This window comes from Mesorhizobium sp. WSM1497, assembly GCF_001672455.2.
In the GTDB taxonomy this organism is placed as follows: domain Bacteria; phylum Pseudomonadota; class Alphaproteobacteria; order Rhizobiales; family Rhizobiaceae; genus Mesorhizobium; species Mesorhizobium ciceri.
Genome location: NZ_CP021070.1, coordinates 6054974 through 6112644, shown reverse-complemented (window position 1 = coordinate 6112644; position 57671 = coordinate 6054974). Strand labels below are relative to the sequence as shown.

The window sequence follows — 57671 nt, the reverse complement described above, 5'->3', positions numbered from 1 at the left end:
AGCGATGTTGCCTCTGGGGGAGGGGGTCTCCTCGTTGCTGCTCACTCTGCCCTCAAGCGAGGTCGGCAGACTGCTTGCCTCCAACGACGATTTGTTCCTCAGGGAATTGACGAAGCGGTGTCAAGGCCGTCTCGGGGAAATGACATTGGCAAGCAGCCGCCACGCCTTTCCGCTGGTCACCACGTGGGCGCACGAACTCAGGGCTCCGAGTGCCGCACTCATCGGTGACGCTGCTATTGGAATGCACCCGGTGACAGCGCATGGCTTCAACATCGGTCTCAGCAGCCAAAAGCAACTCGCCGATGCAATCCTGACTGCAAGTCGCGACCGCCGTGACATTGCCGATCCCGACATGCTGCACAGATACGAAAGGCGGCTGCGCCTGTCGGCGGCGCCGCTCTACCATGCTACGAATATACTCGTCCGACTCTACTCAAGCGAGCGACCGGCGGCACGGCTTGCACGCCATGCGGGGCTTCGGTTCGCCCAACACGTTCCTCTTATCCGGCATGGCATCTCGGCCATGCTCAAACGGTGAAGCACCAGCAGCTCTGGAATTCGTGGACTTGTTGCGACGACCGCTCGGCAAGAGTGGCATCGCTCCAAATCATCACTGCCACCGCTTCGGCGAACGCCTGTTCGGTCGGTGACGGTGACATTTCGGCGCGGATCATCGGCCGTACTGCGAGCTGAATGACCTAACGGTGTGGGTTCGGATGGTATTCCGAAAGGCTGAGTTTACTGGAAAATTACTGCGCGTGATTCCAGGCCACTGCGACTGGAAAAGATCCGAAGCAGTACCCGAGCACTTGGAGGTGGGCGGCGCACATCTCCTTCGATGCCGTCCAGCAGAATGTTCTGGGCGGGGGAAGGCTGCTACCGATCTCCTTGAGTTCGAGCACGAAGCGCCGGCGAACTGGCATGGGTTGGAGGAGCAAACTTAACCTAGGCCGATACTCTCGCGCCGCATTTTGATCAGTGCGCTGGCGAACGGAACTTTTCTCACGAACCATGGTTCGCGCCGGCGAAAGCAGGTATCTGCTCCCCGCAGCGCCAAGGAGATTTGCCATGAACGTTCGCCAGTTGCTGAAACCAAATCAAGGACCTCCCGGAAGAAACATTGGTCTGTGTCGCCGAGGTCGATGAAGCATTGCGGCCGTTGCCGCCGGGGTTGAAGCCGTTGAGAGCGCGAAATCCAGAGCCGCAAGCAAGATGGCACCGAGGCTGTCGAACTCGCCAATGGAACTGAAAAAGTCGTCGTGATCCGCTGGTGACGCGCGCCTAGGTGCAGCAAGCTCTTTATGGTTTCCTCCACCGGTACGTGGTCATTTTCATGCATCAGCAAGAGGCAACGACACGATTGTCCCGACTGTGCGGACTGCGGAAGGGACTTCCGAAACCATGCAGACGCCCTCAATCCCTTCGGCCGGCTCGGGGAAAACGCGGAACTGAGGCCTCAATTACACAGCCTCATGCGAGCCATGCGTCGAGAATTCGCCTCCCCCAGCATCGAGGAGGCAGACCAACCTCATCAGGTCGACAAGGTTCAGTCGACCACCTGAGAGATCGCCTGCAATCGGCTTTCTGCTCAACGAGCAAGGTGCGGGCCGCATTCGTGCTGCCGCGATCAAAGCCTCGATGTTCTTCCGAGGTGAACTCCCACTGAAAGTCCAGCCTCTTAGACCGCACTCTTATCGAACCGATCATGCTCCTGTTCGACACGGACCAACATGCGTTTCGAATTGATGCCGCTGACCTATTCAGACGCGTGACCTCCGACCGTGTAGATCTGGGCCATACGCGACACCGAGCGCAGCCATGTACTTGATGCCTGGCGCCGGCTCGAGCACCCGCGCCGCTTCCTCCGCGCTCAGCACGTCGGGCAGCTCCGAGATTCCGGGTGACCACCAGCGCAAAACCAATCCTGCCGAACGGTGAACCGCAGCGCAGTGCTCAGGCCATTTCCTGCCTGCCGGCTTTTTTTCACGTGCCTGCAGCCGATCCCGCGGGCCCAGATAGCATTTGGACTTACCTTCCCGGCGCAGCCGCTCTTGTGCACTAAAAACAGCGCGTAAGTATCTCGTCCAGCACTGCTACAGGACATTGACCGGGAGGATGCATATCTCTGATTGCTAAACCAGGTATACTCGTGCAATTATACATGACGCGATCGGGGGGGTCGAGTTCATGCGCCTCTTGCTTTGCAGTCTGATTGCCTTTGCAGCGGCGGGTTCCTGTGCCCTGGCCCAAGACGCGAAACTGATGCGGCCGAAGTCGTTCGCCGATTTTGTCCGGCAAACCGCGCCCGATCTGATCCGACATCTCGACGCCGCCGCGCTCGAACGGACCAATAGCCAAGCTCTCATCAATGAGGGGGAACTTTTAAAGGCGCCCCGATATCCGTTTGCTAGACCGATGTCGCAGTTGCCAGAGGGAGATTCTCGCACCTTAGAGTACGTCAACCAGCTTTCAATTTTCCTGGAACAACATCAAAAACTTGGACAAATAACTGATCAATTTCGCTTAGCGGTAGGGTCGTCAAGTCGACCTCTCAACGCGGCGCCGGATTTTTTGGGCAGAGGAGACTACTTCTCATCCAAGGTTAATCGGTGGAACGGCAATATCTTTTGGGCACCTGCTTCGAAAGAAACAGACATTAACCTCCGCTACGCCGATGAAGTCAGAGCTGTCTTCGGACCGATCCCGCCGTTCGACGTTACCACGCTTGGCCGATTTGTCCGCTCTGACGGGTCAGTTATCGAAACGCGGGCCACGTATGTGGAGGTGGACGGCAATCGAGCGGAACTAAAGCCGAACAGTTCCAAATCTGGCTCTCCGCTCGAATACGAGCATCGCGACAAGAACGGTGTGTTTGTAAATTGGACGGCGACCATCGACAAATGCGACAAGCCGTCTCTGGCAGGCGGTGTAACACCATGCGGTACCGCTTCGAGACTCTCTAGGATCGAAAAAGGAAACGTCGAATGGATCGCACTTGCGAGGAAAACCCACGGCCCGGAGATTCTAAGACCAGAGAAATATTGGAGTGAGAACGACAACTCCTATGCGCTGCTTGGTTACATCGGCTTCAACCAGGTGAGCGGGGAATTGGCGTTCTTCGACGGAAGCTATGAAGGAATAAAGTTCGATTGGAGTACGCCTACTGTGGCACCAGGAGGAGGCGGATACAACGACACTGCTGGTCGGACTCTGGCATCCAAGACATACGACGCGACTTTCAGGGTCGACTGCGCCGCGTGCCACGATAACAAAGAACCCAGGATCATTACCCCCTATATCAAGCAAGCGCGCGTGGGTTATCGCGACAAAGATGAGGCCGCGGCGTTCAGCCTTGGCGATCTGCTCCCCGAGCGTACCCGGAACTCGAAGACCCCCTACCGAGTGGTTGGGACGGACTATACCGCAGCTCACAGGGGCACGCTCGATGGCGACCTCACGATTGTAGATCCAGCACGAAATTGTACCTCATGCCATGGACTCACCAACAACGGCACCGGACGCTTTGCATCGGATGCAGTAGGACGCCTCGGTTCTATTGCCGGAGACAGCGGGTTGGAAAACAGTTTCCGCACCGACTGGGCACTTCGGACCGGCGCAGGTAAAATTCATCCGTGGATGTACGCGGAACCGCAAGGCAATGACGTTTCCGACCCTCAACCTGCTCCCATCTCGGATGCTGATTGGGATAAGCTTCGCGCGGTTATCGAGAACGCTGATGGAGATTCGCGCTCCCTCAAAACCTACACCGATGCTCCAACTCCCGAGTCCACGATGGATGAGGCGACGAGGATCGGAGATCCATCAGGTCCTCAAAATTTCGCAGTGGGCATTGAAGACAATCCCGACGGTTCCTCGGAATTGTCGCCAAAGCGCATCCGGCTTGACTGGACGTATATCAATTCATTCGGCGGAGTCCCTGAGCGCGATGATGTACGCTTTAACGTAGCGATACACGAGGTCGGTATACCCTCTGATGGTGCGGAGCCGGCTAGTGGTGACTTTCCAAGCATCGAGCAGACCAAGGCGTTAGGGTTTAGCGACCTGGGAGGGGGTGTCTTCACGGATGGGACAATATTCGTACTCCGCGACATGTCTTTCCAGGGGCATATGCGCTGGATCAACCCCGCCCCTACGCTGACACCAAGGCAATACAGATTGTATTTTCCGGCATCGCTGAACAAGCGGTACCTCATTCGTGTCGCTGCCAAGCGATTTGGTTTCGATCAGGGCGGGGAGCGCGTCAGCGCCGCTGACCATCTGCTAAAAGTCGATATTAAATAGCCCACGGGAGTAAGTCATGCGTATAGCATATGGGATCGCGGTTGTCGTCGTTTCGCTGCTGTCGAGCAACCTCAAAGCGGCCGCGACAGGGCCGGATGTGATCGTGGGATTCATCGACGACGCTCGGGAAGACAGCCGGCTCGGATCGAAGATCGGTCTCACGGCTTCAACCAATTCCTGCAATATTGGGGATTCGCCACTCAATTGGCAGCGCCTTCCGGACACACATCATCCAGCCATCACCCTCAACTTTTATCGCTTGGCAGATGGAAGGATGGAGCAATTGGCGAAATCTTGGGTCAAGCACGGATTCTACGCGACGAATCAGAACGATTGCGGTGGCATACCGGAAATGCATCGCACCTGCCAGGCTGGGGCCGGGGGAAGCCAGTTGCGTCCCGGTTGCTCCGACCTGTATACTGAGGATCTCAATTCAGATCCCCGTAATCTTGGGCCTCGGAGCAGAATAACCAATTCTGCAAAAGTTGAATTTGACGGATCCAAAGCACAAGATCTGACCGGCTATCCCCCAAGCGATCCAGCGGAACGGATCTTGCTCGTCGACGAAGCTGACCTGCTCACGCCAGGCGCGCGGTATTTCGTGGAGGCCCAGTACATCACCGCCGACGATGCGACAGCCGGTAACGCACGTAACAATGTGACCTATAGGGAAGTCAAACCGATCTTAAGATCTGGAGCGTGGGTGTTGCGAAACGAAAGCCCGGAGGTGCGGATGCAGCCGGCTCTGTTCGCCTGGAAAGAGTACGGGGCGCAGCTCTCCGAGGTCGATCTTGATGAGAACGGGGTGAAGACGTATATCCTAGTAGGCTCCAAGGCCCAGCCCCTCGCCGGTGGGAAGTTCCGGTACGATTATTCCGTGTACAATATGAACAGCGATCTCGCTGTCCAGGCATTTGCAGTGCCTGAGCAGCAGATTGACCAGAGCAGCGCTTCATTCAAAGCTCCACATTCGAATGGGGAGATATGGTCGAACGACGCCTGGGACAGCCGCATTCAAGGCAACCAGATAATCTGGTCAACGCGCAAATCTTCCGAAGACACCAACGCAAACGCGGTTCGCTGGGGTTCGGCCTATAACTTTTCGTTCGTTTCCGATAAGCCTCCCACGACTGCGGACGCCACCCTTACATTTTTCAATGCGCCCGCCGACGGTGGGGCCGAGACTGTTGTGCGAGTGACGGCGCCAGGGCAATGATTTCGACGGTGGCAATCCAATCGCAAGGGTGCAATGCGAATTCTTCTCGGCCTAATATTCTGGTGCGTCCTCATCTCGATTGCCGCCGTCGGTCGATCAACGGCTCAGTCGGTCGAAATACAAATCGGCGACGGCGCCCACGATAGCAGTCCTTATATTTGCTGGACTCCTGTTCTCTCGCGAGCTCGACTCTTAAGCAAGTCGTCGACAGCGCAACAACATCTAACCCTCTCTGCTGTCTCTACCGACAGCAGCGGCAATGTGGCCTTCCAGCTAAACGGAGCCGAAGTCCTCGACAAGAAGTCTTACTCTCCTTCCTCCACTCTCAGTCTGCCCCTTCCCTCGAATGGGGCATGGGCGTCGTTCTGGATCATGGGGACGAAGGCCTCCACTGGCGCCAAAGACGTGCGCGTGATCGCGCTTGATGACCTAGGCCTGGAGCTTGGATCGGTGGACGTGATGGTGCGGGTGCGAAAAAACGCGGAGTCGTTGACGAGATTTGAAGTCCAAATTTTTCTGGACGCTTTGAAGAAGCTTCACGATATCCAAAACAGCGCCGCGTCGTCGGATTACGAACCGTTCGTTCGCATCCATGAAGCGGCCAATCAGCTTGAAATTCACAGGTCGCCACTTTTTTTGCCATGGCACCGAGCGCTACTCCTTGATCTTGAACGTCGCCTCCAGCAGGTCGACCCGCGTGTGACCATTCCATATTGGCGCTTCGATGAGCCTGCGGACCATGTTTTTTCCGATGATTTCATGGGAGCGACTGTGCCAGGTGTGCCGTTCGTCAGCGGGCCAGGTCTAGGCGACTGGATCGATCCACAAATGGGTCGGCTGATTCGAGACCCAGCTGTGGCGCCAAGCCAAGGCGTCCTTGATCCAGCCGTACCGGCGAACTTCCACCGCGCGTTCGTGATATTCCATAGCCAAATCGAGAGTAGTTTCCATAGCGGTGTGCATCGAAACCTGGGCGGCTGGCTTGCCACGGCCGACTCGCCCGCCGACCCACTCTTCTTCCTGCTGCATGCCAACGTGGATAGGGTTTGGGCACACTGGCAGGCCACCTATTCCCGGTTCAGCGGGAATGATGAGGACGCGTACTCAGCCCTGGGGAAATATCCAGGAACCGGGCCAGATGCGGGCATATACAGGAAGGGCACCTACGCCGACGATCCGATGTGGCCTTGGGGATACCCAGATCCCGCAGAAGCATCGGGATGGCCTTCCACGTCGCATCAGATGCCCGGAATAAGTTCAAAGTCCGAGGCCGCTTCGCTCACGCCAGCAAGAATGCTAGATTACCTAGGATCCGAACAGGCCTCCTCGGCGCTGGGATATTGCTACGACGACATCGACTATCTCGGACGGCCTCTCAAATGACCTACATGGGTGGCAACAATAACAGCCGCATCTTCGTTTCCGCCTTGGTTAGCGCTTGGCTTTTGGCTGCGCCGTGCCTGGCCCAGTTGGGCCAGCCCCCCAATCCCGATCCGCGTGTCAGGGCGTATCTCCTGGAGAACGCAGGCGAGATCGAAAGACTGCGCGTCACCGCCGCAAACACGAATTTTGATCCAGGAACACGCAGCAAGGCGCTCGAAGGTCTTGCGTTGATTTCCGAAGACGCGGCTCTGCCCGTCGCTGCGGAGTTGGTAACGGATCCCGTCGAAGACGTGCGAAAATCCGCAGTCGGAATCTTGGCTAACTCGGTCGTCATGGCCGGTCACGACGCCGGCAATCACGACCCCGCGATGCACCCGGGCACAATATGGGGAAGCTACGTTCAAAACCAGCACAAGGTGGCGCTCGACGCATTGAGGCTGGCAACTCGCCAAAGTCGATCCGAGGCAGGTATGCTCGCCTTAAAGACGCTGGTGAGGTCCTCCGCGGAGGAAGCCTCGCCCTTGCTGGCGGAGGCCCTAGCCAATGGAGCGGTCACACCAAAGCAAGCGGCCGAACTTTGCACGCAAGCACCTGAGGCGCGTTCGCGTGCCTGCCTTTTGGATTTTCTGGATAAGGGGCCCGCGGAAGCGCGACTGGCTGCCGTGGCGGTTCTTGGCTCAATTCCAGGAGACCGACCTTTGATTCGCAACAAGATTTTTCTCAACGACCAGGCGGAGCCCGCTCTTCGAGCCGCGGCGGCTCAAGTGCTTGGTCAATATGATCCGACATTCACGTCCTACGCACTCACCGTCGCCACCGATCCGAACACACCGTCGCTCGTCTATGCAGCGGCGGTGCGAAACTATGCCCAAAGCGCGGAATCGGCTGGGAAGCTCGATGCCGCGCAATGGGCGGCGCTCAAAAGAGCGCTACAAAACAAGTTGAAGGCAGCACAGGAAACCGACGCGCTAACCCGATCAAACCTCAATGCGCCTCCGCTTCAGGAGCTTAACCAAATGTTCAACAAAGGCCGTCCGCTCCAATAGCGGTCGGCTTGCATGATCCTCCTAACCGCGTTTGTTCTTGTTCTCGATCCAGCTGCAAAGCCGTAGACCGGACTCGGTCCTGCGCTAGGCGGACCAACGTTCGCAACACCTGACCTTGCCCCTAAAATCAACGGGCAAGGTGACAACCGAATAGTCCCGTCAACGGAGTCACTCGCTTCAAGCCCGGACTAATAGCTCAGCGCGCCAGCGTGTTGGCTATCCACACGGTTGCAACCGCGACGTTGGCGTAGACGCCATATTTCAGGCGTTTGGCGCAACCCTCGCCCCAGCTCACAACGCCGACGAGCTGGCGCTTCCCGTCTACAACGGCACTTAGTGGCCCTCCGCTATCGCCTTGACAAGAATCGACGCCGCCGTCCTCCTTGCCAGCGCATATCATCGCCGAGGTAATTCGTCCGTTGTAACTGTCCTTCGCATTGCACGCATCATTCGGCACTATGGGCACGGTTGCACCGAGCAGGTCGGTCGTCGTATTTCCGCCTTGGAAGATCGCTCCCCAACCCGTAACGTAGGCCGTCCCGTGGTAACTTGAACCCTCTGGGATCAGCGCAATCGGTCGGCCCATCCTCGCGTCCCGCGCCAACTGAAGTAGTGCGAAATCGTACTCGTTAAGCTGCGAGTCCCATTTCGGATGGATGATGATGTTGGTTACCTTGAGACGCTCGCCGCCAGCAGGCAGGAAACTCGTGCCATCGACGACGTCTAGCGCGGCTGGGTTCTTGTTCACGATGAAGTTGTCGACGCAGTGCGCCGCCGTTAGGACCCAGCCTGGCGCCACAAGCGACCCGCCGCAAAACAGGAACCGTTGTGGATCGGGGGCGACCGCCCTTACAAGCCCAACCTGCCACTCATTTTGCTTGAAATCCACCGCCTCGCCGCCAACGATGCGAGGGTCCACACGAATCGAATTGAGTATCAACTTCTGATCGGCGTCGGGCAGTTTCGCCCGCTTCACGATGTCTTGCACCTCGTTCTGGAGGCGCTCGATATTCCCCAGTCCTCCCGCCGCTGCAGGCGTGACTGACAGTACCTCTATCACAAAAAAGCCAATCGCAGCCAATCCAGCAAATACCTGCATTCCAATCCCTCCCAAGGTTATGTGCCTCTCTCGCAGGTGTGACGTGCTTGCCCTTCTCCTCAGTTAATAAGTGTACGTATGCCCGTCGCGAACGCACGTGCCTGTATTATAGTCTCTGCCCTGACAATTAATCTTTTTGTCGTCGCGTGCAAGCGGTATTGCGTCAATCGACTCTGAGGGATATGGTCATACCGCAGGGGGGGCGCTTTTGGCTTTGGCGTCTAGTCCGGCATTATATATTGTTGCCCATTTAATGTTCCAGGTCATGGAAGCTCTTGGCAGCGCGCTTTACTGACAAGACTTAATACTTCGGGAGAGTGCTATGGTCAGCGTCCTTGGACGTCGATTGATGCAGGCTGCGACTTGCTTGTCATTGTTTGTTGGTTGGGACTGCGCGCTTGCTCCCGCGGTGGCCGCAGGGCAGCCGCCTGCGACACCCGCCGATTTTTGTCCTCCGTCGCCCGTACGCACCGATGCGATGGATAATCCCAGCAAGCACGCTTGGGATTTGTTCGCTACGTTGGTCCAACCTGCGGTCGCGACAGACCCTAAATCTCGCGGAGTACCAGACTGTTCGCGCCGTCCTGGAGCGCCAGGTACCACTTCTGTTTGGGAGACGTGGAAGTTAGCAGATAGCGAGGTATTCAAGGACGACGGAAGTTACCCGGCCGATTGGACCGATGCGAACGACGAAAGACATCTTTTTGGTCAGGCGCCTGGGCAGCAGCCAGGTTTTCATGAACAAGCCGCATTAAGCGCAAGGTTCAATACATCAGGAGAGGGTGTCTATATCGGAAGCGTAGGCGGTCTCGGCGAGACATATATGAACAAAGCGACGTTCGACTTCATTCGTACGAATTGTCTGTATAGTCGAGATGGATTGGCGAGGTACGCTAAGGCGGTACTTGATAAGGCGGTCGGACCGATCACTTTCCCTCCAGAGAGCATTGAAGTCAAAGCTGCTTGGGTGCAATTCACCGATGCCGAGATTGGGTCGGGCGTTCCAAACAATTTCTATTCAATAGTACTCTATGTGAAGAATGGGCAGCTCAGCTCTGGACAATCAACAGGAGCAACGAAAGTCGTCTTTGGGCTACAGACGCTTCACATCCTCACGAAAGACGTTCCAAACTGGTTCTGGGCGACCTTTCATCACAAGATATTCGCTGGAAAGCCGCTCCCCAGCCAACCTGGAAGGGAGTATCCCGACACAGCGCAAATGCCAGCCAGTCTCGCGGGAACCGTTTGGGAGAACTATAAATTGGGAGGGACGCAGGTCAATTTCGTGGACACGACCGGCTCTCCAATTGTGCTTTCAGATGCCCATATCGAGAATGGCTTTGTAAACTCCTCGTGCATTAGCTGCCATTCATACGGTGGATGGGACAAGAAAGCCGCATCACCGCGATTTTTCAACCCTCTGAACACCGGATTGTTTCAGATCGGGTTGCCTAACCAAGAACCCGTGCCAGATGGTGCTGTACTTGCCAAATCTGTTGACGGTACGCTCGTTCCGTGGCCAGGCTTCCCATCGGCCAATCTGCAGGTTACGCGTAATAATGTATTTGACGACTTCGTCCAGACCGACTTCGTGATGTCAATACCGTTCCGTGCAAAGCCAGAAACTGCAGGTCCGCCGCCCGCCTCCTGTCCATTTCAAAAATGAAAGGGGGCTGACGAGATGAGTGTCAGGCGCTGTTTGGGCGCGATGCTCCTGGCAATCGCGGCTTTAGTGATTGCATTGCCAAGTAATGGAGCAACCGATCGCCCCGAGGGTGATGGCCACGCGGCGACATTAGGTCCACTTACCTTTTCTGCCGATCAGGCTGGGGCCGGTCGGACCAAATTCCTTTCGACCTGCGTGCTTTGTCATAAGGCCGACCTCTCGGGGGGATTCGGCCCCCCCCTTAGAGGCTCTGTCTTTACACAAAAGTGGTTCCCTGGCAGCGTCAGTGCCCTGTTCAGTTTCATCAAAACTAATATGCCAAGGAACGCGCCTGGAACTTTGAGCAACGCAGAAGTGAGCGCACTGATCGCATTCATCTCAAGCGAAAATGGGAAAACGGCGGGCGACGTCGCTCTGCCAAGCGACTTGATGGCTCTCGCCGGGATAGGTTTCGATCAGCTTACATCTTCGGCCTCGCCTTGAATAACAAGTGAACAGCCGTTGGGCGCCAGGCGGAGGCACAGCGGTGGCGCTCATGGATGTATCCGTTCGCTATCTCGCTTAGGCAATCTGATTAACAATCCGCTTTCGGCGCCCGACTGCGGCCATTCGCCAACTGGCTGCGAATAGTCCAAAGTCGTCTACAGTCGAATTGTGCAAATTCGCCGGTGCTCGGTGGGCCAAACGGATGCGAAACCAAGCAGCCGCTGTCCTGTGTCGGTTTGCTTACCGCATCCGCTGGCGGAAATGGCGCCCACGCGCCATTCTGTTTGGCGCTGCGAAATCGCTACGGAAATGATGCAGTCAAAAGGATGCATGCCGCGACAGCGACTACATTGTTGTAGCCTTTTCAACAGCGTAAGAATCCGACGGTATTTGGAACGGTATTAGGAAATTTATGGCAGCAATTGGACTGCAAAACCAGTGTGTTGAAGGTCCGGTTGATCATCGAGTGGGAGTAGGGAGATTAGGCGGCGATGGTGTGTTGTCGCCTCCGCTGGAGTTAGCGCTGATTGCCTGACAGCACTCAAACGTGATCGGGCACGAATGTAAAGCATCGTCGGAGCCGTTTAGAGCCTTGGCATATGACGTGCAATACGCGGGTTTGAGCGAGCGACGATGGCTCGGCTGAAAGTTGGCTCGAACGTACTTTGCGGACCGCAAGGGGCGATAACTCTGGCAACCGATTCGGCATCGGGCAGCGCGTTGGCTGTTTCCAGGAACATCCTTGACTGGATTGCGTTTCCTATTCCGGACCTTTCCAAAACAGGGAGAACGGTGTCATGGACTGGAACCGCGTGGAAGGAAACTGGAAACAGGTGAAAGGCAAGGTCAAGGAGCAGTGGGGCAAACTCACCGATGACGACCTTGACCGCATCGCCGGCAAGCGCGATCAACTCGAAGGCAAGATCCAGGAGCGTTACGGCATCGAAAAGGACCGCGTGCGGCGCGATGTCGACGATTGGTACGGGCGGCAGGGTTGGTAGGCATGTGAGCCCCGGCTGTGGCCATTCCAGGACGCGGCCCAACAGTCCGGCAGGACCATGCGGGCGCTGAGCCTTGTCGTCGGTTGAGTTTTGCAGCAAGGATTTCGTACTGTGGCTGAAAATATCTCTCGCAAGCAGGAGCAACGGGGGACAAGAAGAATTGTCACGTGGGCGATCGCAGTTATCGCCGTGATTTTTCTTGCTCTACTGGCTATATTCGTGTTCGGCCCGTTGCTATGACTTTCATGGCGATGATTGAGCTGTCTCCGATCCGGGGATGATCGGGCATTGGTCGGGGACGCGGGCAGCGGCCACCAGTGAGCAACTATGCTTCAGGCGAGGGCATGCGGCCAGCGCTGCTTCCGCGGCCAGCGCTGCTTCCGCGGCCGGACGACGCCAAGGCGGCGCACCTATATCGACCGCCGTCGCGCGGCTAGCCGGTCTGCAGTGCCGGCACAAAAACCTGTTTCACAAGAATCTTGCTGAACACGATTTCGCCGGGAACATATCAGGAAAGGATTGGTTTGGTGGCGGTACACCCAACCAGGAGATCCACCATGATCGTCAAACTTCTGTCCGCCGCTGTGCTCGCGCTCACATTGGCCACATCGGCAGTGGCACAGTCGAACAGTTCCGGCTCCAACAGCGGTTCGGGCTCGAACGACGGCACCGGGGCTACGTCGGGAAATACCGGCGGCAACAGCGGCACCGGCTCTGGAACGTCCGTGAATCCTTCCGATCCGAGCACTACAAATTCGACAAATTCCACAACGAAATCAGGTGGCATGACTGACCGCTGCAAAGATTCGGCAGGCAACGACATCGACAACAACACCGCGACCGGCACGACAACATCGAATGTGCAGAACTGTAATAAATGACCCGGCTCCTCAATCCGTTGCCGGACCAGTGCTTCGGCAGCGCATTGAGCGCTGAGAGCGGTAAGCGCAGATGAACCGGCAGGCCGCCAAGCAAGCGCCGCCCCAATTCTGGTGGTTGGCAGGAGCATCGGCGGCTGTCGTCATCGGTTTTGCCGTCTTCGCCAGCGGATCGGTTCGCAGCAACAGTCTGCGAGAAACCACGCTTGTGCAGGCGATCGGCGGCGACCCTCAACGAGCCATCCCGGCCATGATCCGCAACGGCTGTGGCGGATGTCACGAAATCCCGGGGGTCCCCGGCGCCCGTGGTACCGTCGGTCCCTCCCTGCAGGGCGTCGTCGAAAGAGGATATATCGGGGCATCGCGAGCCAGCCCGGATGCGATGATGCGCTGGATCAGCAGAGCGCGGGACGTAGACCCGAACACGGCCATGCCCAATACAAATCTGTCGCCTCAAGAGGCGCGCGACATCACCGCCTATCTCTATGCGCGGACATGAGGCGCACTGAACTGGTCCGACGGCGCAGGCGCCTTGCCAGCAGAAGCAGCAGCCCAGGCATCAACACGGCGGCGCACGCCACAAGTGATTGAGCCGCCAGAACCATGATTGTCTGGCCTGTTGTCGAGCCGGCTCGCATCTGGCGTATATCGGCCGCGGTAACGCTGACGTCGGGATTTCCGAACCGAGCGGTGACGTAATTTGCAAGGGCTGCCACCTGGCCATCGTCCAGCCAGCCGCCGAAGGCCGCCATCGATTTACGCCCCGCCACGTCGCCAGCTTTGACGCCTTCAAGGATGGTCATGGCGACATCCTCGGGCGTGGCCGCGCCGGGGGTGCTGTTGCGGGTCAAGGACGGATAGGATCCGTCTGACGATCCGCCTCCGTTCGCCCCATGGCACGTCGAACAGAGCGATCGATAGAGATCATCGCCGGCTGCGGTCCCGCTGCCTTGCGTCATCCCTTCGGTTCCAGCATCGCCGTCGGCCGTGGCCGCGTTACCCCATGAGAACCGCGGCTGCTTTTCGTCTCCCGATTGGGCGGGCACGTCCCTGAGATAAGCGACGATGGCCTGGATATCGTCATCGGAAAGATGTTGCAGGCTGTTCATGACCGTTTCCGCCATCGGCCCGCCCGCATAAGCCTTCCCGGGAACGGCGCCGGTTTTGAGAAATCGAGACAGCTCTTCGTTGCTCCAGCCGCCGACGCCTGCGATCTTGTCGCTGGTGATGTTGAAGGCCTGCCAGATGCCGGCGGTGCCGCCGGCAAGCTTGTGGTCTTCATCCATGCCGAACGTCGCATTCCTTGGCGTGTGGCAGGCACCGCAGTGGCCGAGCACCTCGACCAGGTAGGCTCCCCTGTTCCATGCGGCGGTCCGGTTCCGATCGGGCGTGAAACTGCCGGTATGCAGGTTCGCGAGCTTCCACAGCGCAACTGTCCAGCGCTGGTTGAATGGAAAAGGCAGGATGTTTCGCGGCTGCGGCTGGGAGATCGGCGGCTGCGCCAGGAGGTAGGCCCGGATCGCAAGCACGTCCTCGCGGCTCATCGCGGCGAAGCTGTCATAGGGCATGGCGGGATAGAGATCGGCTCCATCGCGCCTGATACCTTTCCGCACGGCCCGCACGAACTCGTCGGCGGAGTAGCGTCCAATGCCCGTGTCAGGATCAGGTGTGATGTTGGTCGAGTATACGTCGCCGAAGGGTGTCGGCACGCGATAGCCTCCAGCGAACGGGCGGCTCGGATTGGACGTGTGGCAGCCGATGCAGTCGGCCGCTCGGGTAAGGTATTCACCCTTCTGGATTTCGCTCGCCCGCAGCTCAGTGCAAAGCGCCAACGATGCCAAGACGAGCGCGACCGCCCGGGAGGTGACGGCCGGGAATGGAATGCCCGCGGCAGGCCAAGGCGGGCACCGGCGGACGGCCAATCTCCGGGTCTTTGACCTCGTCACAGTTCGCACCCGCTGAAGATCAGCCCTGCCATCAGCTGCGCCAGCAAGATGAGCGTGAACAGCGCCCCGATGCCCACGGAAGTCCTTGCAAGGAATGCGCGCGTGCGCGCCTTCCGGGGCGGAACCGTACCATGTCCGCGGTCATGAACGGCGTGCCACGACAGCAGCGCGCCTGCCAGGGCGACCGCGGCGCCTATCAACGAGAACAAGGCAGTGGGACGAAAGCCGGCATGGCATTGCCAGGATGCAATCGAATAATCGAGCTGCAGCGTTATTGCCCACGCAACTGGTCCGCTGACCAGGCCTGCCCAGGAAACGCCGGTACGGATCGCCTGCATCTCACATCCTCGGAGCCCAATAGATAACAAGATAGAGCACGACCCATGAGACGACGACGAAGTCCCAGTAGAAGGCGTTGTCCGAGACGTCGCTGAAGCGGCGGCCTGCCTTGCCTTTTTGCGTGAACATGAGAACCGCCAGGACGATCGTGTCGCCGACATCGGTAAGGAGATGCGTCGTATGCAGCCCGAGCAGGAACCAGACGATCGATCCGTAAGCGTTCTGATCCCAGGAAATCCGCAGAGCCGGAAATTCCCAGATGCGAACGATCAGCGGAAGAATGCCGACGATCGACATGACGACCATGCCAAGGCGAACTTTCGCCAGGTCCTGGCGACGTGCCCAAACCTCGATCATGTGGTTGGGCACGACGCTCGCAACCAGAATAACCAGTACTGCCGTCCCCGGCAGCAGATCTGGCGCAGGGGCCCCAATGGGCCAATGCCGGGCCAGCACGGCCAGATAGAAGTAAGTGCCTATCGCCAAGGCAAAACCGGTTGCCTCGAGGGCAATGAAGGCAAGGGTTCCCCACCACATCGGGCTCGCTGACCCGAAATCGTATGTGGGCAGGTGACTGACGTCGGCGACGGGGCGGTGCCTCATTCCTCGTCCTCCGGTTCGCCTTTCGGCCAGAACCAGCAGATAAAGCCGATCGAAACCGGGATCGCTCCCCAGACCACCGCCCACGGCGTGTATATCGAACCGAGAAATGCGCCGCCGACTGCGATGGCCGACAGCAACGGCCAGATCGAGTTGTCAGCCGATGGTACCCTTACTTGCGGCATCGCATCGGCGACCGTGCCGGCGAGCACCTCGCGGGCGTCGACACGCAGACCTTCGACCACTGGGAGCACATCGGGCTCGGCCCAAAGCGGTTCGCGGTGAGTTACCACGGGCAGCCGCGAAAAATCGTAGGAGGGCGGCGGCGACGTCGTCGCCCATTCGAGCGTGCTCGCGCCCCAGGGATTGTCTCCTGCAATGCGGCCGTTGCGGAGGCTGAGAAAGAGATTCAGGAAGAAAAGCGCGAAGCCCGCGAACACCACCAGCGAAGAGAGGCTGATGAAGAGGTTCATCTCGCCCCAGCCGCTCGCCGGCGGATACGTATAAACGCGGCGCGGCATGCCTTGCAGACCGAGAATATGCATGGGGAAGAAGGTGAGATTGAACCCGAGGAAGACCAGCCAGAAATTCCAGCGGCCGAGCCTCTCGGACAGCATGCGTCCGGTGATCTTGGGAAACCAGTAATAAACGGCGCCGAGCAGGGGGAAGACGGCGCCCCCGACCAGCACATAATGGAAATGGGCAACCACGAAATAGGTGTCGTGCACCTGCAGGTCGAGCGGCACCGAGGCGACCATGACGCCGGTCAGGCCGCCGATCACAAAGGTGAAGATGAAGCCGAGAACGAAAAGCATGGGCGTGGCGAAGATCGGCCGGCCGCCCCAGATCGTCGCAATCCAGCAGAAGATCTGAACGCCGCTCGGAATGGCGATCATCATCGAGGAAGCGGTGAAGAAGCTCTCGCCGAGTTGCGGCAGGCCGGTAGCGAACATGTGGTGCACCCACAGGCCGAAGGAAAGAAAACCGATCGCGATCAACGACAGCACGATCCCGAGATAGCCGAACACCGGGCGGCGAACGAAGGTCGGCAGGATCGCGGAAACGAAGCCGGTCGCCGGAATGAAGATGATATAGACCTCGGGATGGCCGAAGAACCAGAACAGATGCTGCCACAGCAGTGCATCGCCGCCTGCTACGGGGTCGAAAAATTTTGTGCCGACCAGGCGGTCGAGGATCAGCATTGTGCTCGAGACCATCACGGCCGGCATGGCGAACAGGATGACGAAAGCCGTAACGAGGACGGACCAGACATAGAGCGGGATGCGGTCGAGCGACATGCCGGGGGCACGTTGTTTGAAAACTGTCGCGATGATCTCGACCGCTACCGCGAGGGCGGACACTTCGGTGTAGGTCACCATCTGCGCCCAGAAATCGGGGCGCTTGCCGACGCCATATTCGGGTCCGGCGAGCGGCACATAGGAAAACCAGCCGGCATCCGCACCGGTTTCGAAGGCGAAGGCGATCCAGATCATCAGCCCGCCGGAAAGATAGACCCAGTAGCTGAATGCATTGAGCCGCGGAAAGGCGACATTGCGAGTGCCGATCATCAGCGGCACCAGGTAAATGGCGAAAGCTTCCATCACCGGCACGGCAAACAGAAACATCATCGTCGTGCCGTGCATGGTGAACAGCTGGTTGTAGAGATCGGGACCGATATGGCCGGCCTCAGGCTGGGCAAGCTGGAAGCGCATGGCGAGCGCTGACAGACCCGCAAGGATGAGAAACAGGAAAGCCGTCACGATATAGCGCCGTCCGATCAGCTTGTGATCGACCGTGACCAGCCAGCCGTAGAAGCCTTTCGGCGTTCGCCAGGCATGCGCCAGAAAGGCGCGCAGTCTCACCTCTTCGAGACCGGTGTCACGGATGCCTTTCAGGGCCTCCTGAGTGTGCTCGGCCGGCTTTCCCGCAAGGCCACTCATTCGAGGCTTCCGAGATAGGTGACGACCGCGTTGAGATCGTCGGCGCTAAGGGCAATGCGCGGCATCTTGGCGCCGGGCTTTATCGACTGTGGATCGGCGATCCAGGCGGCGAGCGCGCCAGGGGTCATGGCGAGCGTATCCGCGGCCAGTGCGCGTCGGCTGGCGAGATGAGTTAGGTCAGGTCCCACCGTTCCGCTGGCAGGCGTGCCTCTTATCGTGTGGCAGAGCGCACAGCCGGTGGACAGAAATGCCTGTTGGCCGCGGCGCTCTTCGTCGCCGCCAGGCGCGGATGCGACGGCGTTTTGCCTGGATTGCCATGCTTCGAACGCTTCGCGGCTTTCCGCGATGACGGTGATGGCCATATGGGCGTGCTGATAGCCGCAGAATTCGGCACACTGGCCACGATAGATGCCGGGCTTATCGGCGACGAGTGTGAGCTCACTCGGCCGGCCCGGAATGAGATCGCGCTTGCCGGCAAGGTTCGGCACCCAGAAGCTATGAATGACATCGAGCGAATCGAGTTCGACCTTGACCGGTTCGCCAACCGGGACATGGATTTCATTTGCCGTGACGATCGATTGGGACCGATCATCTCCGGGATACCGGACCTCCCACCACCATTGGTGCCCGGTGATGCGCACGGCAAGCGTTTCCGTTCCACTCAGCGAAGCAATGGATTTGCCGGCGAAAAAACTCGCTATCGTCATCATGACGAGCACCAGAACGGTCAACGCAATGGCGCTGCCGACAGCGCGGGTAAATCGGCGCTCCTGACGAGAATCGATCTCGAGCGGCGAGCGCGTTGTCTCGGACAGGCGACGACGCAAAAGCGCTGCCGCCAGGATCAACATGACAGGCAGCCACGTGGCCACTGCGATTGCGCTGAAAGACCAGATCAGATCAAGGATTCTCCGGGCATTCGCACCGTGTGCATGGAGGGCCGATTGCTTGTCGCCGCATCCTGCCAAGGCCAATATCGGCGCTGCGCTGATCGCCCTCAAACGCCGTTGCGCGGCCGTTCCCTGAACGGTGCCAGGCAAGATTTGCCTAGGACATGTGGGGGCAAGCGACATTCGCGGTCGTGTCAGCCTGCGAGAGCTGGCCAACGGACTCATGCACCTCGCCATGAAGGATCCACCATCGTTGCCAAGGCCATAACGCGGCTGACTGAAAAAGGATGCTTGGCAACACCCCCCCGGCTGAAAACCGACGCGAAGCGGTGCGGGTTAGACGATGCGCAACTGCTGGAAAGCCTGTTGCCGCGGACTGCTCGTTTGAATCCAGAAAGCGACCAGGAGCAGTGCGGCTCCGCCATAGATCAGGCCGGCGGGAATCCACATGATCAAGCCTGCAAGTTGCTGGTCCTCGAGCGGGTTGAGCCCCCATAAATCCGAGCCGATCGCATTATCCGGATACCACAGCCTGGGCGAGACGACGAGCAACACCCCGAGCAGCCCGGTGTGGAGGGAGGTGAAGAAAAGATGCATCACGGCATTGCCGCAAGCCTGCTCGCGGCCAAGGCGAGGCAGCAGCACCCACCAGAACAAAAGCCCGCTACCGAGGAAACTCGCGTGCTGGGCATAGTGCAGGAAGCCCTGCTGGAGGGCAGCCTCGAACAGCGCCGGGACATGCCAGATCCATATCGCGGCTCCGTGCAGGACGGTCGCGACCACAGGACGGCTGATGAACGCCCAGACCGCCCGAAGCGCATTTGCATGTCCAGCCACTCCGAATATCTGGCGCAGCTGTACCGGCAGGGCCCACATCATCGCCGCCGTCGGGCGGGAGGCAACCAGCAGAGGCGCTGCGACCGCCATCAGCAATTCGTGCTCGATCATGTGCGCCGCAAACACATCTTCGCCCAATGCATGGATCGGGCTTACAAAGGCGAACGCCAGGACGGACCAGCCGGCAGCAAACAGCAAGGCCTGCCGCGATCGCAAGCGACGTCCACGTCCGCTCCGTCGCCACAGCCGGCCAGCGCCGGCAACATACAGCAAAAGGATTGCCGCCAGTGGCAATGTGATGGGTAGCGCCAGAGTCCAACCAGCCTGCGGAGCGCCGTTGCCATAGCAAATCGAGGTCGAAAAGAGCGCGTCGAAGCTCATGATCCGCATCCGTCACCCGGAAGAGCGCGGGTTCATCTGGAAAGATTCAGAATGAAGCCACTGAGGCGCGCTGTTCCACCTCCCTGCGCCGCCTCTAGGCATCCATCATCGATTTCGCCGGCTCACGGGCGATATTTTCTTCTATGCGTTCGTGTCCCGGCGTCCGCGGCAGGGCCTGGCGGAAGTTCTTGGCGTAGTCTGCCGGCATTTTGGGCGGCATCAGCGGCTCATAGGCATCTACCAGCGCTTCGATCACGACAGGGCCTTGCGTGGCGAAAGCCTGGTCGAGAACCGTCTCGATCTGATCGGCCCGCTCGATGCGAAAACCCTTTGCGCCCATTGCTTCTGCCGCCTTGGCAAAATCGATCGGCTGCAATTCGCAACCGAATTGCGGGTTGCCCAGAAACATCATCTGCTCCCAGGCGATCTGATTGAGCATGTTGTTCTTGATCACCAGAACCTTCAGCGGGATCTTGTAGCGCACCGCCGTCGAGAATTCGCCGAGCTGCATGGCAAAGCCGCCATCGCCGACGATGGCGGCAATCGGTCGACCGGGAAACGCTATGCCGGCAGCGATGGCGTAGGCCAGACCGCAAGCCATCGACGCCAGCGATCCGGACACCCCAAATGCCTGGCCGCTGCGAAGATCGACATGGCGGGCGGCCAGCTCCGTATTCTGACCGGAATCCGTGGCCAGCACTGTGTCGTCCGCCAATCTTTGTCCGAACGCCCGGGCAATCGCTTGTGGCTTCAATGGTTGCGCCTGCATGTCTTCCGACTGCCGCATCATCTCGCGCCATTTTCTCATGGTCTCCTGGGAACGGCGCAGGAATTCATCGGAGGGCTTTTGCGTCAGGCGCTGGTTGAGCGCGCGCAATGTCTCGGCCGCGTCGCCGACGAGGCCGGCCTCGACCGGAAAGCGCAAGCCGATCCGTTGCGCATCGCAGTCGATCTGGACGCCACGGGCCTGTCCGGGCTGCGGGTAGTATTCGATGTAGGGGAAGGTCGAACCGACAATCAGCACCGCGTCACAGTTCTCCATCGCCTCTTGCGAAGCCAGGGTTCCAAGAATGCCGATCCCGCCGGTGGTGTAGGGATGGTCGTCCGGCAGCACCGCCTTGCCCAGCAAAGCCTTCGCGACAGGCGCCTGCAGCAGGCGCGCCGTGTGTTCGAGTTCGGCGGCCGCGCCGATGGCGCCGCGCCCGGCCAAGATCGCAACCCGCGAAGCGTCATTGAGAATGGCGGCGGCTTTGTCGAGCTCAACGTCCAGCGGTACGCTGTGACCGGCGAACATATCCTGCGGCGTGTGCGCCGGGCGATTGCGCTTGGAGCGCTTCGACGGATCACGCTCCTGCTCCTGGATGTCGCTGGCAATCGAAAGATGGGCGACGCCCTTGCGCGCCAGCGCCGTTCGGCAGGCAAGGCTGGCGACGTTTTCCATATGCGCGGCATCGGCAACATGGGCGTTATAAACGGAGACATCGTTGAACACGCGCGTCAGATCGACATCCTGTTGCGTGAACGTCTCGATCAGATCGTGGAACTGCATGCCCGTAATCGCCAGCACCGGAGCCTGGTCGAGCTTGGCGTCATAGAGGCCGGTCAGAAGATGTGTTCCGCCGGGGCCGGACGTCGCAAGGCACACGCCCAGCTTTCCTGTCCACTTGGCATATGCACATGCCATGAAGGCAGCCGACTCTTCATGCCGGACCTGAACGAAGGCAATTTTGTCGCGCCGCGTCCGCAACGCTTCCATGACCCCGTTTATGCCGTCTCCCGGCAAGCCGAACACCACCTCCACGTCCCAGGCGACGAGTGTGTCGATCAGAATTTCTGCTGCATTCGGCATGTCAGGGTAGCTCCGGGTGGATGGTGTCCGAACCGGTGAATCCCGAGTTGGTTCCTTCGTCGCAATAAATCGTGACAGGTTTCTGGGGCGATCTTCCTGGGGCGGTTTATTCGATCTGCTCGAACGTGCATTGCCGTGGCGCCTTGTCGGGGCGCCAGCGCAGCAGTTTGGTGCCATGGCGAAACCGATTGCCGGTGACGTGGTCGAAGCGGACCTCCACCACCAGTTCAGGTTCCAAAGGCTCCCATTGTCCGCTGCGCTCCGTGCTCCAGCGGCTCGGGCCGCCGGGCGCCTTGCCGGTGAATCCGGGCTCTGACCGCAGCCCTTCCAGCCGGCGCGTGAGCGCTCCTCTGTCGGTCCTGGCGATGGTCGACGTGAAGCCGACGTGATCGAGCTTGCCGTCGTCATTGTAGAGGCCGAGGAGCAGTGAGCCGACCTCACGGCTACCCGCGAGATAGCGGAAACCGCCGACAACGCAATCGGCGGTGCGCCTCGGCTTTACCTTCACCATCGCACGTTCGCCGCACAGATAATGCTCGTCGAGCACTTTGGCCACGATGCCGTCGGTCGATGCATGGCCGGCCCCGTTCAGCCATCGAGCCGCCGTCGCTGCATCATAAGTGCACTTCGACAGGCGAAGATCCGGACTGTTCGAGGAGGTCACGAAGTCCTCGATCGCTCGCCGCCTTTCGACAAGTGGTTTGCCCGTGATGACCTCGCCGCCCGGCCTGGCAAGCATGTCGAAGAGGATCAGACTGGCAGGCGTCTGCGAACTCAGTTTGCGGATTCTGCTTTGTGCCGGGTGAAGACGCATCTGCAGCGCCTCGAAGGAAAGCTCACCGTCCACCTCGATGACAATCTCGCCGTCGATGACGAAATGCCCGCGCTTGAGGTCACGCAGGATCTCCGTGATTTCCGGAAAATAGCGGCCGAGCGGCTTGCCGGATTTGGCGCGCAGGTCAACGGTGTCGTCGCTCTTGAAAGCAAGGCAGCGGAATCCGTCCCATTTAGGCTCGTACTGCCAGCGGTTCCCATCCCTTGGGATTGCATCGGCAAGCCTGGCCTCCATCGGAGACGTATCCAGCGGGAGCGGGAAGGCGTTTATCGGCTCATGCACGGATCAGGCCTCCAAAACCGGTTCAGGAACGGCTCCGGCTTTTCAACTTCCAGGACAGCACCGCGTTCCATCTGACGGGTTCATGGCAGGTCCTTCGCGATGGACATTTTCATTTGCCGCCGGAACCCGGTGACGGCTGGCCGCTTTGATGTCATCGGCGGCGCGAAAGGAGATGCCCATCGACCTCTCATTGTGGACAGCTTTTGTCGGAACCGTCATTCTGATGCAGGTGCCGCCAGGCCCCGACAGCATGCTGGTGATGGCCCGCGGCATCGGACACGGGCGCGGCGTGGCGTTGTTCACGGTACTCGGCATGACGCTGGGCGCCGGACTGGTGCAGCTTCCGCTGATTGCATTCGGCCTGTCTTCGCTTGTCCACGCCTCGCCGGTGGCATTCAATCTGCTTCGATGGGCCGGGGCGGCCTATATCATGTGGCTGGGTTTCCGGCTGCTGCTTTCAGCCTCGGCAACCATTCCCACAGGTGACATCAAGGCCCTGCGGCCGCTCGCCGCCGCCCGGGAAGGAATGATCGCCAATCTGAGCAATCCCTGGCCTTTGATGTTCATGGTTGCGTTCCTGCCGCAATTTGTCGACCCGCATAGGGGCTCCGTCACGTTGCAACTGGTGCTGCTTGGCGCAACACAGAAGATAACCGGTGTGCTGGTGCTGGGAGCCTACGCCTTGGCATCGGGCGCGGTCGGCGCATGGGTCATGCGGCACCCTCGCGCAAGGCTTTGGCAGCAGCGGCTCGCCGGCTGTCTCATCATCGGCCTCGGCGTGCGGATGGTGATCGGCGGCAGTACGAGCCGCTGACTTCAAGAAATAGCTTTTGTGCCTGAAGGACTGGCTTTGACACATGCATTCTCTTCTTCAGGCAAACGGAGCATTCGCTTTGACGTTCGGCTCCGCCGCCGTCGCGGGCCGGGACCGTGTCCAGGAACAAAAAACCTGACCGGAGGTTCGAATCTCGATCTCAATGCAGCTGCAACGCTTCATCGCCATCCGATTGGAATGTTCGTCATGATTTCTTGCGTGGCCCCGGTAAAGACGCGCCTTCAATGAACAAGCCGCCCGAGAATGCTGGCCAAAGGGAAAGCAGGCGAAAAGGGGGCGGCGTCGTTCGGGCTCTTGGGCTTGGCCTGATCACCGGCGCGGCCGATGACGACTGCTCGGCCATCGGTACCTACGCCAGCGCCGGAGCGCGGTTCGGCCCCGACCTGCTGTGGACGGCACCTGTCACGCTGCCGATGATGTATCTCGTCGTCTACCTTTCATCCAAACTTGGCCAGGTTTCGGGTCGCGGGCTTTTCCAGGTCATATCGGACTTCTATCCGCGTTGGCTGCTATGGTCCGTGCTGGTGGGCGTGCTGATTGGCAACACGATCGAGGCAGCCGCCGACCTTGGCGCCATGTCGGCGGCTATTGTGCTGTTCGTTCCGCTGCCTGCTCCGTTGGTCGTCACTGCCGTTGCGGTCGTCATTTTTGCCCTGCAGGTGCTCGGATCGTACAAATTGATCCGAAACGTGTTCCGGTGGCTGGCTCTGGCTCTGCTTGCCTATGTGGTCTCCGCGGTACTTGCCAAACCGGATGCCGCTTCCGTCCTGCGTGGCACGCTGTTGCCACAAATCGAGTTCAGCCGAGAGTACCTGTCCATCCTCGTCGCCATCGTCGGGACCACTCTCTCCGCATACCTTTACACGTGGCAGTCCAATCAGGAGGTGGAGGAGGAGATCGCCAAGGGTCGAACGAGCCTCGAAGAGCGCAAAGGCGCCACCGAGGGTGAACTGCGCCGATCCCGCCGCGATATCCTGATCGGCATGACGTTCTCCAATCTGATCATGTATTTTATCATCCTTTCGACCGGGTCGACGCTCTACAAGGCCGGACACACGCAGATCGAGACAGCGGCACAGGCGGCCGAAGCGCTGCGGCCGCTTGCCGGCGACGCTGCCGGCATTCTCTTTGCGGCCGGTGTAATTGGCGTCGGCTTCCTGGCCGTGCCGATCATGACCGCTGGCGCTGCTTTCGATTTCGCCCAGGCGATGGGATGGAAGAATAGCCTGCATGCCAAACCCCGGCAGGCTCCCAAATTCTACATCGCGATCGGGGTCATAACGCTGGTGGCGGTGGGTCTCAATTTCTTCGGCTTCAACCCGATGAAAGCTCTCGTCTGGTCCGGCATCGTGCAAGGATTTTCAACGCCGCCGCTGCTGCTTCTCATCCTCATCATGACCAACAATCGCAAGATCATGGGCGACAAGGTCAACAGCACAAGCACGAACATCCTGGGCGGCGTGACGACCCTGGCGATTTTTGCGGCGTCGGCGGGATTGGTGGCAAGCTGGTTCCTGTAGCTCGCATGGCATGACAGATGTTCAGGCACGGTGGAACATCGGCGGTCAAATCCCGTTGAGACGCTTGTGGGAGAAAGGAGGTTGTCCATGTCAAAGTTGCAGGCCGCAACTCCGGACCGTTTAAGGCAGCTCAGGCTTGAAGCTTCAGCACATTTCGCTCCGTTGATGCTGAACGAAGCCCTGTTGCGCCTTTCCCATGCCTGCGGAGGCGACAGCCTCGACCGCTTCGAGAAAGCCATGGTTGATCAAATCGAGGCTGCCAAGGACGATCGGGCCGATTTCGAAACGATCAAGGAACTCGCGATCGAGCAGCTTTACGCCCTGGTCCGGAACGCCAACGATTCGCCGAAAAAGAAACAGTCGCTGGAGAAGATCGACACGCGCAGAACGCCCGGCCGGTCCGAAGAACCACGCACGCTCGAGGACCAACTGCAGGCGGGGTTGGAGGATTCCTTTCCGGCGAGCGATCCGCCTTCGGTGGTGTCCACGACCATTTCAGGCGGAGCAAAGAAGCTGGTCGGGACCGACGAGGTCCTGGAGAAGCAGCGGCGACAAGCGTCCAGCAAGGAAGATCGCTCGTAGACCGCGGTGCCGGCTGGGTTGGCGGCAAACCAAAGAGTGCGGACGCGCCAACGGAAACAGCTGACGCCATCGCATCAAAGTTTGACAGCCGCCTCCCGCGCCCAGAGCCGCAGTTTGTGGCATGACTGCACAAACGCAGCTACCGAAGCTGCCGAATCCAGCCGCCTCAGCCCCTCATCGGCATCGGGAGCGACGCCTGCTTTGATCAGGAGCGGCTCGGCCCCGGAGGTGAAGCCGATGAACTTGCAATGCGCAAACGCATCAGACACGAAATCCTTCGCAGCGGCCTCCTTGACCAGTAGCTCGGCGCCCGCCTCGGAGAGGAGCAGCACCACCGCGTCGAACAAAACGGATGGACCGCCGTCGATCATGTGCCTTGCTTCGATGTGGGTGCCGTCGGCGGCTTCGGCGCCGCCCACCTTGGGCGCAACCACCTCCATCACCGCGCCTTCCGCTTCGATGGCGGAACGAAGTTCCTCGAACAGCGCGACATCGGCTCCATCGCTGAGCATGACACCGACTTTGCGGCCTTCGAAACTGTCGGGCCCGTTTTGGATGATGCTGAGCGCCGGCGACGGCGGCAAGTCATCGCGCGGTGGAACGGCGGCTTCGGCAGGTTCGGGCATGTCACGGATGCCGAGCTTGTCGGCGACCGTGGTCGCCAGCGTTTCATCGATGTTCAACAAATGCGAAACCATGCGTTCGCGGATCGCCGGCGCCTGGACCTTGCTCAGTTCAAACGTCAGCGCCATTGCGATGTGACGCTGCTCCGGTGGTGTCTGGCTGTTGAAGAATTGCCGGGCCTGGCTGTAGTGATCGGCGAAGCTCTCCGCGCGCAGACGTACTTTCTGCCCTTCTTCGGCATCGGAGAAAGAACGGAAGCCACGCTGCGGATCCTCGCGCGGTCCCAGTCCCCATGAGTTCGGTTCATAGTTGGCGCGACCGGCCGGATTGCGCATGGCCATGTGCCCGTCCTGTTGAAAATGGGCGAACGGGCACTTCGGCGCATTGATCGGCAGATGGGTAAAGTTCGGACTGCCCAGCCGCTTCAATTGGGTATCGAGATAGGAGAAGTTGCGGCCCTGCAGAAGCGGATCGTTGGAGAAATCGATTCCGGGCGGCACATTCTGCGTCATGAATGCAACCTGCTCGGTCTCGGCGAAGAAATTATCCGGCATCCGGTCGAGCACCAGCCGACCGACCGGAATTGGTTCGAGAACCTCTTCGGGAATGATCTTCGTTGCGTCCAGGATATCGAAGTCAAAACTGTCGGCAAACGCCTGATCGAACAGTTGCACCGTCAACTCCCATTCCGGGAAATTGCCGGCCTGTATGGCCTCCCACAGATCGCGGCGATGGAAGTCGGGATCGGCGCCGTTGATCTTGACCGCCTCGTTCCAGACCACCGATTGCATGCCGAGCTTGGGTTTCCAGATGAACTTGACGAAGGTGGATTCGTCCTTGGCGTTGACGAGGCGGAACGTGTGCACACCGAAGCCTTGCATGAAGCGGAAGGAACGCGGGATGGCGCGATCCGACATGATCCACATCACCATGTGCATCGATTCCGGCATCAGGCTGATGAAGTCCCAGAAATTGTCGTGCGCCGTCTGTGCCTGCGGAAAAGCACGGTCGGGCTCCTGTTTGGCGGCGTGGATCAGATCGGGAAACTTGATGGCGTCCTGGATGAAGAAGACCGGAATGTTGTTGCCGACCAAATCCCAATTGCCTTCCTTGGTGTAGAGCTTGACCGCAAAGCCGCGCACGTCGCGGGCGAGATCGAACGAGCCCTTGTTGCCGGCAACCGTCGAGAAACGAACGAATGCCGGCGTCTTTTCACCAGCTCGCTGGAAAATGTCGGCACGTGTGTATTTGGCAAGTGAGTCGTAGGTCTCGAAATAACCATGCGCGCCATAGCCGCGGGCATGGACGACCCGTTCCGGGATGCGTTCGTGGTCGAAGTGGAAAATCTTCTCGCGAAAGTGAAAGTCTTCGATCAGCGATGGTCCGCGTTCACCGATCCGCAATGTGTTTTGGTCGTCGGAGACAGGCGTTCCGAGCGCCGTGGTAAGGACAGGCGTGTCGTCTCCCGCGATCTGGTGCAACTCGCCGCCATTTCCGCGCGCGCTATTCTGATCCAGTCCACTTGCCGATTGGCGAGCGGAGGGGCGAGCGGATTTGGCCATGACAGCTCCTCGATCGATACTGGAAGGTTGAAGTGGCAAGCCATCAAACTGCCGGTGAACGGCTTTGTTCCCGTAAAAAAGCGGACGCTGTAGATACCACTGTCGAAGGAGGCGTCGCTGCTGCGGCGATGGTATGCGCCGATCGCATGACAGATATCTCCGCCCGCGAAGAATTGTGAAGAGTTGTCTCCAGCAAGAGGAACGAACCAAACTTCCATGCATTTAGCTGAGGCTGCGTTCACACACTCTTTCTTCTGGGAGCTGGACCATTGTCATCCGGAGGCTGCCTTTTGGCCGACCAGGAAACCAATGAAGTTTCCATCGTTGACCTGATACCCGCCCTGCGGGCATTCGCCCGCACCTTCTGCCGCGTCCCCGACGATGCTGACGATCTCGTGCAGGAGACACTGACCAAAGGTCTCGCCAACATCGACAAGTTCGAACCCGGTACGCGAATGAAGTCGTGGCTCTTCACCATCATGCGCAACACCTATTATACCCGGGTCAAGATCGCTGCCCGGGAGGCGCCAGGCCTGCTCGACTGCGCCTCTTCGAGACCAATTTCGGAAGCCACCCAGGAATGGACCGTTCAGAGCAGGGAAGTTCACGGCGCCATTCAAAGACTGCCTGAACACCAACGCGAGGTGCTGATGCTGATCGGCGTTTTGGGAGTGAGCTACGAGGAAACCGCCGACATATGCGGTTGCGCGGTCGGGACGGTCAAAAGCCGCCTGAACCGTGCGCGCGCCAACATCCTTGAACTCCTAGGGGAGAGTTCGCTGGAGACATTGATGGAGAGGAGAAACCAGCTGTCGGACGGTCAGCTCGACGTCGAGGTCGACAGCCGCAGATAGTCAGTTGTTCACGTCGCGCCGACGCTTCTCGACGAGCGCGTTCTGCAATTCGATCGCCAGCTTGGTGAGGCGGTCCGGAATCTCTTCCTGCTCTATGGCTGCCAGCAGGGAGGCAATCTCCCGATCCACCGCCATCTCGACAAGCGGATCCGCGGTATCGTCGCTCGAACGAGACATCACATTCTCTTGATAGCGGTCCCTTGATCGTAGTGTGGTGATAAGCGCCCGGCATTACAAGCCTGTGTCCACCGCCGAGAAGCTGACCGGCGGACCCTTGCACAGGTTTATTTCCTTGCTCCTTGGTCGCCCCGCGGACCACAGGCCCGCGCGGTGGCGTTCAGTCCTTCGGCAATCGATTAGCGGCGTAATCCTCCGGACTTGATCCGATTGCCGTCCAGCCCGCGCTCCTCCTTCGAATCGAGGACACTCGTTGGTGCCCTTTGCTCGACGTCCGAACTGGCATCGTGCTGTAATGTTCCGTCTCACCGAGCGAGCAAAAAAGCGTTGCCATCCCATGATCGAAACGGCTTCTCACCGTCGATGAGGACCCGCAATTGATGAGCTTGCGCCAGACGGCCGATATCGTCGCGGTCTGAGAAAAGCGATCCGCGATAGGAATAGTTCAGCAAGGCGAGCCAGCCCGGCCGTTTCAGAACGCGCGCAATTTCTTCGAAATGCCGCTCTGCCATGCCGGCCAGAACCAGATAGGGAAAGCTGTCGACCGCCAGCACGCAATCGAAACTGGCATCGTCGAAATCGGCCAGATCGAGACCGGAGGTTTGTCGTAACTCGACATTGCCGAGTGCGGCGCATTGCTCTGAGGCGATGGAGATCATTCGCGACGATATATCGATACCGACCATCCGCTTGAAGGATTTGCACAGCGCACGCTCGAAACGGCCGATGCCGCAACCGATGTCGAGAATGCTCCGTTCCCTTCCGGTGAATTCTCGGGCTTCCAGCCATGCGACGATTTCGTTGGTCGTGGCTGTGAGCCTTTCCTCATCGCCGAGGGATGCCAGTTGGACACTCGCGGCTCCCGAAATCGCTGCCGCGGCATCGAAGCTGGACGCCAGCCGCATGACGACAGCGGCATTCGTCTCGTCCTCATTGCGCTCATGGCGAACGGCGCCGCCCGTCGCTCGCAACATGGCAAAGACGTCTGGTTTGCAGCGCAGCAGTCCGGCGACCTTCCGCAATCTTGCCGCGTCGCCGGTATCCGCCGGACGGACTTTCAGCACGACCTCCGCCAATTCCGCTGCCCCAATTGTGGGCGGCAGGTGGAGCGCCAGCCTGACGAGAACACCTTCGGCGCAAATACCGTCGGCCATGCAGTCTTCAACCGCCAGCCTGACCGATGTCCGGCGCTGGGCGCCTTTCGGTGCGGTTACACTCATGGGTCAACTCCGCGTCCAGACCCTGCGCATCGTCCACCTGTCGGCGGCGCCCCAGCCATATTTGTAGGCCTCCTGGCCGCGCAGGAAATCGAACTCGCGCGCATCTTCGCGGATCGACTCCACGATTGCGTGGCCAATCAGGATCGCGCCCGGGCTCTCCTCGGCATAAGCAGGGTCGAACCCACCCAGATAAGCGTAGGCACGGCCGCGGTGGTGAAATCCGTAATAGGCACCGATGGTCCTGTCATCGATCGCGAGCAGCCAGCATCGCACCAGACCATGAGCATCGAGCAAGGGAAGCGAGAGCCGATGGAATTGCTCGACGGCGGGGTTGGCCAACATACCCCCTCCGTGTTCGGCCCATCGCACATTGTGCAGGCGGATCAATTGATCGAGGAAGGTTTGCGGACTGCCGCATGCCGATGACAGCGCAATCCCGCCGCATCTTGATGCGGCCTGGCGCGCCCGACGCAACTGGCGTCTGCGTCTTGCGGGGACGCAGCCTGCCAGCGTTTCGTCGCCGGCGATGGCGAGCACGGGGCAGGCGGCATGGGCGGTCGGCCGATCCATCTCGGGATGCTTCATCGCAAGGGCGACGCTGTCCTGCGGCAAGTCCGACAAGATCCATTGCGCCCACCCGATCGAGAAGATCGACTCGGTGATAATGCCGACAACCTCGGCTTCGATACCAGGGACAGCCAGGATGTCCAGATAGTCGCTGAGCGAAATGCCGACCGGAAGCAGCTTCGAACCGGCCGTCCCGTGCTCGAGATAGAGCGGCGCCAGCCCGACTAGATCGCCGCCGCGCCAGACCGCGACTGTCGCCAGTTCACCGGGTGCGAATGCGTGCCACCATGGCACCAGCCAGGCGGGAGATTGAAACGGCGTCGCCGAGGGACTCTGCTGCCACAGTTTCCACCAGTGCGGCGTCAAGGCGTCGAACTGCGCGGGGTCACCGATGATTTCGCAGCGCAGCACCGCTTTGCTCACGGCGTCGCAGCCAAGCGCCGGCGACCAGTGCCAAGCTGTGCCAGCGCCTGATAGGCATCCATGTAAGACGAGATCATCCGTTCCAGCGAAAATCGCCGTCGCGCTTCGGCCCTGCATGTCTCGGCATCCAAGCTGGGCGCCGCAAGAATGGCTTGGGCCATCTCGTCGACCGTGTCGACGAGAAAGCCCGTTCTGCCGTGCTCTATGACGTCGGGAAGCGCACCATTTGGAAAGGCGACTACCGGGGTCCCGCAGGCGAGGGCCTCCATGGCCACAAGCGAGCTGGTCTCGGCTGCGAGGCTCGGAATGACCAGACAGCGCGCTGCGTTGAGAAAGCGTCGCTTGGCGGTGAAGCCGAGCGGACCAAGGAAGCGGCGGCGGCCATCGAGGCGAGATTGGACCTCGTCGCGAAAGTACCGCGTATGTGTTTCGTAGGGATAGACCTTACCGCCGACGACCAGCGGAACGCCTGCTAGTTTGGCTGCATCGAGCGCCAGGTGAATGCCCTTCTCCGGGCAAACCCGGCTCAGAACCAGGGCAAAGTCGCGCTTCGGCTGCGGCAGGTTCAGTGCTTGGATGTCGACGCCGTTCGGAATCGGTGCCGTCAGCCTGGCGCCTGATGGCGCGGTTTTCTGCTGGCTGGGCGAGACCGCATGAAGCCAGAGGTCGCCACGCGTCGGGCGCAATGCCGCGGCCGGATACCAATCCAACGGCAGGTGGAGGGTCACCAAGGTCGGACCATCGTCGGGCAGATAAGCGTCGAAATCGATGCCGTGCAGATGAACCACATCGATGGGCCATCGGGCGCGGGCAGCGGCGATCGCTTTGCGATGGGCCTCTTGCGCGCGGCGCTTCGCCGCCTCGTCGAGCATGCCGTTTTCGGCCGGTATTTCCACAAGCGTGCCGCTCGTACTGGAGCCACGGCAAGCAATGACGATAGATCGATGGCCGGCGTGAACCAACGCCCAATCGAGCATCGACAGAACCTGTTCGGCACCGCCGACAGCGTCGGGTCCGACGGGCGCGAGAGGGTAGGCGACATTGAGGACGGTGAGTGTCGCGGCCGGTTGCGTCCCGGTGCCCTGCGCCGCATTCCCACCTGTCAGTGGTGTTGCGCAGTCCGGCATCTGATGCATGGGCAGCATGACGATTTCACGCGGCCGAGGCCCGCCGCGTGGGGAGCGAGGCGGATGTCATGCCAGGCGCATAGCGGCGGATCATGGTTGAGCAGAATTCCGCGAACTCCTCCGGCACCAGTGGCGGGCTGGTGTGGTGGGGCATCATTCCGCGATGCTGAGGTGTGAAGCAGAAGGTGACCGTCACGTCAAAATCGGCGAGTGCTTCCATCTGCCGGTCGAACCAGTCCAGCGCATTCGGCCGAAAACTGTCCGCCCAGGAAAGCCCGGTACGCATATTGGTGACACCCAGCCGCTTCATCCAGGCGACAGCGTCGTCCAGCCGCGGATCTTCGAAATGAAACCACTGCACCAGTCCCATTGCGGGTGTATAGCGCAGGAATTCCTCCAGCGCGGGCTTTGGCGTGCCGTCCTGGCGCAGCAGCCCCATATGGAAATGACGGTAATAAGAGGAGCCTTCGGCTTCGCGGTGACGCGTCGTTGCTTCCCATTCACGCGGAAGATCGTAGAGGCTGTACCACTGGACGCGTGGTGCATTGCCGAGCAGCAATTCAGCTGTTCGCTTGAGCCCCCAGACCTGGATTTCCTCGGCGCCGAAGGTCGATACGCCGACTTCGCTGACCCAGATGGGAAGGTCGGTGACGGTCGCGATCTCGCCGATCTTCTGCGGCCATTCCTGGATTTGCCACAGGTTCCAGTCGAGCGGAAAGCCGTGCACGGCGACGGCGTCGACATGATCCAGCACGCCGAATTCCTTCATGCGGGTGATGAATCCCGGGTCTATCGGCGAGATGCCACCGAGCACTTTGGTCAAAGCCGGGTTTTCAGATGCGATTGCGTCCGCCGCTAGGATTGCCATCCTGGCGAAGCGGCTCCAGTCGGGGTCGAGCTCGGGATCCCAATGCGATTTGTTGTTGGGCTCGTTCCAGATCATCGCGGCTTCAATCATGGCGCTGTCCTTTCGAGGGGTAGACGGGACCGCCACTGGCCGGGTCGCCTGCGGCCCGGCAGAAATAGACCTCCTGCTCAGGGTGCAGAACGATCTCGAAACCGGCGCTGCGCAGCATCGCTTCGGTGCAGGCTCGATTGGGTATCCACCAGTTGGTCGGGTCGTCGGCATAGCGGTGCTCGATGAAATGGAGCTTGGGAAATTCCGGCCGGTCGAACAGGTCATGCGTCCAGAAATGATAGTTCTCTTCCATCTCGGGAAGATCGGTGCTGCCGCGCTGCATGGACTGGAAGATCATCAGATCACCGGCGACATGCTCACGGATAAGGTCGAGCGCAAGCAACGGGTGGCGCAAGTGATAAAGCACCCCCATGAACAGCACGATATCGAATGTTTCGCGCAGGGCGCCGACGTCGTAGACCGACAGTTTCTGGAATTCGATCTCGCAATTGGCGATCTCGGCGGCAAAGCGGGCCTGCGCCAGATAAGCCTCATCGAAATCAATGCCGAGGACACGGGCAGCACCTCGCCGTTTCATCTCGATGGAATAGAAGCCGGCATTGCAGCCGATATCCAACACCGTCTTGCCTGTCAGATCCGCGGGAATGGCCTCGGCGAATTTGCGCCATTTGATCAGCGGGTAATTGCCGAGAAAATGGTTGGGAGCGGTTTCGACACCGGCCAGTTCCATGTTGTGGAACCATGGGCCGAGAGCATCGATACGGCGGCGGATTTCGGCATGGGAATGCAGCATGGTCAGGCTCCTTCGCCGGGAACGACAGGCACATGCGGGTGTGCTCCACCCACAAGCATGGCGGTTTGGCGTTGTTCGGATGCGACGCCCTCTTCGAGCAGCCGAAGAGCCGTGCGATAGCCGTTGAAGGTGCCGACATCGACGTAGGAGACTCCGGCCCTGACACCGTAGGCTTCACCGCCGGCAGCCAGATAGGCATTGATCAGGGTGCCGATATATTCGTCACGCCGGTCCCGTTCACGCCAGAGTGCAGCGAGTTGGTGCAAGATCCGGCCCGGCATCTTGAACGCCCCCCAGATCCAGTTCGTGGCAGCGTCTTGCCGCTTGACCTGAATTTCTTTCACCCGATCTCCCTCGTCGAGAACCACGGCATCGAAAAATTCCGGGCGGTCCACCGGGAAGAGCAGAAACGATAGGGAACTATCCGGCAGGCAGGAGAAGCCGTCCTCGGGGAACCAGATCGTATCGGGCAAACCAATCAAAACCGTCTCGTCGGGCGCGACGAGAGGCGCTGCCCGAAAAATCGCATCGCAAAGTCCAACAGGGTTGGGCTGCACCACGAACAGAGCGGCAGCGTCACCATAGCCGGCGGCGTAATATTCGAGAATGTCGGATTTGCCCGATCCGATGATGAAACAGATCTTGTCGACGCCGGCGCGCACCATCCGCCGCACCAGGTACTCGCTCACCGCGCAGGGACGCTCCGTCTGTCCATCGATCCGACTGCCTACCGGCAGCAGCTCTTTCGAGAAGCCGAGCGGTTGAATGCGGCTGCCGCGCCCGGCAGCGGGCACAATGCCCAACATCAGACTGCTTCCATCATCGGTTCGCGGGGAGATCTTTGAAAGGCGTCGTTTAGAATGTGGTCCAGCTCCGCCGCGCGCCGGGCAGAAGTGTGTTCGTCCAGAACCCGTTCGCGCGCACGGGTTTTGATGGCATCGAGTTCATCTGCCGGCAAGGCGAGCGCCGCGACCACGTCATCGGTGTCGTGGGCCAGCAGGATCTCGCTGCCGGGTTCGAAGAAGCTGCTCAGGCCAGGCCAGGTGTCGGTTATGATCGGCACCCCGCATGCCGCCGCTTCGAACAACCGGCCCGAAGGACACCAGCCTTTTTGCACCATCGCCTCGCGGGTGACATTCAGCGTCAGTCGGGAGGATGAGAAAAACGCCGGATGATCGGCCGGTGGCAGATGCCTGACGAAGAAGATGTTGTCGCCCCACGGGAATTCCTGCGGATACTGTGCGCCGCCGATGATGAAGCGTTGATCCGGTAGACGCGCGGCGGTGCGGACCAGAAGCTTTTCGACGCCGGCCTGGCGATCCGCCGCGTAGGTCCCGAGATAGGACAGATCACCGGCGAATTCGGCCCGCTTCTCTGCCGGCCGGTGTTGGTCGGGATCGACGTGCCCATAGAGCGGCACCACATGGCGCGCACCCAGAACCGTCTTCAGCGCGTCGACCGCCGAGCCGCCGGTGTAACTCAGGACGAGGTCGAAATCGGCAAGACCCTCAGGGCCGAAATAGGGTGGACGCTCACCTTGTTCGATGCGGGCAAGCGTGACCGGCGTGTCCAGATCGTAGAACACACGCAGTCCGCGGCCTGCCTGCTGCGCCAGCCGCGAGGCGTCCACGGCGTCGGGACAATAAGAGGTGACGATAACGACATCCGATTGCTTGACTGTTTGCTCCGCGACCCGGCGGATGTCCTCCCAGTCCGGGTAGAGCACGACGTTGCCGCCGTCCAGGCGATCAAGATCGCGCGCTCCGGCATAGTAGGGTGTGTCGCGTTCGAAGAAGGTAACGGACCAGCCGCGCCGGGCGAGGGCTCGGATCAGTCCCCTCCATAAGGTGGCATGGCCGTTGCCCCATGAAGACGTGACGGTAAGACCGAAAATGACCATCTGCATCCGGCAAATCCTCGTCAGGCAACTTCGTTCAATCGGATCAGCTTCGCCCCCCAGTCCCCCGACACGATCGTCGTGATCGAAGCGGGATCGATGTCGAAGCGAAAGCAGTCGCCGGCCGGCAAGCCAAGGACCTTGCAGACGGCGGCCTTGATCACATCGGCGTGGCTGACGAGGGCGACACACTGATTCGGATGCTGCTCGTGGACAGCATTCATCACCGCGACGACGCGCTGCTGGACATCGTGCATGGTCTCGCCACTCGGTGTCCTTGCCACTTGCCGCTGATCATTCCAGGCTCGCCAGCTGGCGTCGCCATTCAGCTCATCGAAAGTCTTTCCCGACCAGTCGCCGAAGTCGATCTCGTCAAGTTCGGCGCAGATCGCGATTTCTCCGACACCGCAGGCGAGCGCAACTGGCAGCGCCGTCTCTCGGGTACGCTCGCGCGGGCTGCACAAGATCGCGACGATGGGCTCCCGGGCCATGCGGCAGCCAAGCTGCGTTGCCTGCGCCTTACCGGCATCGCCGAGGCAAACGCCGTCCATACGGCCTGCCAGATAGGAGCCGACATTTTCGTGTGCCGCATGGCGGATCAGAAAGAAGGTCGTCGTCATTCTGCGGCATCGAGCAAAGGCTCGTCCTTGCCTGCGATAAAAGCGAGCGTGCGCTGCCGCGCTTCGGCGTCGGTGAACTGTTCGGGAGGCGACTTCATGAAATAGCTGCAGGGACCGGTCAGCGCGCCGGCTATGCCGCGATCGAGCGCCAGCTTGGCGCAGCGTACCGCATCGATCACCACGCCGGCCGAGTTGGGCGAATCCCAGACCTCCAGCTTGAGCTCGGCATTGAGCGGCACGCCGCCGAAGGTCGTGCCTTCGACCCTTATATAGGCCCACTTGCGATCGGTGAGCCAAGGCACATGGTCGCTCGGGCCGACATGGATGTTGCCCGGCTCCAGGGGAACATCGAACTGGCTGGCCACGGACTGTGTCTTGGAGATTTTCTTCGATTCCAGCCGCTCGCGTTCCAGCATGTTGAGAAAATCGGTGTTGCCGCCGAAATTCAGTTGATAGGTGCGGTCGATGCGTACGCCGCGTTCACGGAAGAGATTGGCTAGCAACCGATGCACGATGGTCGCGCCGACCTGGCTCTTGATGTCGTCGCCGACCAGCGGCAGCCCGCGCTGCTCAAAGCGCCGTCGCCATTCCGGACGTGAGGCGATAAAGACCGGTATGCAATTGACGAAGGCGCAGCCGGCCTCGAGTGCGCATTCGGCATAGAAGCAGGTCGCCTCCTCGGAACCCACCGGCAGGTAGGAAACCAGCACGTCAGCGCTGCTGTCACGCAGGATCTCGGTGACATTGGCAACCGGCTCGGGAGCTTCTTCAATCTCGTCGCGCAAATATTTGCCGATCCCGTCCAGCGTCGGTCCGCGCTCGACGCGAACGCCGGTTGTCATGGCGTCGGCAAAGCGGAACGTGTTGTTGGGGGCGGCGTAGATCGCTTCCGCGACGTCAAGGCCAACCTTGCTCTTGGCGACATCGAATGCGCAGACAATCTCGATGTCGTCGACGTGGTAACCGCCGAGATCGGCATGCATCAGCCCAGGGATTGGTTCGTTGCTTTTAGCGTGACGATAGAACGAGAGGCCCTGCACCAGGGAGGATGCGCAATTGCCGACCCCAACGATACCAACACGAACCTTTTTCGATCCCACGAAACCGCCACCCTATGTTGTTCAAAGGTAAGTTCCTGGCGCCGAACCATCAGCTTGCCGGAATGTTCCTCCACCCATCGAAAAATTACGCGAGACAGCATGGATCGAAGCCGCATCCGATGCGTTCCCGCACGGCAAGCATTGGAAACCGATCGATGATCGTCTACGGCGACCACAAGCGGACGCAGGACGCACAACAACTTCGCGAAGCAGCAGGCGAAATGGCCGTAAGACTTGATCGGATGTCTCATGGCATCCGACGCCATGCTGCATTGGTCGGACTGTTCATCAGCGTGTCGGAGCTGGTTCAGGCGCTTGCCGACCTCGATTTCGGAACCTGCGGCATCGACATTTTTTCGCCACGGCAACAGCAAGGCGCCAGGCTGCTGGTCGGACTTGCGGCAGAGGTAGCGAAGTCGTGGCGAAGCGGTTTCAACGTTGGCGGTGGCATCGATCCGGGACTTCTCAAGCTGCTGGCCGGGCTCGACTGTCAGGCCGAGGTTCTGACCGGCTCCGCCGAGGGTTATGCGCATTATGCGCTTTATCCCGAAAGCTATTTGGACGCGGCGCAGAAGTCGGGGCTCGATGCGAACACATGCGTAATCGGTGTCCGCAGCATTGGCCTTGGGCTCGCAGCTATGGTGGCGGCCTCGATTGGCGCGCCGGCGCCATTCAGCGTTCGTCCGATCGGCCATCCCTTCCACAGGCACATCAACGCCGATCCGCGGTCGATCACCGCCTGGAAGAACAATCCATCGGCGCGTTTCGCCGTTGTCGACGAGGGTCCCGGCCTGTCCGGCAGTTCGATGCATGCCGTTGTCGTTTGGCTGCGTGAACTGGATGTCGATACGGACCGCATTCACCTGTTTCCCAGCCATTCAGGCGGCCCGGGCAGCGAAGCGTCGCCGGAGGCTCGGGAAACGTGGTCGCGCTGTCCGAAACATGTGGCGACGGCGTTTGAATGCACCTTCTCCGAAAGCTCGAAAATTCCCACGCTGCGCGATTGGGTGGCCGAGGCGGTCGGCAGGCCGGAATTAAACCTGACCGAACTATCTGGTGGCGAGTGGCGGGCCGCCCACTATGCCGACGAAGGACGCTGGCCGCCGAGCCCACGCGGTACCGAGCGGCGTAAATTCCTGGCGTCCGCAGGGCGTGACCGCTGGCTCGTCAAATTCGCCGGCCTCGGCGAAACCGGACTCCGCAAGAAACGAGCCGCGGCGATGTTGCATGAAGCCGGGTTCGGATCGCAAGTTGTCGCGCTTTGCCATGGCTTTCTGGTTGAACGGTGGATTGATGGCAGCACGATGGATCAGGCGCCGCTGCCCAGGGAAAAACTGATCGCGGAGCTCACAAACTACCTGACCTGGCGTTCGCTCAATCTTCGAACTTGCGAACCGGGTGCATCATTACTTGCTCTCGCGGAGATGGCTGTTTCCAATGCGTCGGAAGCCTTGGATGAGAAACGCGCAGCGACGTTGCGCGGTTGGCTCTCGAAACGGACCTCCGCGCATGTGCTGCAGCGCGTCGAAATCGACGGAAAGCTTCAACCGTGGGAGTTTCTCGTTCGTGCAGATGGCACGGTGCTCAAGACAGATGCTGTTGACCACTGCCGGGCACATGATTTGATCGGCTGCCAACCGATTGAGTGGGACATTGCCGGCGCCCGCGTCGAGTATGGACTGTCCGACAGCGATGTGAGGACCTTGGTCGAGGGAATGGAACTTGCCATCGACCATGACCACATCGGCTTTTTCGAACCATGCTATTTGGCATTCCAACTCGGGCTCTGGAGCACGGCTGCGCAATCCGAAAACGGTGGGGAAAAAACAAGGCTGGCCGAGATGGCAGACCGATATAGGATGCCGCTGATACGGTTCCTGGACGAATGCCGGATATGATCGTTTCCGATCAGTCCAGCCTTCGCAGCATGTCTGCTTCCTGCTCGAGAATAGTGGCCACTTCCTCGCGCTGCAGATGCGTCATCATCAGGCTGACGCAGCACTCGAGATAGGTAATCGAGGCGCGCCGCAGATAGGCAGCGGTCTCGCGTTCGGCCATCTGGTCGATATCCCTCGAGGGGCGCTTGGGTTGCATGAGGGTGATCCTCCATATCGGGTCCTCCTGCCAAACCACAAGCCTGGGCGGATGTTCCGCACGATCTCGGGAAAGGTTCGGCGCCATCTCGCATCACGCCGGAAGGTTCTGCAGCCCTCCGGGTGCGGGCCTTGCTCTTTTGGCAAAGCCTGTCATCTGATCGCCGATGCGGCTGCCTTCGAGAGCTGCGAAATAATCGATCGTCAGCTTGAGCCCTTCGTTGAGGGGCACCTTCGGCGTCCAGCCGAGCAGCGCTTTTGCACGCGAAATATCGGGCTGCCTGCGCCGAGGATCGTCTTGCGGCAGCGGTAGAAATTTCAGATCCGATTTGGTACCCGTCATCGCCTTCACCAACGCAGCCAGTCGCACGATGGTGAATTCTCCGGGATTGCCCAGATTGACCGGCTTGCCTGGATTGGGATCGATATCCATCAGGCGCCTCAATCCATCGATCTGATCGGAGACATAGCAGAAGGATCGCGTCTGCAAGCCGTCGCCGAAGATCGTCAGGGGACGTTTCTCGAGCGCCTGCATGATCAGGTTCGAGACGATGCGGCCGTCCGCCGGATCCATTCTCGGACCGTAGGTGTTGAAGATGCGCGCGACGCGCACGTCGGCTTTGCCGGCTCTCAGATAGTCGAAGCAAAGCGTTTCGGCGGTACGTTTGCCCTCATCGTAGCAGGCGCGCGGACCGGTGCAGTTCACATGGCCGACATAATCCTCCCTCTGGGGATGCTGTTCCGGATCGCCATACACTTCGCTCGTCGAGGCCTGTAGCAGCCGCGCGTCATATCGGACAGCGAGTTCGAGCAGGTTGAGCGTTCCAATCACGCAGGTTCGCGTGGTGTGGATAGGGTCGGCCTGGTAACGCGGCGGCGAGGCAGCGCATGCCAGGTTGAAGATACGCTCCACGGGCTCGCCGAGATCCAATGGCCGGCAGATATCCTGCTCGATCAACCGGAAACCCGGATGGTCCATGATCGAGATGATGTTCTCCATGCGCCCAGTCAGAAAATTGTCGGCGCAGATCACGCGCCAGCCGTTGCGGAGCAATGCTTCGCAAAGATGCGAACCGAGGAATCCCGCACCGCCGGCAACAAGCACTGCCTTTGCCCTTCGCGCGTTTCGTGTTTGTCGCATCGCCGTTTTCTCCCGTCTGCTGGTCATGCTGCGCTTCCGATGTCGAAATCGAGGGCCGCCGCCCTTGGCTGTGTCAACGCCGCCACGAATTCGCGGGCCCTGGCCGCACCGGTGTGGGATGCGAGGACACGTTCGCGGGCCCGGCGGGCCATGGCGAGGCGTGTGCGCTCGGACTCGCCGAAGAGGATCTCGACGACATCGTCCGTTTCCCCGGCGGTGTGGATCGCGGAAGCGGGAAAGAAGCTGTCGAGCCCTGGCCAGCGATCGCTGATGATGGGCGTGCCGCAAGCCGCCGCTTCGAACAGGCGCACACTGGGCGACCATCCCGCGGCGATCATGGAACTGCGTGTGACGTTCAGCGTGTAGCGCTGACGGTTGTAGAACGCGGCATGATCGGCGGGCGGCAGATGTTCGATACGTTCGACATTGTCCGGCCAGATGATGTCGGATGGGTATTGCGAACCGGCCACGACGAAACGCCGGTCCCGCATATGCCGTGCGGGCTCGAGCAGCAGCGCGTTCAGCGTTGCCTGCCGGTCGGCACTGTAGGTGCCGAGATAGCCGAGATCCCAGCGGATCGGATCGCCGGTCCGGTGGTGCCGTTCCGGGTCGACCGAGCAGTAGAGCGGTTCGGCGCGGCGCGCGCCGAAGTCCTCCACCAGACGGCCAAGCATCGGCCCGCCGGTGAACGAGAAGTAGACGTCGAAGTAAGGAATCTGCCGCCAGCTCAGATAATCGCAATCGTCGGCTGAAAGCTGCGCCACGGTCACCGGCGTGTCGATGTCGTAAAAGCAGAAGCGCCCTTTGCAAAGTGAAGCGACGATGTCGATGACCACGCGCCCTTCCGGCACAAACGAGCCGATGACGACGATGTCGGCCTGCTCCAGGCACCGGGCGTAGTCGCGTTGCAACTCCGCAGTGGTTTCGTAGTAGCGCAAGGCGCAGAAATCCGGATCGCGCAGATCGCGGTGGTTTGCGTACCACGGCACCTCGCGCTCCAGAAAGGTCACGCGGTGGCCGAGTTCGTGCAGACCTTTCAGCAGGCCTCGAAACGTCGTGGCGTGGCCGTTTCCCCAGGACGAGGACAGCGACAGGCCAAGAAAGACGATGTCCAATTGCTTGGTCATTCCGCTGCCTCCACGGTCCCCTGCTCGAAGTGACGTTTGAAGACTGCATCGGCCACCTCCGCCCGCAACGCGTAGGTGTGATCGGCCAGCACGCGGCAAAGTGCGGCCTGGCCGATTGCCTTTGCCCGACTGGAGGTCAGCGAGCACATGATCTCGGCGACATCGCCGCCGTCGCGCGCCACCAGGATCTCCTCGCCTGGTTTCAGGAACAGTTCCACGCCCAGCCACGCATCGGTGATGAGGCAGGCGCCGGCGCCGGCCGCCTCGAAGACACGCGTGGCCGGTGAAAAACCGTTTACGGCCATGCTGTCGCGGCTGATGTTCAGAACCGCCTTGGGTGTGACGTTGAAGGCATTGTGATCGCGGGTGCCGACGTGACCGAGCCAGCCGACATTGGCGGGAAGCGGCTTGTCCCCCCAGCCCGATCCACCGAGCAGAAAACGCTGTTTCGGCAGCTGGCATGCGGGATCGAGGAAAAACGCTTCGACCCGTGCCTCACGATCCGGCAGCCTGTTGCCAAGGAACGCCAGATCGCAAGCGAAACGCGCATTGCTGGTGACCGGATAATGCGTTTGGGGATCGAGCGCATTGTAGATCGGCACGCATTCGTTCGCCCCCATGGCACGGTAGGCCCATACCACGGGGTCGCCGCCTCCATAGGTCAGCACAAGGTCGATTTCTTGCAGGGCGCTATGGAGCGGATGGTCCGGTTCGTCGCGCAACTGGGCAAGGGTTGCCGGAGCGTCCACGTCCCAGAATACCACCAGCGCGTCGCTGCGGGCGTGGTCGAGAACGGCGCGCAGCAGCGCCTCATCCTCGAAACCGACGCCACTCGCCTTGACGACGATGTCGGCGCTGGCGGCACGTGCCGCGACCTGCATCAGCGCGTGCTGGGTCGCTTCATAAACGACGACAGTGCACCAGTCAGGCGCCTCGATGTCGCGATTCTTCTGCCGGTCGTAGACGTCGGGTTCATAGAAGGTGATTTCGTAGCCCAATTGGGAAAGCGCCTTCAGCAACCCGCGATAGTAAGTTGCGGCACCGTTCCAGTAGGACGACAAAAGACTCGATCCGTAGAATGCCATCTTCATGCGGCGGCTTCCTTTGCGGTGGTGTTGTTGATGGTATGTTCGGTCGTGCATGCCGTGAGCACGCGGAACAGCTCGTCAACGCGGTGCTGGCAGGTATGCCGGGAGCGAATGGTCTCGAGGCCCGAAGTCACCAGGGAAGCCGCGAAATCCGCATCGGCCAATACCGCCCGCAAGTGTTGGCGCATCTGAGAGCCGTTCTCCGCAAACAGGAAGTCGACGCCGGGCCTGAACAACTGCTCGACATCGGACCAGGGCGCTGAAATCAGCGGAATGCCGCAGGCGAGCGCCTCGAACATCCGGATCGTCGGAATTCCAGGCAATCCCTCACGATAGGGGCGCCGTGGGATGTGAACGGTGACACGATGCGCGGCGAACGCCTTCGGCACATCGGCATTGGCGATCCATCCATCATAGCGCAGTCCGGCGGCGGCCAGGTCCGCAAGTGCGGGCTTGGGGTAGCGTACGCCGTGAACAGTGGCCTCGAGACCGAGATCGTGTACTGGCTCGATCAGAAATTCCTTGAGTTCGGCAGTCCGCTCATCGTCGCCCCAGTTTCCAATCCAGACCAGATCGGACATGGGATGGATCTCTGGGTGCGGCTTGAACAGGCGATCGTCCGCGGCTTCATGCCAGGTGAAGACGCGCTTGCCCCAGCCGGCGCGCAGATAGCTCTCGCGCAAGGTCTCGCCAAAGGCGAGGACGCCGTCATAGTGCTCCAACCGTAGCGCCGAGATTGCCTCGGTCGCCGATACGGCCCGGTGATGGGTGTCATGAAACAGAAGGATGAAGTTGCCGCCAGCGGCCCGGGCACGGCCGATGCGTGCGACAAGCTCCGGATCCGTCCACTCATGAACGATCACAACGTCGGCCTCGGCGATCCAGGCCTCGTGATCGAACCCGGCATTGTAGGTCACCGGCATCAACTCTGGGAAATCCTTGCGGAAGCGTTCGATGGCGAAGGATCCCTTCTCGGCCAACAGGTTCGAACGGCTCCAGCCGTCGGACGGCTCCAGCGCGACTGCCTGGTGCTGGCGCGCGATCAGATCCCGCATGATACCGCGCAGGAAATGGGCATTGCCGTGGTTCCAGTCGGATACGACCGAGTGGGTGTAGAACAAAAAGCGCATGGTCAACGCCCCGCCATAGCCAGGGCCGCCTTGTCGTAGACGCCTCGCATGGCTGCCGCTTGCCTGGCCAGTGTAAACCGGCGGCTCCGTCGCATCGCTGCCTGGCCGAGCTCTCGCCTGAGTTCGGCATCGCTGGAAAGACGATTGAGGCCGGCAGCGAGGTCGTGCGGATTGCGCGCGTCAAAGAACATCGCAGCCCCGTCCCATAGTTCGCGATAGGTTGCGATGTCGGAAAGCACCAGGGGCGTCGCCGACATGGCAGCTTCCAGCGCGGCCAGACCGAATGGCTCATAGATCGACGGCGACACGAAAATGCCGGCGCGCGCCATCAAGGAGCGCACCTCGTGAGACGGCAGTGCTCCCAGAGGAACAGCATAGCTGAAGCTGGTACGCCCGCCGTTCGGACCGTGCATCGAACCGGCGGCAAAGACGGGCCATCGCGTCAGCGACGCGGCCTGGTCGATCACCGCCGCATTCTTCCCCTCGTCCCACCAGCGGGCAGCGGCGAAGACGAGCGGTTGGCGCTTTTCGGCCTTCGGCACCGGACTGGCACTATTTCCCACCACACTCAGACGCGCGATCGGGCCGTAGCAGGTCTCAAGCATGTCGGCGTGGCTGCGGCTCGGCACGATGACTGCGTCGGCCCGATTGAAGCCACGCCTGTTGCGCTCCTTCTGCCAGGCCCACGCGCCATCCACTGCCTGTTTCCTGACGGCGTGGAACCATGTCGTCACGCAGGAATGGGAGACCGCCACGGCTGGGCACGGCGCATCGAATCCCGCCGCCTGCGTCGGCGCGTTGAAATGGACTAGGTCGATGGCGTGGTCGCGCATGGGCGCAAGCAATTCTCGCGGTAGCGCATCCAGGTCGCCGCCGTTGTGGGTCATCCAATCCGGCGGCGTGTTCAACCAGATCAGCGTGGTGAAAGCCTCTGCCTCCGCAGCCTGCTGCCTCGTCGGCTGGGGACCGAGCCCGGCAAGCACCACGCTGTCGCCGCCGTTCACAAGTTCCCTTGCCAGATCAAGCGCATAGCGCCATACGCCGCCCACGGCATCGACGGTCATCAGGATGCGCCACGAGCGCGGCGTCAGTGTCCGCAACATGTCGCCTCCAGTTCCGCCAGCGGCCGGGGCCGCTTCTCCTGGATGTCACTGAATTTCTGGAAGGATGCGAGATAGTGGTCATGGGCGCGCTCCCAGGCAAGGTCGTCGGGTTCGCCCCAAAGCTCGCGATAGCTGGGCGAACTCGGATACGGATAAAGCGGAACAGGTTCATTGGCCCATACGCCGTGGTCGATCAGGTGGGTTCGCCAGCGCTCGACCAGGGCGGGATCATCCTCGACCACGCCGATCAGATTGGCTTGAACGAATGGAACGTGACGTCTAGCATCGACGAGCAGCGCGGCAAGTTCCTCGGTGCCCAGCCGGCAGCGCTTGGCCAGCATCGCCCGGCCTTCAACCGTCAGGCTTTCGAGCCCTGCTTCAATGGAGACGCAGCCTGCGGCGCCCAGCAATTCCAGCAGCTCGGGCTTCCACAGATCGATGCGGGTCTGCACGCCGAATTTCACATTGCGATCGACCAAGGCTTCCAGCAACGCTTTTTGCGGCAGGAAGATTTCGTCGATGAAGTAGATGTAGCCGACACCTTGGGCAATCAGCCGATCGATCTCCGCGACCACCGCTTCGTGGTTTCGACGGCGATAGGCATCACGGAAATCGATCTTGGCGCAGAAGCTGCAATTGTAGGGACAGCCGCGCGATGCCTCGACTTCCGCGCCGAACCCGACCTGATTGTCATCGAACCTGTGATGGTGGTGCGAATGGGCTGCGATCCAGTCCGCAGGCCATTCGAGGGGTGGATGATCGACAAACGAGCTGGCGTGGACGCCGCCGTTCGAAACCACCCTGGCATCCCGCAGATAAGCGGTTGAGGGCACTGCGCTCCAATCGTCGCGCCGGGCAAGTTGCTCGACGACTTCTTCGCATTCGCCGCGCACGACGATGTCGACGCCGAGCTTGCGCAAGGTTGGCGCCGGCGTGGCCGAGCCGTGCGGCCCGACGGCGACCGTGCGTCCACCGCGCCCGGCGAGAAGGTTGAGGAAATCGGCCGGCACGCGCAATTCCGGCGGTGCGCAGCGCCAGAACAGATAGGTCGGCGCGGTACTGACGACAGTCATTGCCGGGGCGAAATCGGCCACCCGCTCGCAAAGACCGGAATTGTCGAGCTTCTGCAACTGACCATCCAGCATCAGCACCTCATGTCCGGCGGCTTCGAGCAGGGCCTTCGAATAGCCGAGTTCCAGCGGCAGATGTGGTTGGCGGCAGCCGAAATAGATGCTGTCGTCGTAGGTCCAGAATGGGTTTACCAGAGCGATTTTCATGCGACGTACCTCACGGCTTCGGGGTGAGGCTCGAGCCGGTGGCGCTGCAGCCAGTCGGCTAGGTCGCGGACGCCTTCGCGCCATGAAACCTGGGCCATCCAGCCAAGCGCGGTTTTGATCTTGCGGGTGTCGGCGACGAAGAAGGGCTGGTCGCCGGTGCGTTCGCCATCATGGCGGATTGAAAGCTCATGGCCGGTCAGGCCACGGATCTCGCTCAACAGCGTGCGCAGGCTGAGCGCATTTTCCGGGCCGCCGCCAAGATTGAATGCCTGGCCTTTGGTCGTCTCGATGTGGTCGAGTACGGCCCTGTAGGCGGCGACGGCATCGGAAACATGTAGGATATCGCGCACTTGCCTGCCGTCACCGTAAATGGTGATGGGGCGTCCCGTCAGCGCGCTGAGCAGGAAGTGCGCGACCCAGCCCTGGTCCTCGGTTCCGAACTGGCGCGGTCCATAGATGCAGCTCATCCGCAGCACCGCCGTCGGCATGCCGTAGGATTTGGCGTAGTCGAGCACATACTGGTCCGCCGCGCCCTTGGAGCAACCGTAGGGCGTGCAGAAGTCCAGGCCCCGAGCCTCATCGATGCCGTTCGCCTGGATGACGCTGTCGCAAGGCACATAGCGGTCGCCGTCCTCGCGGACCGCGACGTCGGGCAGGCTGCCATAGACCTTGTTGGTGCTGGCGAAGACAACAGGAATACACTCACCGCTCAGTCGCGCCGCCTCCAGTACGTTGAATGTTCCGCGAAGGTTGATGTCGAAATCCTCGCCCGGCTGGACCAGGCTTGTGGTGACGGCGGTTTGCGCGGCCAGATGGAAAATTGCCTTTGAACCCGTCAGAGCCGGCGCCAAGGCGTTGGCGTCCCGCACGTCGATGGTCTCCACCGTGAGGCGACTGGCGTGTTTTTGCGCCAGCCATTCAAGGTTCTGCTGGACGCCCGGACGGCTGAGATTGTCGATCACCAGCACCGGTTCGCCATCCGACAACAGGCTGTCGGCGAGGTTCGATCCTATGAAGCCGCTGCCGCCGACGATGGCGACCGGCGCGTCGCTTCGATTGCGTGTGTTCATGACACCAGCCCGCGTTCTTCGAGCTCGCGTTTCATGTCGGCGCCGCGGTCGACGGCGGACGTGTTACGCACCCAGGAAACGAAATCGCCGAGCGAATTCTCCAGTTGCCGCACCGGCTCGAAACCGAGCAGCTCACGGGCCTTGGAAATATCGGCGAAGCAGTTGCGGATATCGCCGGAGCGCGCTTTGCCGAGCAGTTCGGGCGAGCGGTTCGGTGTCCCCATGGCCTCGGCCAGCAATCGTGCGACTTCGCTGATCGCGTAGGCTCGGCCGCTGCCGATGTTGATGACATGACCCTTTGCCTGGCGTTGCTGCAGTGCAAGGCGAAAGGCGCGGGCGACGTCATGCACATGGACGAAATCGCGCTTCTGTTCGCCATCCTCGAAGATCATTGGCCGTTGGCCGTTGGCGAGACGCGAAGCGAAGTTGGCCAGCACGCCGGTATAGGGGTTCGACAATGCCTGGCCGGCGCCGAAGACATTGAACAGGCGCAACGCGACAGCATCGATGCCATAGGCTTCGCCGAAGATCAGCACAGCGCGTTCTTGTGCGTATTTTGTCAGCGCATAGATTGAGGCGAGATCGACCGGCTTTTCTTCGTCCGTCGGCAGCGGCGAGAGGGGGGCTCCCTCTGGCGACAGCGGATTCCATTGCCCGCTTTTGATGTCGCTCGCCTTGCGCCGGGCATTGTCGATGCGCCGGCCGTCTGGCGTTGCATAGAGCCCTTCGCCATAGACGCTCATCGACGAGGCGACGACGATCCGTTCGACCGGGTGCTTGATCAGTGCTTCAAGTAGCGTTGCGGTGCCGAGATCATTGGCGCCGACATAGCGCGCGATCTCGTACATCGATTGTCCGACGCCGACTTCCGCCGCCAGATGAATGACCGCGTCAACACCTTCCAGCGCACTGGCGACCGCCTCCCGGTCTCGGACATCACCTTTGATCAGTTCGGTCCCGGCGGGAAGCGCGACGGCTTCGCCCGCATGCACCTGCTCCAGCAGCGCATCGAGGATGCGAACCGAATAATCCTGCTCGACGAGTTCCTGTGCGACATGCCGGCCGATGAAGCCGCAGCCTCCTGTAACCAATATGCGTTTCACGACGACTCCTCAGACAAGTAACCTCGGCGCCCCGAACTTTTCGGCAAAAGGTTTGTTCCCTTGCTTCAACAAAGTTCCTTTGGCGGACTTCGTTGGGCCGGCATCGCGATCACGGCGCGGTGCTGGAACATTGACGCCCTTGTGCTGTTAGGACGCCCGACAGCCCGCGTGTCCCATGGAGCAACGCCGATCAAAGGAGATTTCAATGTCTCAGTCGCAAACGACCACCGACCACGACGAAATTCGCAAGTGGGCCGAGGAGCGGGACGGCCGGCCGGCAGTGGTGCGCACAAAAGGCGAGGGCGGCATCCTGCGGATCGACTTCGGTGAGCCTGAGGAAGCATTCGAGCCCATCGAATGGGACGAGTTCTTCCGGATATTCGACGAGAACGATCTGGCCTTTCTGTATCAGGCCAAGACTGGGGAGGGGAAAGCCAGCCGTTTCAACAAATTCGTCGAGCGCGATCAGAAGGGCTGATGACGCAAGCCAAGCGGCTGATCTGTACGGCCCAGTTGTCGAGATGTGGTCAACAATGACGGCCCCGCGGCTTAGCACTTCAGCCTGAGAGGGAGGGTAAAATTAATGCATCAGGTTTGCGCCGCGGGTTTTCGCCATCTCTCGCATGATGCCGTTGAGCCAGTTTTCAGTGGATTGACCAGGCTGTCTGCGGTCGACATCCCGGATCGCTTGCTCGAGCGTCCTCTCGACGAGCCGATCCGATGCGTCGACGTCTCCCAGCAAAAGGCGCGCCGCAAGTCGCAGTTTGGGCAAAAGCGCGAAGACGTCGTCGGACGGGTCCGGTCCGGGGGGCGCCCGCCCCGATTCCTGCGGGGGAAAGAGTGCGTTGAACACCGCCTGGCTGCCCGAGGATTTCCGCAGATTGCTGGCATAGCGGAGATGGTCGGGAATGGCGATGTCGTCATCGCCACTGAAGAACACGAAGGGGACACCCCGGCGCATCAACTCATCGGCGATTGGAAACACGCGTCGGCCATTGAGATTGACGTCGAGGATTGCAGCTTCGGCCGTCCCGGTGTGTTTGGAAGCCTGTTCGACGGTTGCAGCGGGACCAAGGATTATGGCGCCCATATTGCTGAAAAACCGCGCAAGATCTCCCGCCATCGTCCATTCGTCTTCAACTATCAGAATATGCAGCCCCCGCAGGTCGCGCACGTCGTCATCCTTTCTTGCAACGGAGGTTAGAATGCAGAGGATTTGCTTTCCGAATTCTGTCATCCAAGGCCGCCTGCAACCGCTTCGCAAGCATCAGCATGCGATCCGGGACGGGCCCCGCATCGGAATCTGCTAGCGATCCAGGCGCCCCTGACACCACTGGCGCTCGGAGTTTTATGTCAGCAGAGCGTTTCGTCATTGAACCACCATTGATATCGGGTTCAACGTCATCCCTGACGTCTTGTTCCATACCTCTTGCGCGCTATATGGTTGTGTCCTGTTCGATCCGGCCTTGAGGAGACTTCATGTCGGGTCGGCGAAAGGGGGACATGCCGTGACTGCCCGATCGACTAGATTTCCCATCGTTGGCATCGGCGCGTCCGCGGGTGGCATTCCCGCGATGGAAGGCTTGTTCAAAGGCGTTACCAGCCAGCCCGGCATGGCGTTCATCATCATCACGCATCTCAGCCCGAAGCGAGAAAGTCTGTTGCATGAAGTTGTCAGCCGCTACACCGAGATGCCTGTCGTTGTGGCCGAGGATGGCATAGCTGTTGTACCTGACCACGTCTACGTGATGCCACAAAACGTCACTCTGGCGATCGCCAACGGTGTGCTGCGCCTGCGGCGGCCCAACGGGCTTACCCAAGAGCGCAAACCCGTCGACATCTTCTTTAGTGCGCTCGCTGAAGACCAGGGCGAATATGCCGTGGGCGTCATTCTGTCGGGCGGTGATTCCGATGGAACGCTGGGCGCCAAGGCGATCAAGGAGCGGGGTGGCCTCACTGTCGCGCAAGCGCACGACGGCTACGGGCCGCGCAATCCCGATATGCCACAGAGCGCTATTGCCAGCGGGCTCGTCGACGTCGCTGTGCCCGCCGAGGAGATCGGGGCGAAGCTGGAGGCTTTCGCCCGCGGCTTCGACACGCTGGAAGGGCTGGCGGAAGAAGATGGCGACGATACGGCCGACATCGATAAGGTGCGAGAACAGATATACGCCATTCTGCGCAGCCACTCCGGCCACGACTTCTCGGGCTACAAGACCAAGACATTTCTGCGCCGCGTGAAGCGACGCATGCAGATCGCCCAGGTCCATTCCATCAGCGCCTATATAGACTGGCTGAAGAAAGATGCTCGCGAGGTGATGAACCTTTTTCGCGATCTGCTGATCAATGTCACCAACTTCTTTCGCGACCCCGATGCCTTCGAGTTGCTCGAGCGAAAGATCATACCGCAGTTGTTCGAAGGCAAGACCGCCAGCGACACCGTCAGGGTCTGGGTTCCCGGATGCGCCACGGGCGAGGAGGTGTTCTCTATCGGCATCCTGCTGCGCGAACACATGGAGAAGCTTACGGTCGTTCCGCGCGTCCAGATATTTGCCACCGACATCGACGAGCCTGCGCTGGCGGTGGCCCGGGCGGCACGCTATCCCGAAGCCTTGCTGCAAGGGCTTTCACCCGAACGCCGACAGCGGTTCTTCAACGGCGACGGAGAGAGCTATGTCATTAGCAACGAGATACGGGAACTGTGCATCTTCTCGCCGCACAGCGTCATTCGCGATCCGCCTTTCTCGCGCATGGATCTGGTCTCCTGCCGCAATCTGCTGATCTATTTCGGCCCGAGCATCCAGAGCCGTGTCATCCCTGTCTTTCACTATGCATTGAAGCCCGGCGGTTACCTGTTCCTCGGCACCTCCGAAAGCGTTGGGCAGCACGACAATCTGTTTGCCACTGTCGACAAGAAACATCGTCTCTTCCAGGCGCGCGAGCATGCCTCGCCGCATATCAGGCTGCCCGCCTTGATCGGTGAGAGCCGTTCCGGCGTCTTTCCCTCTGAAAGCGCCGGCTTAAGGAAGGGAGCCGCCGGTTATCCGCTGCGCCAGGCTGTCGAGGCGCAGGTGCTGGAGCGCTTCGCTCCGCCGCATGTCCTGGTCAACGCCGAGGGCGATGTCGTCTATTATTCGGCCAGGACCGGCAGATATCTCGAAGCGCCGCAAGGGATTCCCAGCCGGCAGTTGCTGACGATGGCTAGGCGTGGGCTGCGACTGGACCTCCGCGCCGCGTTGCGGGAAGCGACGACGACGCGCCGCACAGTGGTGCGGGAAAACCTCATCGTAGAGGAAGACGACGAACGGGTCCAGCCGATCAAGCTCACGATCGAACCGCTCACCGAACGTGGCAATGGCGAGCCGCTTTATCTCGTCCTGTTCGAACCGTCGGGGCCGACCCAGGCCCGCTCAGAGGAAGACGGCGGCGGCCGTGACAGTGACAGCACCGCCGATCTCGAGCGGGAGCTGCGCGACACCAGGGAGCGCCTGCAATCGACGATCGAGGAATACGAGACCGCGCTGGAGGAGGTCAAATCGTCGAACGAGGAACTCGTCTCCGTCAATGAGGAGGCGCAGTCCACCAATGAGGAACTCGAAGCCTCGAAGGAGGAGATGCAGTCGCTCAACGAGGAGCTCAACACGATCAACGCCGAGTTGACGGCCAAGATAGAGGAGCTCGACCACGTCAACGGCGATCTGCGCAACCTGTTCGAAAGCACCGACATCGCGACCATTTTCCTCGACCGCAGCCTTGTGGTCCGTACCTTCACGCCGGCGGCGTCATCCTTCTTCAGCCTGCGTCCCTCCGATGTCGGCCGGCCGCTGACGGATCTGTCTAGCCAGCTCGACTACCCCGAGCTGAAGCAGCACATCGACAAGGTTTTCGAGACAGGCGAGATCCTGAATCACCATCTGGCACGCGATGCCAGGGGCCTGTTCCACATGGTCCGCATCAATCCCTATCGCGACAAGGGCAACAGGATCCAGGGCGTGGTGGTGACACTTGTCGATGTCACCACTCTGGCACAGGCGGAAGAGCATCAGCAGGTGCTCATCTCTGAACTCAACCACCGGGTCAAGAATATGCTTGCGGTGATCGCCAGCATTGCAAGCCGCACGCGGGAAAGTTCTGATACGAAGGAGGAGTTCGCGGATGCGCTGATCGGTCGCCTGCATGCCATGTCGCGGGCCTACGGCCTGCTGACCCGGGAGAGATGGAAGGAAGCCTCGGTCAGGGAACTGCTCCAGCAGGAGCTCGAACCATTCGGCATCGAGCGGATCGAACTCGATGGCGAGGATGTCAAACTAGGTCCGCAACAGGGGCTTTCCCTCAGCATGGCCATTCATGAACTGGCCACCAACGCGGCCAAGTACGGCGCTTTGTCAAAAACCGACGGCAAGGTCAGTGTGCAATGGTCGATCGAGGAGGACAGTTTCACATTTGGCTGGCGCGAAAAGGACGGCCCTGTTGTCAAGGCGCCCTTGGACAATGGTTTTGGCCTGACACTGCTGCAGGGAGAAATTGGTTACAGGCTCGGCGGCCATGTCGAGACCGCGTTCCACAAGGACGGCCTCAGCGTCCAGATCGCGTTTCCAGCAAACCACAAGGAGGCGCCGTGAGCGACGACAGGCCGCGCGTTCTGGTGGTCGAGGACGAATGGCTGATCGCCGAAGACGTCGCGTCTCGCCTGCGTGCGGCGGGTTATCCCGTGATCGGCCCGGTCTCGTCGGTCGCCGCGGCTCGTCAACTTATCGATGCAGGCAAAGTCGACGTGGCGCTGCTCGACATTCAATTGAACGGTGAAACGAGTCTGCCCGTAGCCGAAACATTGCTGGCTCGCGGCGTCCCCTTCGCCTTCATGACCGGATTTGGGCCGCGTGATGTTCCCCAACCCTTCCGAAGCTGCAAATTCGTGCCAAAGCCGGCAGGCGACGCTGCCCTTCTCAACACCCTGGCCGACCTGGCATTGCTTCGTCCCGACACGCACTCGTCGTGATTTCAACAGGCGGTTTCGATCAGTCCAGGGGCTTGTCCGTCGGCCGAGGCGGGGTGCTCGCCTGACGCGGCCGCCCGGCGTTGTGATTGGCAACCGGATTGTCAAGCGGCGCGGTCGACGGCCGGGATGTGCCTGCGGTTTTCGGCGTCTCCGGCTTGCCACCGGCATCCGTGTCACTGGCGTCCCGTCTCGGGTGCGGCAGACCATCGGCGTTCGGAGACCGGACGCTGGGTTTCGATGTGGAACTCTCATTGCTCATGGCAGCACCTTTCTTTGCATCGGGTGGGGCACGGTAGTCCCGCCGCTGTGAAGTCTGCAGGTCAAACCGTCGCCGCGATCGAAGGTTCCAGGTGCCAACGGGTCCATTGCGATCCACGGCCGCCGACTTACTCAGGGCAGACCTGGTGCGAGAGCCCGACACCTCAACCATGCGGCCGCATCACCACCTTGATGCAGCCATCCTGCTTGTCACGGAACGTCTTGTAGAGATCCGGCCCGGCTCCGAGATCCGCCCGGTGCGTGATCACGAAGGAGGGATCGATGTCGCCCTTCTGGACTATGTCCAGGAGCGGTTCGAGGTAACGCTGAGTATGGGTCTGACCCATCCGGAAGGTCAGGCCCTTGTTCATGGCGGCGCCGAACGGAATATGATCGACGAGACCGATATAGACGCCGGGCACCGAGATGGTGCCGCCTTTGCGGCAGGAGTAGATTGCTTCGCGCAGTACATGCGGCCTGTCGGTGCCGAGGTAGACGGCGGCCTTGACCTTGTCGAGCATGGCGTCGGCACTGGCGCCGGGATCCGACTCGGTACCGACACAGTCGATGCAGCGATCAGGACCGCGGCCATCGGTCATCGCCATCAAGGCGTCGTAAATATCGGAGTTGCTGAAGTCGAGCGTCTCGGCCTTGCCGTGCTCGCGAGCCATCGCCAGCCGCTCCGGCACCTTGTCTATGGCAATAACGCGGCCGGCGCCGAGCATCCATGCGCTTTGGATGGCGAACTGGCCGACCGGACCGCAGCCCCAGATAGCGACGGTATCGCCTGGCTCGATGCCGGCATTTTCAGCCGCCATGTAGCCAGTCGGGAAGATGTCTGAGAGGAACAGCACCTGTTCGTCGTCCATTCCTTCGGGCACCTTTATCGGACCGACATCGGCGAAAGGGACTCGCAGATATTCGGCTTGCCCTCCCCAATAGCCGCCGACCAGATGCGAATAGCCGAACAGGCCCGCCGGGGATTGTCCCATCACTTCGGCGGCCTGTTTGGCATTGGGATTGGACCTGTCGCAAAGCGAGAACAGCCCCTTCTGGCAAAACCAGCATTCGCCGCATGAGATGTTGAACGGCACCACGATGCGGTCACCCTTCCTGAATTTCGAATGGCCGCGGCCGACTTCCACGACCTCGCCCATGGTCTCGTGTCCAAGCACGTCGCCCGATTCCATGGTCGGCATATATCCGTTCATCAGATGCAGGTCCGAGCCGCATATGGCGCAGCAGATGACCTTGATGATGACGTCGCGATCATCCTCTATAGCGGGATCAGCCACCTGGTCGCATCGGATGTCGCCTTTGCCGTGCCATGTGAGCGCTTTCATGAGGTTGCTCCTTGTTGGAAGAAGGTTGGAAGGCAAATCGTGTAAAAGGCACCGTCTGAGCGTCTGCAGCAATCCGTCGATATACAGGTCAACACATAGGAGTTGCTGCCGTGATGCCCGATTGTTCAGTCTTTGGATGCGGAACCCGGCTCGGCCATCTTGCGGTGCTGTTCAGCCAGCGTGCCTGCCGGCATCACATGCGCCGCGGCGACCTGCAGCTTGTTCTCCAACTGCTGATGACTTGTTCCTCGCCGGCCATCTCGCCTCGTAACCGGCTATGACTACATCGGTGGGATTGTCCTTCTCATCGGTGCCGACCTTGCCCTCACCACGGCCAACTTTTCATTCGTCATAACGTCCTCCGAATTTCGCTTCGGCCGAACCACCATCGAGGCTGATTGTTCCGTACGGATAGGATTGAATGGGCGGCTTTATGCCGGCCATGAAAAGCGATTTTGTTCTGGGCACATTCGACTGTGAACAACTCATGATGGCGGTGGAACAACTCAAGTTTGTGCGAGTTCGGTAGCCGTGCAGCGTCATCGCTCCCCTTGTTTGATGCTGCACGGTCGGGTTCCCTCAGCCTGATCAGCCCGCGCGCCCTCGCGGCAGCGCGGGCTTTCTATGGGCAGGGCGCCATGTTTTAAATCTTTGGAACAACGTACCCGTTCAGCAGTTCGGCGTGCAGGAGGAACAAAATGCAATTCGCGGAAGAAATCGCGCTCAGGCGCGTAAAGATGCTGGTCGAACAATATGTTGTCGCCAGGAGCAGGAGATATGATTTCGTCTCGACCGAACTCGCCTGTAAGGCCATCCGCCAGGTCGTACGAAGCCCGATCGAGGACGCCGAACTGGACCATCTGCTGGCCAGAAGCGCCGTCAAACAAGGGCTGTCGGTGCGGTTCGACCGGATAGGTCATTGGCAGGCGGCTTCGCCCGAACTCAGCCAGGAGAAATCAGCATGAGGGCAGTGCTTTTGATGTCGGCCGCATTGCTCGCCTTGGCGGCGTGTAATGACAATGCCGATCCAGCCAAGTCCAAGACGGATACCACGAACAGCCAACCGGTCGACAAGAATCCCACGACGGACACCAACCCGACACCGCAGACCAGCACCGGCGGCGATCAGCAAGGTACGCAGCCAGCCCAGCCTGCATCTCCCAAGCCAAGTGGCGGCTAGGCCTATGGAGCGACGCAACGCGATAATCTCGCTGGTGATAGCCGCAGTCATCATTGTCGGTTTCGTCGTCGGCTTTTTCTACATTGATATGGGCTGGCAGACCTCGCCGCTGAAACGCGCGCCTGAACAGAACCAGGGTGGCAACGCCCCGGCGGATACCTCACCAGCCGCGGGCGTCCAGAAGAATCCCAAGGAAAACACCGAAATGCCTGGGCAGTGATCGACAGCTCGTCTCTGAGTAGACCTCGAACCAAGCCAGACGCGTTTATGCTGTCAGGTCCCACCGTGCTGATCCTTATGTACTTTCTGCTTCCCGTCTGGCTTGTCGCTGGCTTTGCAGACTGGCTTTGCCACCGCGCCTCACATATCGAGTCGACCACGGGCGCCAAGGAATCCTTGATCCATCTTCTGATGTTCGCCGAAGTAGGCGTGCCGTTGCTGGCAGCCATGTTCCTCGAGGTGAATGCCTTGGTCATCGCTGTCATGATCGTCACCTTCTTCATCCACGAGGCGACGGCGATGTGGGATGTACGCTATGCAACCACGGCGCGCAGGGTAACGCCGATCGAACAGCATGTGCACAGCTTTCTGGAAATGATCCCGCTGATGGGCCTGGTCAGCGTCGTCTCCCTCCATTGGACGCAGTTTCTTGCGTTGTTCGGGGCGGGGCCGGAAACCGCGCGCTTCGATATCGTCTGGAAATCGCAGCAGTTGCCACTGATCTATATCGTCTGCGTGATGGCCGTGATCGTACTTTTCGAGTTGCTTCCGTATGTGGAGGAATTCGTCAGGGGCTTACGGGCCAATGCCGGGAGGCTGATCCCGCCGAAAGCCAGGCGACGCGACCCGGGCCACACGACGTTGCGGTGATGGGGCGGTCTGAAACGATGCTTCCTTGACCACAAGTACTCAGCGGTCTGAGCGCCGTCTCGCGCGGAACATCTCTGCCGGACTGGTCATTAACAG

General features: G+C 60.3%; 53 protein-coding genes (1 of these 53 cut by a window edge). 21 read left to right on the top strand and 32 right to left on the bottom strand.

The genetic code is table 11. From position 1 onward, the window contains the following. Positions 1-538 carry the 3' portion of a 5-demethoxyubiquinol-8 5-hydroxylase UbiM gene (gene ubiM, locus A9K65_RS29920; protein ID WP_064993451.1) on the top strand. The gene continues 644 nt to the left of window position 1, outside the view, so 538 of the gene's 1182 nt are visible here — the last part of the coding sequence; the start codon falls outside the window, past its left edge; its stop codon occupies positions 536-538. Here the strand turns inward: ubiM and A9K65_RS36175 are convergent. Continuing rightward, complete coding sequence (locus A9K65_RS36175) at positions 528-674, bottom strand: hypothetical protein (protein ID WP_224655927.1); 147 nt, start codon at positions 672-674, stop codon at positions 528-530. The genes ubiM and A9K65_RS36175 overlap by 11 nt on opposite strands. Before the next feature lie 1513 nt (positions 675-2187). On the opposite strand from A9K65_RS36175, the gene A9K65_RS29905 reads away from it, so the two are divergent. The 4 genes from A9K65_RS29905 to A9K65_RS29890 are packed head-to-tail and all read left to right on the top strand — an operon-like array spanning position 2188 to position 7947. After that, the gene (locus tag A9K65_RS29905) at positions 2188-4302 is read left to right on the top strand and encodes a hypothetical protein (protein ID WP_064993452.1); all 2115 of its coding nucleotides are present in this window, start codon (positions 2188-2190) and stop codon (positions 4300-4302) included. Positions 4303-4318: 16 nt separating this feature from the next. Next, positions 4319-5518 (top strand): hypothetical protein, encoded by a 1200-nt coding sequence (locus tag A9K65_RS29900; protein WP_064993453.1) that lies wholly within the window; start codon positions 4319-4321, stop codon positions 5516-5518. Positions 5519-5551: 33 nt separating this feature from the next. Next, the gene (locus A9K65_RS29895) at positions 5552-6901 is read left to right on the top strand and encodes a tyrosinase family protein (RefSeq protein ID WP_064993454.1); all 1350 of its coding nucleotides are present in this window, start codon (positions 5552-5554) and stop codon (positions 6899-6901) included. Beyond that, positions 6898-7947, top strand: coding sequence for a hypothetical protein (locus A9K65_RS29890; protein ID WP_064993455.1), 1050 nt, complete (start codon positions 6898-6900; stop codon positions 7945-7947). The genes A9K65_RS29895 and A9K65_RS29890 overlap by 4 nt, the downstream gene beginning before the upstream one ends. A gap of 196 nt (positions 7948-8143) precedes the next feature. Here A9K65_RS29890 and A9K65_RS29885 read toward each other — a convergent pair whose 3' ends face one another. Continuing rightward, entirely contained in the window at positions 8144-9046 is a 903-nt protein-coding gene (locus tag A9K65_RS29885) for a serine protease (protein ID WP_084015715.1), read from the bottom strand. Positions 9047-9368: 322 nt separating this feature from the next. Here A9K65_RS29885 and A9K65_RS35380 point away from each other — a divergent pair, with 322 nt between their 5' ends. From A9K65_RS35380 to A9K65_RS29860, 4 genes are all read left to right on the top strand, one after another. Beyond that, entirely contained in the window at positions 9369-10712 is a 1344-nt protein-coding gene (locus tag A9K65_RS35380) for a hypothetical protein (protein ID WP_140696752.1), read from the top strand. 1283 nt (positions 10713-11995) lie between these two features. Beyond that, the gene (locus A9K65_RS29870; RefSeq protein ID WP_013533227.1) at positions 11996-12199 is read left to right on the top strand and encodes a CsbD family protein; all 204 of its coding nucleotides are present in this window, start codon (positions 11996-11998) and stop codon (positions 12197-12199) included. Between the two features lie 557 nt (positions 12200-12756). Next, positions 12757-13080, top strand: a complete 324-nt coding sequence (locus A9K65_RS29865; RefSeq protein ID WP_013533226.1) for a hypothetical protein — start codon at positions 12757-12759, stop codon at positions 13078-13080. A 70-nt stretch (positions 13081-13150) separates the two neighbouring features. Then, positions 13151-13576: a c-type cytochrome gene (locus tag A9K65_RS29860; protein ID WP_064993458.1), complete on the top strand. Its 426-nt coding sequence runs from the start codon at positions 13151-13153 to the stop codon at positions 13574-13576. Here A9K65_RS29860 and A9K65_RS29855 read toward each other — a convergent pair. From A9K65_RS29855 to A9K65_RS29820, 8 genes are all read right to left on the bottom strand, one after another. Beyond that, complete coding sequence (locus tag A9K65_RS29855; RefSeq protein WP_198327535.1) at positions 13548-14786, bottom strand: cytochrome c; 1239 nt, start codon at positions 14784-14786, stop codon at positions 13548-13550. The two genes, A9K65_RS29860 and A9K65_RS29855, sit on opposite strands and share 29 nt — an antisense overlap. A gap of 233 nt (positions 14787-15019) precedes the next feature. Next, positions 15020-15361: a hypothetical protein gene (locus A9K65_RS29850; protein WP_063170140.1), complete on the bottom strand. Its 342-nt coding sequence runs from the start codon at positions 15359-15361 to the stop codon at positions 15020-15022. A 1-nt stretch (position 15362) separates the two neighbouring features. Then, the gene (locus A9K65_RS29845) at positions 15363-15965 is read right to left on the bottom strand and encodes a cytochrome c oxidase subunit 3 (protein WP_013533222.1); all 603 of its coding nucleotides are present in this window, start codon (positions 15963-15965) and stop codon (positions 15363-15365) included. Further along, positions 15962-17902 carry a cytochrome c oxidase subunit I gene (ctaD, locus tag A9K65_RS29840; RefSeq protein ID WP_063170141.1) on the bottom strand — a complete coding sequence of 647 codons (1941 nt, stop codon included), beginning with the start codon at positions 17900-17902 and terminating at the stop codon, positions 15962-15964. Before ctaD ends, A9K65_RS29845 begins: the two co-directional genes overlap by 4 nt. After that, positions 17899-18870 (bottom strand): cytochrome c oxidase subunit II, encoded by a 972-nt coding sequence (coxB, locus tag A9K65_RS29835; protein ID WP_348629577.1) that lies wholly within the window; start codon positions 18868-18870, stop codon positions 17899-17901. The genes ctaD and coxB overlap by 4 nt, the downstream gene beginning before the upstream one ends. 258 nt (positions 18871-19128) lie before the next feature. Further along, positions 19129-20010: a cytochrome c oxidase assembly protein gene (locus A9K65_RS29830; protein ID WP_064993467.1), complete on the bottom strand. Its 882-nt coding sequence runs from the start codon at positions 20008-20010 to the stop codon at positions 19129-19131. Between the two features lie 94 nt (positions 20011-20104). Next, entirely contained in the window at positions 20105-21859 is a 1755-nt protein-coding gene (locus tag A9K65_RS29825; RefSeq protein ID WP_063170143.1) for a thiamine pyrophosphate-dependent enzyme, read from the bottom strand. Positions 21860-21965: 106 nt separating this feature from the next. Then, on the bottom strand, positions 21966-22976 hold the full coding sequence (locus tag A9K65_RS29820) for an ATP-dependent DNA ligase (RefSeq protein WP_027164032.1): 1011 nt from the start codon (positions 22974-22976) through the stop codon (positions 21966-21968). A gap of 172 nt (positions 22977-23148) precedes the next feature. Between A9K65_RS29820 and A9K65_RS29815 the strand changes: the two genes are divergently transcribed. The 3 genes from A9K65_RS29815 (at position 23149) to A9K65_RS29805 (ending at position 25913) form a co-directional block, all read left to right on the top strand. Next, on the top strand, positions 23149-23790 hold the full coding sequence (locus A9K65_RS29815; protein ID WP_013533216.1) for a LysE family translocator: 642 nt from the start codon (positions 23149-23151) through the stop codon (positions 23788-23790). Between the two features lie 245 nt (positions 23791-24035). Then, positions 24036-25331 carry an Nramp family divalent metal transporter gene (locus A9K65_RS29810; protein WP_064993461.1) on the top strand — a complete coding sequence of 432 codons (1296 nt, stop codon included), beginning with the start codon at positions 24036-24038 and terminating at the stop codon, positions 25329-25331. A gap of 87 nt (positions 25332-25418) precedes the next feature. Continuing rightward, complete coding sequence (locus A9K65_RS29805) at positions 25419-25913, top strand: hypothetical protein (RefSeq protein WP_013533214.1); 495 nt, start codon at positions 25419-25421, stop codon at positions 25911-25913. 74 nt (positions 25914-25987) lie between these two features. Here the strand turns inward: A9K65_RS29805 and A9K65_RS29800 are convergent, their stop codons facing one another. Beyond that, positions 25988-28099, bottom strand: coding sequence for a catalase (locus A9K65_RS29800; protein WP_064993462.1), 2112 nt, complete (start codon positions 28097-28099; stop codon positions 25988-25990). Positions 28100-28389: 290 nt separating this feature from the next. Here A9K65_RS29800 and A9K65_RS29795 point away from each other — a divergent pair, with 290 nt between their 5' ends. Then, entirely contained in the window at positions 28390-28953 is a 564-nt protein-coding gene (locus A9K65_RS29795) for a sigma-70 family RNA polymerase sigma factor (protein WP_013533212.1), read from the top strand. On the opposite strand, the gene A9K65_RS29790 is transcribed toward A9K65_RS29795, so the two are convergent. The 10 genes from A9K65_RS29790 to A9K65_RS29745 all read right to left on the bottom strand — a co-directional run bounded on the left by A9K65_RS29790 (position 28954) and on the right by A9K65_RS29745 (position 37796). Then, positions 28954-29130, bottom strand: coding sequence for a hypothetical protein (locus A9K65_RS29790; protein WP_084015719.1), 177 nt, complete (start codon positions 29128-29130; stop codon positions 28954-28956). 305 nt (positions 29131-29435) lie between these two features. Next, positions 29436-30350 (bottom strand): class I SAM-dependent methyltransferase, encoded by a 915-nt coding sequence (locus A9K65_RS29785; RefSeq protein ID WP_064993463.1) that lies wholly within the window; start codon positions 30348-30350, stop codon positions 29436-29438. 3 nt (positions 30351-30353) lie between these two features. Further along, complete coding sequence (locus A9K65_RS29780) at positions 30354-31340, bottom strand: GNAT family N-acetyltransferase (RefSeq protein WP_064993464.1); 987 nt, start codon at positions 31338-31340, stop codon at positions 30354-30356. Beyond that, positions 31337-32467 (bottom strand): glycosyltransferase, encoded by a 1131-nt coding sequence (locus A9K65_RS29775; RefSeq protein ID WP_348629611.1) that lies wholly within the window; start codon positions 32465-32467, stop codon positions 31337-31339. Before A9K65_RS29775 ends, A9K65_RS29780 begins: the two co-directional genes overlap by 4 nt. Positions 32468-32492: 25 nt before the next feature. Continuing rightward, entirely contained in the window at positions 32493-33425 is a 933-nt protein-coding gene (locus A9K65_RS29770) for a beta-xylosidase (RefSeq protein WP_027164026.1), read from the bottom strand. Further along, positions 33418-34179 (bottom strand): TIGR04290 family methyltransferase, encoded by a 762-nt coding sequence (locus tag A9K65_RS29765; protein ID WP_013533206.1) that lies wholly within the window; start codon positions 34177-34179, stop codon positions 33418-33420. Before A9K65_RS29765 ends, A9K65_RS29770 begins: the two co-directional genes overlap by 8 nt. A gap of 2 nt (positions 34180-34181) precedes the next feature. Beyond that, entirely contained in the window at positions 34182-34985 is an 804-nt protein-coding gene (locus A9K65_RS29760) for a sugar phosphate nucleotidyltransferase (protein ID WP_024502357.1), read from the bottom strand. Further along, the gene (locus A9K65_RS29755) at positions 34985-36085 is read right to left on the bottom strand and encodes a glycosyltransferase (protein ID WP_063170150.1); all 1101 of its coding nucleotides are present in this window, start codon (positions 36083-36085) and stop codon (positions 34985-34987) included. Before A9K65_RS29755 ends, A9K65_RS29760 begins: the two co-directional genes overlap by 1 nt. A gap of 14 nt (positions 36086-36099) precedes the next feature. Continuing rightward, positions 36100-36696, bottom strand: coding sequence for a histidine phosphatase family protein (locus A9K65_RS29750; protein WP_013533203.1), 597 nt, complete (start codon positions 36694-36696; stop codon positions 36100-36102). Continuing rightward, on the bottom strand, positions 36693-37796 hold the full coding sequence (locus A9K65_RS29745; protein ID WP_013533202.1) for a myo-inositol-1-phosphate synthase: 1104 nt from the start codon (positions 37794-37796) through the stop codon (positions 36693-36695). Before A9K65_RS29745 ends, A9K65_RS29750 begins: the two co-directional genes overlap by 4 nt. Positions 37797-37951: 155 nt before the next feature. Here A9K65_RS29745 and A9K65_RS29740 point away from each other — a divergent pair, with 155 nt between their 5' ends. After that, positions 37952-39694: a hypothetical protein gene (locus tag A9K65_RS29740; RefSeq protein ID WP_064993469.1), complete on the top strand. Its 1743-nt coding sequence runs from the start codon at positions 37952-37954 to the stop codon at positions 39692-39694. A 10-nt stretch (positions 39695-39704) separates the two neighbouring features. Here A9K65_RS29740 and A9K65_RS29735 read toward each other — a convergent pair whose 3' ends face one another. The 9 genes from A9K65_RS29735 to A9K65_RS29695 form a co-directional block, all read right to left on the bottom strand. Then, complete coding sequence (locus A9K65_RS29735; protein ID WP_013533200.1) at positions 39705-39890, bottom strand: hypothetical protein; 186 nt, start codon at positions 39888-39890, stop codon at positions 39705-39707. Between the two features lie 93 nt (positions 39891-39983). Beyond that, entirely contained in the window at positions 39984-41030 is a 1047-nt protein-coding gene (locus A9K65_RS29730; RefSeq protein WP_064993470.1) for a UDP-glucuronic acid decarboxylase family protein, read from the bottom strand. 23 nt (positions 41031-41053) lie between these two features. Then, complete coding sequence (locus tag A9K65_RS29725; protein WP_024502362.1) at positions 41054-42157, bottom strand: glycosyltransferase; 1104 nt, start codon at positions 42155-42157, stop codon at positions 41054-41056. Further along, the gene (locus A9K65_RS29720) at positions 42154-43248 is read right to left on the bottom strand and encodes a glycosyltransferase (protein ID WP_027164021.1); all 1095 of its coding nucleotides are present in this window, start codon (positions 43246-43248) and stop codon (positions 42154-42156) included. Before A9K65_RS29720 ends, A9K65_RS29725 begins: the two co-directional genes overlap by 4 nt. Next, complete coding sequence (locus A9K65_RS29715) at positions 43245-44375, bottom strand: glycosyltransferase (RefSeq protein WP_024502363.1); 1131 nt, start codon at positions 44373-44375, stop codon at positions 43245-43247. Before A9K65_RS29715 ends, A9K65_RS29720 begins: the two co-directional genes overlap by 4 nt. Positions 44376-44377: 2 nt before the next feature. After that, positions 44378-45478 carry a glycosyltransferase family 4 protein gene (locus A9K65_RS29710; RefSeq protein ID WP_063170155.1) on the bottom strand — a complete coding sequence of 367 codons (1101 nt, stop codon included), beginning with the start codon at positions 45476-45478 and terminating at the stop codon, positions 44378-44380. Continuing rightward, a complete protein-coding gene (locus A9K65_RS29705) occupies positions 45463-46755 on the bottom strand; it encodes a TIGR04295 family B12-binding domain-containing radical SAM protein (protein WP_063170156.1) in 1293 nt (430 codons plus the stop codon). Before A9K65_RS29705 ends, A9K65_RS29710 begins: the two co-directional genes overlap by 16 nt. Next, entirely contained in the window at positions 46752-47825 is a 1074-nt protein-coding gene (locus A9K65_RS29700; RefSeq protein WP_063170157.1) for an NAD-dependent epimerase/dehydratase family protein, read from the bottom strand. Before A9K65_RS29700 ends, A9K65_RS29705 begins: the two co-directional genes overlap by 4 nt. Then, a complete protein-coding gene (locus A9K65_RS29695) occupies positions 47822-48928 on the bottom strand; it encodes an SDR family NAD(P)-dependent oxidoreductase (protein ID WP_024502367.1) in 1107 nt (368 codons plus the stop codon). The genes A9K65_RS29700 and A9K65_RS29695 overlap by 4 nt, the downstream gene beginning before the upstream one ends. A 205-nt stretch (positions 48929-49133) precedes the next feature. Here A9K65_RS29695 and A9K65_RS29690 point away from each other — a divergent pair, with 205 nt between their 5' ends. Beyond that, positions 49134-49406 (top strand): hypothetical protein, encoded by a 273-nt coding sequence (locus A9K65_RS29690; RefSeq protein WP_063170158.1) that lies wholly within the window; start codon positions 49134-49136, stop codon positions 49404-49406. A gap of 102 nt (positions 49407-49508) precedes the next feature. Here A9K65_RS29690 and A9K65_RS29685 read toward each other — a convergent pair whose 3' ends face one another. Next, positions 49509-50165, bottom strand: a complete 657-nt coding sequence (locus tag A9K65_RS29685; protein WP_082826656.1) for a response regulator — start codon at positions 50163-50165, stop codon at positions 49509-49511. Positions 50166-50436: 271 nt separating this feature from the next. Between A9K65_RS29685 and A9K65_RS29680 the strand changes: the two genes are divergently transcribed. Then, entirely contained in the window at positions 50437-53547 is a 3111-nt protein-coding gene (locus A9K65_RS29680; RefSeq protein ID WP_064993465.1) for a CheR family methyltransferase, read from the top strand. Further along, positions 53544-53924 carry a response regulator gene (locus tag A9K65_RS29675; protein ID WP_063170160.1) on the top strand — a complete coding sequence of 127 codons (381 nt, stop codon included), beginning with the start codon at positions 53544-53546 and terminating at the stop codon, positions 53922-53924. Before A9K65_RS29680 ends, A9K65_RS29675 begins: the two co-directional genes overlap by 4 nt. A gap of 422 nt (positions 53925-54346) precedes the next feature. Here A9K65_RS29675 and A9K65_RS29670 read toward each other — a convergent pair whose 3' ends face one another. Then, positions 54347-55525, bottom strand: coding sequence for a zinc-dependent alcohol dehydrogenase (locus A9K65_RS29670; RefSeq protein WP_063170161.1), 1179 nt, complete (start codon positions 55523-55525; stop codon positions 54347-54349). A 698-nt stretch (positions 55526-56223) separates the two neighbouring features. Here A9K65_RS29670 and A9K65_RS29660 point away from each other — a divergent pair. Genes A9K65_RS29660 through A9K65_RS29645 form a run of 4 tightly spaced genes read left to right on the top strand, consistent with a single transcriptional unit; the run spans position 56224 to position 57575 of the window. Beyond that, complete coding sequence (locus A9K65_RS29660; RefSeq protein ID WP_063170162.1) at positions 56224-56490, top strand: hypothetical protein; 267 nt, start codon at positions 56224-56226, stop codon at positions 56488-56490. After that, positions 56487-56705: a hypothetical protein gene (locus tag A9K65_RS29655; RefSeq protein ID WP_063170163.1), complete on the top strand. Its 219-nt coding sequence runs from the start codon at positions 56487-56489 to the stop codon at positions 56703-56705. The genes A9K65_RS29660 and A9K65_RS29655 overlap by 4 nt, the downstream gene beginning before the upstream one ends. A 4-nt stretch (positions 56706-56709) precedes the next feature. Next, positions 56710-56925 carry a hypothetical protein gene (locus A9K65_RS29650; protein WP_063170164.1) on the top strand — a complete coding sequence of 72 codons (216 nt, stop codon included), beginning with the start codon at positions 56710-56712 and terminating at the stop codon, positions 56923-56925. 47 nt (positions 56926-56972) lie between these two features. Continuing rightward, on the top strand, positions 56973-57575 hold the full coding sequence (locus tag A9K65_RS29645; protein WP_063170165.1) for a hypothetical protein: 603 nt from the start codon (positions 56973-56975) through the stop codon (positions 57573-57575). Positions 57576-57671: the final 96 nt, after the last annotated feature.

What these genes read in the sequence shown, in the direction of transcription:
- A9K65_RS36175 (WP_224655927.1), bottom strand. Translation starts at nt 674, where the DNA reads ATGATCCGCGCCGAAATGTCACCGTCACCGACCGAACAGGCGTTCGCC.
- A9K65_RS29905 (WP_064993452.1), top strand. Translation starts at nt 2,188, where the DNA reads ATGCGCCTCTTGCTTTGCAGTCTGATTGCCTTTGCAGCGGCGGGTTCC.
- A9K65_RS29900 (WP_064993453.1), top strand. Translation starts at nt 4,319, where the DNA reads ATGCGTATAGCATATGGGATCGCGGTTGTCGTCGTTTCGCTGCTGTCG.
- A9K65_RS29895 (WP_064993454.1), top strand. Translation starts at nt 5,552, where the DNA reads ATGCGAATTCTTCTCGGCCTAATATTCTGGTGCGTCCTCATCTCGATT.
- A9K65_RS29890 (WP_064993455.1), top strand. Translation starts at nt 6,898, where the DNA reads ATGACCTACATGGGTGGCAACAATAACAGCCGCATCTTCGTTTCCGCC.
- A9K65_RS29885 (WP_084015715.1), bottom strand. Translation starts at nt 9,046, where the DNA reads ATGCAGGTATTTGCTGGATTGGCTGCGATTGGCTTTTTTGTGATAGAG.
- A9K65_RS35380 (WP_140696752.1), top strand. Translation starts at nt 9,369, where the DNA reads ATGGTCAGCGTCCTTGGACGTCGATTGATGCAGGCTGCGACTTGCTTG.
- A9K65_RS29870 (WP_013533227.1), top strand. Translation starts at nt 11,996, where the DNA reads ATGGACTGGAACCGCGTGGAAGGAAACTGGAAACAGGTGAAAGGCAAG.
- A9K65_RS29865 (WP_013533226.1), top strand. Translation starts at nt 12,757, where the DNA reads ATGATCGTCAAACTTCTGTCCGCCGCTGTGCTCGCGCTCACATTGGCC.
- A9K65_RS29860 (WP_064993458.1), top strand. Translation starts at nt 13,151, where the DNA reads ATGAACCGGCAGGCCGCCAAGCAAGCGCCGCCCCAATTCTGGTGGTTG.
- A9K65_RS29850 (WP_063170140.1), bottom strand. Translation starts at nt 15,361, where the DNA reads ATGCAGGCGATCCGTACCGGCGTTTCCTGGGCAGGCCTGGTCAGCGGA.
- A9K65_RS29845 (WP_013533222.1), bottom strand. Translation starts at nt 15,965, where the DNA reads ATGAGGCACCGCCCCGTCGCCGACGTCAGTCACCTGCCCACATACGAT.
- ctaD (WP_063170141.1), bottom strand. Translation starts at nt 17,902, where the DNA reads ATGAGTGGCCTTGCGGGAAAGCCGGCCGAGCACACTCAGGAGGCCCTG.
- A9K65_RS29830 (WP_064993467.1), bottom strand. Translation starts at nt 20,010, where the DNA reads ATGAGCTTCGACGCGCTCTTTTCGACCTCGATTTGCTATGGCAACGGC.
- A9K65_RS29825 (WP_063170143.1), bottom strand. Translation starts at nt 21,859, where the DNA reads ATGCCGAATGCAGCAGAAATTCTGATCGACACACTCGTCGCCTGGGAC.
- A9K65_RS29815 (WP_013533216.1), top strand. Translation starts at nt 23,149, where the DNA reads ATGCCCATCGACCTCTCATTGTGGACAGCTTTTGTCGGAACCGTCATT.
- A9K65_RS29810 (WP_064993461.1), top strand. Translation starts at nt 24,036, where the DNA reads ATGAACAAGCCGCCCGAGAATGCTGGCCAAAGGGAAAGCAGGCGAAAA.
- A9K65_RS29805 (WP_013533214.1), top strand. Translation starts at nt 25,419, where the DNA reads ATGTCAAAGTTGCAGGCCGCAACTCCGGACCGTTTAAGGCAGCTCAGG.
- A9K65_RS29800 (WP_064993462.1), bottom strand. Translation starts at nt 28,099, where the DNA reads ATGGCCAAATCCGCTCGCCCCTCCGCTCGCCAATCGGCAAGTGGACTG.
- A9K65_RS29790 (WP_084015719.1), bottom strand. Translation starts at nt 29,130, where the DNA reads ATGTCTCGTTCGAGCGACGATACCGCGGATCCGCTTGTCGAGATGGCG.
- A9K65_RS29785 (WP_064993463.1), bottom strand. Translation starts at nt 30,350, where the DNA reads ATGAGTGTAACCGCACCGAAAGGCGCCCAGCGCCGGACATCGGTCAGG.
- A9K65_RS29775 (WP_348629611.1), bottom strand. Translation starts at nt 32,467, where the DNA reads ATGCCGGACTGCGCAACACCACTGACAGGTGGGAATGCGGCGCAGGGC.
- A9K65_RS29770 (WP_027164026.1), bottom strand. Translation starts at nt 33,425, where the DNA reads ATGATTGAAGCCGCGATGATCTGGAACGAGCCCAACAACAAATCGCAT.
- A9K65_RS29765 (WP_013533206.1), bottom strand. Translation starts at nt 34,179, where the DNA reads ATGCTGCATTCCCATGCCGAAATCCGCCGCCGTATCGATGCTCTCGGC.
- A9K65_RS29760 (WP_024502357.1), bottom strand. Translation starts at nt 34,985, where the DNA reads ATGTTGGGCATTGTGCCCGCTGCCGGGCGCGGCAGCCGCATTCAACCG.
- A9K65_RS29755 (WP_063170150.1), bottom strand. Translation starts at nt 36,085, where the DNA reads ATGCAGATGGTCATTTTCGGTCTTACCGTCACGTCTTCATGGGGCAAC.
- A9K65_RS29750 (WP_013533203.1), bottom strand. Translation starts at nt 36,696, where the DNA reads ATGACGACGACCTTCTTTCTGATCCGCCATGCGGCACACGAAAATGTC.
- A9K65_RS29740 (WP_064993469.1), top strand. Translation starts at nt 37,952, where the DNA reads ATGATCGTCTACGGCGACCACAAGCGGACGCAGGACGCACAACAACTT.
- A9K65_RS29735 (WP_013533200.1), bottom strand. Translation starts at nt 39,890, where the DNA reads ATGCAACCCAAGCGCCCCTCGAGGGATATCGACCAGATGGCCGAACGC.
- A9K65_RS29730 (WP_064993470.1), bottom strand. Translation starts at nt 41,030, where the DNA reads ATGCGACAAACACGAAACGCGCGAAGGGCAAAGGCAGTGCTTGTTGCC.
- A9K65_RS29725 (WP_024502362.1), bottom strand. Translation starts at nt 42,157, where the DNA reads ATGACCAAGCAATTGGACATCGTCTTTCTTGGCCTGTCGCTGTCCTCG.
- A9K65_RS29720 (WP_027164021.1), bottom strand. Translation starts at nt 43,248, where the DNA reads ATGAAGATGGCATTCTACGGATCGAGTCTTTTGTCGTCCTACTGGAAC.
- A9K65_RS29715 (WP_024502363.1), bottom strand. Translation starts at nt 44,375, where the DNA reads ATGCGCTTTTTGTTCTACACCCACTCGGTCGTATCCGACTGGAACCAC.
- A9K65_RS29710 (WP_063170155.1), bottom strand. Translation starts at nt 45,478, where the DNA reads ATGTTGCGGACACTGACGCCGCGCTCGTGGCGCATCCTGATGACCGTC.
- A9K65_RS29705 (WP_063170156.1), bottom strand. Translation starts at nt 46,755, where the DNA reads ATGAAAATCGCTCTGGTAAACCCATTCTGGACCTACGACGACAGCATC.
- A9K65_RS29700 (WP_063170157.1), bottom strand. Translation starts at nt 47,825, where the DNA reads ATGAACACACGCAATCGAAGCGACGCGCCGGTCGCCATCGTCGGCGGC.
- A9K65_RS29690 (WP_063170158.1), top strand. Translation starts at nt 49,134, where the DNA reads ATGTCTCAGTCGCAAACGACCACCGACCACGACGAAATTCGCAAGTGG.
- A9K65_RS29685 (WP_082826656.1), bottom strand. Translation starts at nt 50,165, where the DNA reads ATGACAGAATTCGGAAAGCAAATCCTCTGCATTCTAACCTCCGTTGCA.
- A9K65_RS29670 (WP_063170161.1), bottom strand. Translation starts at nt 55,525, where the DNA reads ATGAAAGCGCTCACATGGCACGGCAAAGGCGACATCCGATGCGACCAG.
- A9K65_RS29660 (WP_063170162.1), top strand. Translation starts at nt 56,224, where the DNA reads ATGCAATTCGCGGAAGAAATCGCGCTCAGGCGCGTAAAGATGCTGGTC.
- A9K65_RS29655 (WP_063170163.1), top strand. Translation starts at nt 56,487, where the DNA reads ATGAGGGCAGTGCTTTTGATGTCGGCCGCATTGCTCGCCTTGGCGGCG.
- A9K65_RS29650 (WP_063170164.1), top strand. Translation starts at nt 56,710, where the DNA reads ATGGAGCGACGCAACGCGATAATCTCGCTGGTGATAGCCGCAGTCATC.
- A9K65_RS29645 (WP_063170165.1), top strand. Translation starts at nt 56,973, where the DNA reads ATGCTGTCAGGTCCCACCGTGCTGATCCTTATGTACTTTCTGCTTCCC.